This is a genomic window from Shewanella sp. WXL01, assembly GCF_012263345.1.
Taxonomy (GTDB): Bacteria; Pseudomonadota; Gammaproteobacteria; order Enterobacterales; family Shewanellaceae; genus Shewanella; species Shewanella maritima.
In genome coordinates, this window is sequence record NZ_JAAIKQ010000002.1 from 764,344 (window position 1) to 822,014 (window position 57,671).

Here is a 57,671-nt window from a genome sequence, read left to right on the forward strand (position 1 = left end):
GCTATTGGTAACCATGATGTAGAGCGTGTTGCGACTCGTTGGGCGAAAGGCTCTGATAATAAAGACTTTATTAAGATGCTTAATGCACTGTTATTTTCGCTACGTGGCAGTGTTTGCAGTTATCAAGGTGAAGAGTTAGGTTTAACAGAAGCTCCGATCGAATTTGATCAGTTGCAAGATCCGTTCGGTATTACCTTCTGGCCGCAATTTAAAGGCCGTGATGGTTGCCGTACACCAATGCCGTGGAGCAAGCAAGCGACTCAAGGTGGCTTTAGCCAAGGTAAACCTTGGTTACCGATCCCGCAGGCACATCTAAATAAAGCGGTTGATACTCAAGTTGACGACGCTAACTCTGTTTTGTCTGCATACAAGCGTTTCTTAGCTTGGCGTAAACAACAAATCGCGTTGATTGATGGTGAGATTAAATTTATAGACGCGCCTGAATCGGTACTTGCATTTACTCGTACTCATAACGAACAGCAATTACTGGTAGCGTTTAACTTATCTGCTAGTAGTCAAAGTTTGACATTGACAGGTATAAATCTGTCAGAGCTACTAACGAGCCATGGCTTGTTAAGCGGTGAGCTGAGCGAAACGCAAGATGGCGTCGAAATCAGCTTGCCAGCATACGGCAGTGTATTTTCACAGCTAAAATAATTGTAAAAGCCGATATAATTACTATATCGGCTTTTTTGTTATTCATAATAATAAGAGATTAACTTATGGCCTCAACAGCACAAGGAAGCTCAGCTTCATATTCTCAAGGCGCAGATGGGCAGTATCGCTTTGCATTAGTTTCACTTACGTCGTTGTTCTTTATGTGGGGGTTTATTACCTGCTTGAACGACATTCTTATTCCACACCTTAAAGCAGTATTCTCACTGAGTTATACCGAGGCAATGCTGATCCAGTTTTGTTTCTTCGGCGCTTACTTTTTGGTGTCGCTACCTGCAGGTGCATTGGTTAAAAAGCTAGGCTACCAAAAAGGCATTGTAACGGGCTTGAGTATTGCGGCCTTGGGTTGTTTGATATTTTACCCCGCTGCAGAGCTTGAAGTTTATGCGATATTCCTGGGTGCATTGTTTGTACTGGCATCTGGCATTACCATCTTGCAAGTTGCAGCTAATCCTTATGTGAATGCATTAGGTAGTGTCGAAACCGCTTCTAGTCGACTCAATCTGACCCAAGCATTTAACGCGTTAGGTACAACTGTCGCGCCGTATTTTGGCGCGGTATTAATTCTGTCTGTTGCAAGCGGCGCCGTTGGCTCTGAGCCAGATGCAGGTGTGGTTAAACTTCCTTATTTACTATTGGCTGGCACCTTAGCGTTATTAGCGGTTATTTTCTCTGTGCTGAAACTGCCAAAGATTAATGAGCATACTGATAATGCTGACGGTGAAGTTGTTGAGCACAACGGAAAAACATCGGCACTGCAGTCAAAGCACCTAGTGTTAGGTGCAGTAGGTATTTTTGTTTATGTTGGCGCTGAAGTATCAATTGGTAGCTTCTTGGTTAATTTTTTAGCCGAGTCGCACATCGCTGCTATGGAAGAAGCCGAAGCGGCTAAATACATTACCTATTACTGGGGCGGCGCTATGGTAGGGCGTTTTATCGGTTCAGCGGTAATGCAAAAAATTGAAGCAGGTAAGGTACTTGGTTTCAACGCGTTTATGGCGGCAACACTGGTGGTGGTAGCTATGCTAACTAGCGGTCACATTGCCATGTGGGCGATATTGTTGGTAGGGCTGTTTAACTCAATTATGTTCCCAACTATCTTTAGTTTATCGCTGCGTGATTTAGGCCCTCATACTTCTCAAGGTAGTGGTTTCTTATGCCTTGCGATTGTTGGGGGGGCAATATTACCATTACTTCAAGGTATGCTTGCCGACACTATGGGCCTACAACCTTCATTTTTCTTACCTGTTATTTGTTATGGCTTTATTTTGTTCTTTGGCCTTAAAGGTTCGAAAATGTAGCCTGAGTTCTAAATTACACTTGAAAGCGGTCGTTTGACCGCTTTTTTATTGCCTGTAATATTGCTAATGACTTCATTAATACCTATGATCTGCGCCTTAATATATCATTCCCAAAAGATGCTTTGACTATATTTGGTTGAAGCCATCGCAAAGAGACGCTCATGCTTACGTATCCCTTATCAGGCAGTTCATCAGAACTGGTATTAAATGTGCTTACTATGGTGCTTAACCAAGGCAAACCATTAGACAGAGCCTATTCCCACAACTTTTCTGGTTTAAAGTTGGCGCCTGATGAGCAAGGACGTATTACGCTTGTGGTTGGCGATCTGTTGCGTCGTTTAAACCTATACTGCTTCCTTGCCCAAGTAAACATTGATAATTTTGAACGTGAAGGCTCAAAAGTGCTTAACGCTTGGCATTACTTCCACGGCTTAGACTTGCCGAAAATGCAGTACTCGTTGCAAATTGATGCTAAACAAGTCGATAAACTCATAACCGATGCCAAGCAGCAAGCTGCACTTTGGGATGGCTGCCCACAGTGGCTTGATGACCTAGGGCAAACACAGCTTAAAGATATGTGGAGCGATGAACGCGCAGCACTGGCTAAAGCCCCTAAGCGCTATATTCGCGTTAACCCGCTTAAATGTACACGCGACGAACTTAAAAAACGTTTAGCTAAAGAGGGCATTGAAACGACAGAAGTAGAAGGCGTTGACAGCGCGCTTGAGGTGACTTCGAATTCAGCGCTATTCAGAAGCGATAGCTTTAAAGAGGGTTGGTTTGAGCAACAAGATGCTGGCTCACAAATGGTTGCTGATGCGGTTAATGCCAAGCCTGGTATGCGCGTTGTTGATGCCTGTGCCGGCGCAGGAGGTAAAACGCTACATATTGCCGCGCAGATGCAAGGTAAAGGTCGTTTGCTTGCGATGGATGTTGAGCAGTGGAAACTGGATAATCTGAAAACCCGCGCTAAACGTGCTGGCGCGCATAACGTCGAAACCCGTATTATCGCCAGTTCTAAGACAATTAAACGCTTAAAACTATCGGCTGATCGTGTGCTACTTGACGTGCCTTGCTCGGGTCTAGGGGTATTGAAGCGAAACCCTGATGCTAAATGGCGCGACACGCCAGAGCGCCTACCTGTGCTAGTGGACTTACAAAAACAAATCTTGCAAAGTTACAGTCGCATGGTGAAAGTTGATGGCATGTTGATTTATGCGACGTGCTCAATTATGCCTGAAGAAAACAGTTTGCAGGTACAAGCATTCCTTGCTGAAAACCCACACTTTGAGTTTATTGATGAAGAGCACATCTATGTTGCTGATAAAGGGTTTGATGGATTTTATCTTGCAAGGATGAGACGAATTACAGAATAACCTTGTCTTGGTACAACGATTAAAAATGCGACTCCTAGTGGGTCGTTTTTTTATTGAAGATTAGGTTTTTTGTCGTTTGCTAGCGAGAATTATCAAACATCAACAATTTAAAACTTTGCAGTAATCGCTGATTATTCGCACATCTCTCAGTGAGTATTAAAACGTGGAAACTTATATATTTACAGTCCTCTAGCACAAAATTGTCTAACTAAAGTTGCGAAACAACCCATTTACGCATAATGTGAATAATAAGTCGTACATCAACCGCTAATTGGACTTTTTGCTTTATGATCGATTCAGGAAATTCCGCACATCGTTATTTGACGACGGGATCTGAAAAGGACTTTAGGGACTCTACCATTGAGCGTTATAGCGCCGTGCTTAATATGGTGCTAGAAGGTTTGCCGCTAAGAGAAATCCTACATTCTTTAGTACTTTCGATTGAAGCACAAAAACTGGGCACCAAAGCTTCTGTGCTATTACTAAGCGATGATGGCCAAAGACTCCTAACTGGGGCTGCTCCAAGTTTACCCAGCGATTATAACGATGCGATTCATGGTGTTGAAATTGGGCCAGAAGTGGGGTCTTGTGGCGCTGCCGCTTATCTTTGTCGGCGGGTCATTGTTGAAGATATAGAGACTCACCCAAATTGGCAACCATACAAAGCGCTGCCACTAAAAGCAGGTTTAAAAGCTTGTTGGTCTGAACCAATATGTGACAGTAAAGGTGAGGTTATTGGTACCTTTGCCATGTATTACGACACGATCAAGTCTCCCACTGACCTTGATTTGTTGCTTATACAGGAGGCTGCAAAGCTCGCGAGTTTAGCGATTGAACGCAGTAGGGCGATGTACGTCGAGCGTTTGAGTAGCAAAATTTTTGATCATTTGCCTGTAGCACTGCTTATTACCAATGAAGACGGCAGTGTCCTCAACTTTAACCCCGTTTTCAACCAACTCGTCAACGATGGCGAGCCCTGTTCAGGCGAGTTCGATATGCGCGCGTTTTTGCGACCATCAGCTAGCGATGTTCGCGAGCAACTGTTTGAACATCTTGCACGAGGACATGCGTGGCAGGGCGAGCTACTCGGGGTTAATAAAGCTGGACAGCAGTTAGAATTAGATCTCACTGTCGCTGTTATTCGCGATTCATTTACACAGACGAACTGCTTTGCTTGGCTGATCAGCGATATTAGTGCTCGCAAGCAGGCCGATCAGTTAATTCAATACCAAAAGTTCCACGACCCATTAACCGGGTTAGTTAATCGCAATGGTTTAATCGATAACATCGACAAGTTAATTAGTGCGCACCAGCAGTATAGTGATGTAAGTTTTAGCTTGTTAATGATGGATGTTGACCACTTTAAGCAAATTAACGATACCTTAGGTCACGATAATGGTGACAGGCTATTACAAAAAATAGCTTCACGTATTGGCAGATATATCCCTACCAATGCAGTGTTATCACGGGTCGGTGCAGACGAATTTGCGCTGCTATTACCTAACGAGCAAGATCAAGACAAGTTAACCACGCTTGCCGCTAACCTTAATCAAGCTCTGACAAACCCGATTATTATCTCCGATCAAACTTTGCTAATGTCGGTAAGTATAGGTATTGCGCGTTTTCCACAAGATGCTGATAACCTAGATTTTGTTCTTAAATATGCCAGTCAAGCCATGTTCAGCGCTAAGCGCCAGGGGCGTAATGGCTATTGTTTCTTTAATCAATCATTGCAACAGCAAGCAACAAGAACAGCCTACCTGACTCAACACCTTAAAAATGCCATCAGCAACAATGAATTCGAACTTTATGTTCAGCCTATGGTGTCGCCTTTGTCGGGCAAGATAATTAAGGCTGAAGTGTTATTGCGTTGGCGCCATGATGGTCAGTTTATTTCGCCAGATGAGTTTATCCCAATTGCCGAACAAACTAACCTTATTGTGCCTATCGGTGAGTGGGTTCGCAGTACGGCGTTAAACTATGCTGTTGAATTACATAAACTTGATTTTGCAGTGCCGCTGTCAATCAATGTATCACCACTGGAGTTTTGGTCGTCGGAGTTACAGCAAAGGTTCATTGATTTCTTTGACGCTAAACTTGAAGATATTAATATGCTTGCCCAGTTTAGCCCTTTAATCACTCTTGAGATCACCGAATCTTTGATGATGAAGCAGCAGAATGACATTCATGGGCTGTTAAAATCGTTGCAAGATAAAGGTCTTAAAATTGCGATAGATGACTTTGGTACAGGTTACTCTTCATTGGCATACCTGGTTAATTTCCCCGCAGATCAGATCAAAATTGATAAGTCGTTTATCCAAAAGCTCTCAGATGACGATAAACATCAAGCCTTGGTGACCGCGATCATTAACTTAAGTTTGTCATTAGGGTTACAGGTTGTGGTAGAGGGAATTGAAACCCGAACTGAGTTGGATTTTATTAATCAGTTTGATGTGATGGCAGCGCAAGGATACTATTTTTATAAACCTATGGCATTTACAGAATTTACCGAGTTACTGAAAAAGCAATAAATGTACATTTTTTGTACTTAAATTGAGCCTTGTTTATCAGACTTTAGCCTACGCTTTACGCTAATTATTAAGCGCCTAATACATGCTGAGCATCAACCTTGGTGTAATGGATTTGTTAAGCTGATGACGTTTAATTTAACTAAACAAGCCAGATCCTAGAAAGTACAAAATCCTGTGCAGGATTTTCATAACAGCATATCGTATTGATAAATAATTTCGTCTTTTTGAGGTTTTTCGCTTATTATTTCATCGACACTTATCTTAATACTCGAAAAAATTTTGGTTACAAGCGTAAAAAAGCCGCTATTTTAGCGGCTTTTTATATGGAAACTTAGTTTATGTTATTAGTTTAATAACGCATTTGCTTCAGTGTATTCAAGGTTAAGAGCGTCTGCAACTTCCTTACAAACCAATTTGCCGTGCATTACGTTTAGGCCGTTTAGCAAGTGCTTGTCTTCGTTAAGAGCTTGCTTGTAACCTTGGTTAGCAAGCTTGATGATGTAAGGCAGAGTCGCGTTATTTAGTGCGAAAGTAGAAGTACGAGCAACTGCACCTGGCATGTTAGCAACGCAGTAATGTACTACGTCATCTACGATGTAAGTTGGCTCTTGGTGTGTAGTAGCATAAGAGGTTTCAACACAACCACCTTGGTCAATTGCTACGTCCACAATCGCGCTGCCAGGCTTCATGCGCTTGATGTGCTCTTTAGTCACAAGTTTTGGCGCTGCCGCACCTGGTACTAACACACCGCCAATAACTAGGTCTGCTTCTAGTACGTGACGCTCAATCGCATCAGCCGTAGAGTAGATCGCTTTTACTGAAGAACCAAACTGCACGTTTAAGCGGCGTAAAACATCAATGCTACGGTCTAGGATAACAACGTCAGCGCCCATACCCACAGCCATTTGTGCAGCGTTTGAACCCACCATACCACCGCCAATAATAACAACTTTAGCTGGTTCAACACCTGGAACACCGCCAAGTAGCATACCGCGGCCTTGTAGAGATTTCTCTAGTGCTCGAGCACCAGCCTGGATAGACATACGACCTGCAACTTCAGACATAGGTGCCAATAGTGGTAAACCGCCTTTATCGTCGGTTACAGTTTCATATGCAATACATACCGCGCCACTGTTAATTAGGTCTTCAGTTTGCGGTAGATCTGGTGCTAAATGTAAGTAAGTAAACAGGATTTGGTCGTGGCGTAACATAGCACGCTCAACGGCTTGCGGCTCTTTAACTTTAACGATCATCTCTGCTTTGGCAAAAACTTCTTCAGCAGTATCAAGAATCGACGCACCTGCATTGATGTAGTCTTGGTTAGTAAAACCAATACCCATACCAGCGTCTGACTGAACAAATACTTCGTGACCATGATTGGTTAACTCACGAACGCTTGAAGGAACCATACCAACGCGGTATTCGTGATTTTTAATTTCTGTAGGTACACCAATAATCATTTTGAGCCTCAATAAAAACTAAAACGCTCACTTGGCTAGGTATAAGTGAGCTGTATTGTTGTTGTAATCTGTGGCCTTGAACGTGCTTATTCAAGGGAACTCTAGTATAGTACCGCTTCAGCAGTTTATGCTGCTGAAGATAAATAATAACTAGATAAAAATGTTGTTTTATTGATAAAACGTGGTTAAAAATATGGCAAGCAATAAGAGTAATTCTATTAAAGATTTGGATCGAATTGATCGCAATATCCTTAATGAACTTCAGGCAGACGGTCGCATCTCAAACGTCGAGCTTTCAAAGCGTGTAGGTTTAAGCCCAACCCCTTGTTTAGAAAGGGTAAAGCGATTAGAAAAGCAAGGTTTTATTAATGGCTATACAGCATTAGTTAACCCTCATTACTTGGGAGCATCACTATTAGTTTTTGTTGAAATTACGTTAAATCGTGATACACCAGATATTTTCGACAAATTTAATCGTGCAGTGCAATTGTTAGACGATATTCAAGAGTGTCATTTGGTTTCTGGCGACTTTGATTATTTACTAAAAACCCGAGTTTCTGATATGTCGGCATACCGCCGCCTTTTAGGTGAAACACTACTTAAACTTCCTTCAGTATCTGATACCCGTACTTATGTGGTTATGGAAGAAGTAAAGCAAACGAATAAAGTCGCTTTGCACAATTTAACTGAGGCTTAATGCTGGATGCGAGTCTCTTAGAAAATAAGAGAGTCGTTATTTAAAGCGAATCGTCGCTATAGTACTAGTCGCAAAGTACAATGAATTGAAGTGATAAATAAAGGGCTACGGCCCTTTATTTTTTTCCAGTGGTGCTATTTTGAACAGTTATCTCAAATTGTTACTTAATTCAATTAATCCCGCTTTAGTTTCCCTTGAACAAACCGCGTAGCACTAGGATAATCACTGCAAAATCAGTGTTATTCTGATATGTTATTTTTTTTGGTTTATGGAAATAGTAGTTTGACTCAGGGAAACAACCTTAAGACTTTATCCGGTTTGCAGCGACTCCTCGAAGGTGGCCTCATTATTTGCTGCATGCTTGCCACTTATGTACTGCTAGCGTTAAGTAGTTTCAATCCAAATGATCCAGGCTGGAGCCAGTCACACTTTCAAGGTGAAATTCACAATTGGACCGGTGCCGTTGGTGCATGGGTTGCCGATGTGCTGTTTTACTTCTTCGGGTTTATCGCTTATCTGATCCCAGTCATCATCGCCTCAACAGGTTGGTTTATCTTTAATCGCGCCCATAAACTGCTAGAGATTGATTACTTCTCGGTTGGCCTACGTATTATTGGTTTTCTTTTGATGATCCTTGCGCTTGCTGCACTTGCGAGCATGAATGGTGAAAACATTTACGTGTTCTCAGCTGGTGGTGTTGCAGGCGACGTCATTGGCCAAGCAATGCAGCCATACTTTAATACCCTAGGCACAACTTTATTGTTGCTGTGCTTTATCGGTGCTGGTTTCACATTAGCAACTGGCATTTCCTGGTTAACGATTATTGAGCTTACCGGCTTTGCTACCATTTGGCTTGCTAAACAAATTTTGGCCTTGCCTCAACATTTTAAAGGACGAGAAGAAACGGAAGATACACGTGGGTTCATGTCAGTGGCCGATAAGTTCAAACAAAAGCAAGCTGAGCATGCTAGCAACTCAGAATCAGACAAGGCTGATTTGTCACTGCCATTTGATGAGCCGCAAACAGAGTCCAATAACGAAAGCCGCCAACAAATTGAAGAAAAGACTCAGTCAAGAATGGCGTCATTCAAGCAGTTCTTTGGCAGTAAAAAACACAGTGATGCTGATGCAGACGAGCAAAGTGACAGTGTTGAAACACTACAAGATGATGTAGATCAAACCCTCGAGCTCGAAAACGACATTAATGAGCCGACATTTACTGCGCTTGATGAACATGATGCTCGTCAAGAACCGAGCTTATCGATTTGGGACCACGCGGAGGATAACGCTGGGAGTGAATCACAGTATCAAAGTGATAAAGATGCAGTCGTTGCGAATATAAGCCATGATGAGGCGACTTCCGACGTCGACGAGCAAACAGAGATGGATGAGTCTAGCCTGGAGCAAGCTGCCGATGTAATACAAGAGGCTGGTAAGTTAGTTGCTCAGCGCGCACCAGAGAAAGATGCCAAAATTGTTGACGGTATCGTGGTTATTCCAGGCAAAGATACTCAGCAGTTAGCGCGCCCGGTAGACCCGTTGCCTAGTATTTCACTGCTTGATGTACCTGATAGAAAAACCAATCCGATTAGTGAAGAAGAGTTAGAGCAGGTAGCCCGACTGGTAGAGGCCAAATTAGCAGACTTTAATATTAAAGCTAATGTAGTGGGTGTTTTCCCTGGCCCAGTCATTACCCGATTTGAGCTTGAGCTAGCACCGGGTGTAAAGGCATCTAAGATTACTAATTTATCTAAAGACTTGGCTCGTTCATTGTTGTCCGAAAACGTGCGTGTAGTTGAGGTTATTCCGGGTAAAGCCTATGTTGGTTTAGAGCTTCCTAACAAGTTCCGTGAAACCGTATTTATGCGTGATGTACTTGATTGCGAAGCGTTTGAAAAAAGTCAGTCGAAGTTGTCTATGGTACTTGGTCAAGATATCTCGGGCGAACCCGTTGTCGTTGATTTAGGTAAAATGCCGCACTTACTAGTAGCAGGTACAACAGGCTCTGGTAAGTCAGTGGGTGTAAACGTGATGATCACCAGTCTGCTGTATAAGTCAGGGCCTGATGATGTTCGCTTCATTATGATTGACCCTAAGATGCTTGAGCTATCAGTATATGAAGGGATCCCGCACTTATTGTGTGAAGTCGTTACCGACATGAAAGAGGCGGCTAATGCACTTCGTTGGTGTGTTGGCGAGATGGAGCGTCGCTACAAACTGATGTCAGCTTTGGGCGTTCGTAACCTTAAGGGCTATAACCAAAAAATTAAAACCGCCGCAGAGCAGGGCGAATATATTCCAGATCCGCTTTGGAACGCTAACGAGAGTATGCTTGATGAAGCGCCGCCATTAGAGAAACTACCGTCAATTGTGGTAGTGGTTGATGAATTTGCCGACATGATCATGATTGTCGGTAAGAAAGTCGAAGAGCTTATTGCCCGCATCGCACAAAAAGCGCGGGCCGCAGGTATTCACCTTATTCTTGCAACTCAGCGCCCGTCGGTTGATGTGATTACTGGCTTAATTAAAGCAAACATCCCAACTCGTATTGCGTTTCAGGTGTCTTCGCGAATTGACTCGCGAACCATTCTTGACCAACAAGGTGCCGAAACCCTATTGGGTATGGGTGATATGCTGTATTTACCTGCTGGTGTTAGTGTGCCAAGCCGTGTACATGGCGCCTTTATTGACGATCACGAAGTACATAAAGTGGTTGCCGATTGGCATGCTAGAGGTAAACCACAATATATCGATGAGATTTTAAATGGCGTTAGTGAGGGCGAGCAGGTACTACTGCCTGGTGAAACCTCAGAATCAGAAGATGAATTAGATGCGCTATATGATGAAGCCGTTGCCTTTGTCACCGAAACGCGCAGAGGCTCTATCTCTAGCGTACAACGTAAATTTAAAATTGGTTACAACCGCGCCGCGCGCATTATTGAGTCGATGGAAGCACAAGGTATTGTGAGCGCGCAGGGGCATAATGGTAACCGCGAGGTGCTAGCGCCACCGCCACCAAAGAATTAATTTAGGATGTATATGAAAAACCTATTTAAGCAAAAGTCGGCACTGTTAGTTATGTTAGGGGCCTTTACCACTCCCCAAGTTTTTGCTGACGATGCGCAAGAGTTAAGAGGTAAGCTTGAAGGTATCGATAACTTGCATGCTGGCTTTGCCCAGAAAGTAACTGATATCAATGATAAGCAAATTCAATCCGGCAGTGGTGTGTTTGCACTGGCGTATCCGAATAAGTTCTATTGGCACTTAACTGAGCCTGATGAGTCGATGATTGTAGCCGATGGCACTAATTTATGGGTATATAATCCGTTTGCAGAAGAAGTTACTGTGATGGATATAAGCCAGGCAATTGAAGCATCACCTATGGCGCTATTGGTTCATCGCGACGATGAAACTTGGGCCCAATATCGTGTCTTAAAGAATGATGCTACCGCTAATAACTGTTACCAAATTAAGCCAATCACAGAGCAGTCAAACGTAGTTGATGTGAACGTCTGTTTTGACGACAGCACGCTTACTGCGTTCAGTTTGCTGGATAATCAGGGCAATTTAAGTCAGTTCAGCCTGTCTGAGCAACGCGCTGTGGCTGATGATGAGCAACAGTTATTTGAGTTCGTTATTCCTGATAATGTCGACATTGACGATCAACGCTTAAAGCAAGCTCAATAGGGTTTCCTAGTGGCTAACTTGGATTTTGATTTTGCCCCAGACTTTCGTCCCCTTGCTGCGCGTATGCGCCCACGGGTGATTGACGAGTACATTGGTCAAGGGCATTTACTTGGCGAGGGGAAGCCACTACGCCAGGCGCTTTTGAATAATCGCGCCCACTCCATGCTGCTTTGGGGACCACCTGGTACGGGGAAGACAACACTCGCTGAGCTTGTAGCCCATTATGCCAATGCTCATGTAGAGCGCATTTCAGCGGTCACTTCTGGCGTTAAAGAAATCCGCGCGGCTATTGAGCAGGCAAAAGCCATTGCCCAAAGCCGTGGTCAACGCACTTTATTGTTTGTTGATGAGGTACATAGATTCAATAAAAGTCAGCAAGATGCCTTTTTGCCGTTTATTGAAGATGGCACGGTAATTTTTGTTGGCGCCACCACTGAGAACCCGTCGTTTGAGCTAAACAATGCACTTATGTCACGAGCCAGGGTCTACCTTATTCATAAGCTTAACGACGATGAAATTCAGCAAGTCGTCAATCAGGCACTAACTGATAATGAGCGAGGTTTAGGTGCACGTAACTTGTCACTGCCAAAAGACGTCGCAAATCAACTTGCGAGGATAAGTGACGGTGATGCTCGTAAATCGTTGAACTTGATTGAGTTGATGAGTGACCTTGTAAACGATGGCGATGCGTTTACCTCAGAAATGCTCAGTCAGGTAGCCGGTCATCAAACCGCTGGCTATGACAAAAATGGCGATCAGTTTTACGATTTAATTTCTGCTGTGCATAAGTCCGTGCGCGGCAGTTCGCCAGATGCTGCTTTGTATTGGTTTTGCCGCATTTTAGAAGGTGGCGGCGATGCTTTATATGTTGCTCGAAGGTTACTCGCCATCGCATCTGAAGACATCGGCAATGCCGATCCTCAAGCCATGAACGTGGCACTAAACGCCTGGGATTGTTACCACCGCGTAGGGCCGGCAGAAGGCGAGCGGGCAATTGCTCAGGCAGTGGTGTATCTAGCCAGTGCGCCCAAAAGTAATGCCGTTTATACTGCATTTAAACAGGCTAGAGCTTTGGCGCGTGAAACAGGTAATGAAGCTGTACCACACCATCTACGTAACGCACCAACTAACTTAATGAAAGACTTAGGTTACGGGCAAGAATATCGCTATGCCCATGATGAAGTAGGGGCATTTGCCGCAGGTGAAAACTACTTCCCAGAGTCGTTAAAAGACAGTCGCTTTTATCATCCGACTAACCGAGGTTTTGAAAAGCGAATTCAAGATAAACTTGCTCATTTAGAGCAGCTTGATCAACTCAGTGAGCTAAAACGCTATGACTAATGTGTTGTTTGTTGCTTTAGGTGGATCGATTGGTGCAGTTTTGCGCTATTTGATCTCATTATTTATGCTGCAAGTGTTTGGCACGAGTTTTCCTTTTGGTACACTGTTGGTCAATATTATCGGCTCGTTTTTAATGGGTGTTGTTTATGCACTCGGACAAATTAGCCATGTTAGCCCAGAGCTTAAAGCCCTCATCGGCGTTGGTATGCTTGGTGCTCTAACAACATTTTCTACTTTCTCCAACGAAACCTTGTTATTAATTCAAGAAGGATATTGGTTGAAAGGATTTCTCAATGTGTTGCTTAACGTTACTCTGTGTTTATTCATGGTGTACCTAGGGCAACAATTAATCTTATCGCGCGTTTAACTAAAAAGAACTGACAACATGCTTGATCCAAAATATTTGCGTAATGAACTCGAAGTCACTGCCGAGCGCCTAGCAACTCGTGGCTTTATTTTAGATGTTGATAACATGACTAAGCTTGAAGAAAAGCGTAAGTCATTGCAGGTTGAAACCGAAGAACTACAAGCATCACGCAATGCAATTTCCAAATCGATTGGTCAAGCCAAGCAACGTGGTGAAGATATCGAGCCAATTAAGGCACAAGTGGGTGATTTAGGTGCCAAGCTTGATGCTAAAAAAGCTGAGCTTGCAGAGCTGTTGACTGAAATCAATAATATCGCGATGAGCGTGCCAAACCTGCCAGATGAAGCGGTACCTCATGGTAATGATGAAGACGATAACGTTGAAATCCGCACCTGGGGCACGCCAAAAACATTTGATTTTGAAGTAAAAGATCATTTAGACATTGGTGAAGGTGTTGATGGCTTAGACTTTAAAAATGCGGTTAAGATTACTGGCTCGCGTTTTATTGTGATGAAGGGGCAAATCGCGCGCCTAAACCGCGCACTAGGCCAGTTCATGTTAGACATGCACACTCAGGAGCATGGTTACACTGAAGCTTATGTGCCATTAATGGTTAACGAAGATAGCCTATTAGGTACAGGTCAATTGCCAAAGTTTGGTGAAGATTTATTCCACACTAAACCGGCGACTGAAGAAGCGCAAAGCTTATCGCTTATTCCAACAGCTGAAGTACCACTAACTAACCTGGTTCGCGATACAATTATTGATGAAACTGAGCTGCCAATTAAGATGACAGCATTAACAGCATGTTTCCGTAGTGAAGCAGGCTCATACGGTCGTGATACCCGTGGTCTTATCCGTCAGCATCAGTTTGATAAAGTAGAGTTAGTGCAAATTGTTCACCCAGAGCAATCAATGCAAGCACTAGAAGAGCTAACAGGGCATGCTGAAAAAGTGCTACAAGCATTGGAGCTGCCGTATCGCACAGTTGTGCTTTGTACAGGTGACATGGGTTTTGGCGCAGCCAAGACGTTTGATATTGAGGTTTGGTTGCCTGCACAGAACACTTACCGCGAGATCTCTTCTTGTTCAAACATGAAAGATTTCCAAGCGCGTCGTATGCAAGCGCGTTTCCGTAATAAAGCAGATAACAAGCCAGCACTGGTTCATACGCTTAATGGTTCTGGTTTAGCGGTTGGCCGTACATTAGTGGCAATTCTCGAGAATTACCAAAATGCCGATGGCACTATTACAGTCCCTGCAGCACTGCGTCCATACATGGGCGGGTTAGAAGTGATTGGCTAACTTTGCGAACAGCAGAAAACAAAAAAACCTATGCCTCGGCATAGGTTTTTTATTGTCTAAATATTGCTAGATTCATGCGAATGACATGTCGCTAGCAGGCTAGGCAATTTTGAGTTAAATGCACTTTGCAGGCTTAGGTAGACCTGCGATTTTAGTGGCTTGTTTGGCGGGGCCAACTGGGAATAGGGTATACAGGTACTTTGAGTTACCTTTCTCTGCACCAAGCTTTTGCCCAATCGCTTTTACCAACACCCGGATCGCAGGGCTGGTATTAAACTCAAGGTAAAACTCTCGTACAAAGTGGATAACTTCCCAGTGATTGTCAGTCAGTACAATATCTTCACTGGTTGCTATGGTTTGCGCCATATCTTCAGACCAGTCACTTAGATTAACTAGATAACCTTGATGGTCGGTTTCAATCTGTTTTCCATTGAATTCAAAAGAATTTACCATGTGATGACCTTAGCGTATTGCAAACTTAAACTAACAAAAGTGGCGTAATCTATCACACCAATGTCTAAACCGGAAATCACTGGGGCCAAGTGCGTTGCTAAGCCTCTTGATTGCATGTCTTGTTCAAGGATAAATACATTTGTTCCGGCTAATGCTTGCTGCCAACTGGTATCAAGCAGGGCATTGATGGCATCACCGCAAAGGATGATTGCGTCTTGCTCGCCAATGTAACGTAGGCACAATGTGAGTGCATTATCGTTTTGTACTGATGTTTGTATATGATGAAGATTCAAAAGACGAGTACCTCATCTGCTTCAGTTAATGCTTGGCTGATTTGCTTATTTGAAGCGACCTGATGTGCAACTTGCAATGCTTCGCTAGTTAGGTTTAATTGTGTAAGTGATGTTTCGCACACTAAAATTGTTTCAATGTCATAAATGGGCATGGCTTTAAATGTCGCAATATAATCCTTGCTACCGCTCAACTCAGGTTGCTGGTCGCTAAGTAAATTGAGTAAGCCTTCAGCGACAAAAATAACGGTCACTTGTTGCTCAAAACTTGCGCTTAACAGCGATAAATCTAACCCTTCTCGGGAGCTTGTGTTACCAAAAGGGCTACGTCTAAAAACTATGGCTATTTTTTTCATTAAAAGCTCACCATGCGATCGGCTTTCTCTATACCTGTGACTAACTCACCTAAACCACCCATCATAAATTGCTCGTCGCAGTTATGCTGAGCTAAACCATTTTCTTTTGCATCTTGCTCTGAAGTAATACCGCGGCGAAGCGCAGCTGAAACGCAATTAATCAAAGGAATGCTTTGAGCTTTAGCAAACTCGCGCCATAAAGCATTGAGATTTGGCTCATCAGAAGGTGGGCAGGCAAGCACATTGGCGTTACTGACCCCGTCTTGATAAAAGAATACCTGATTGATTTGATGGCCTTGGGCGATAACAGCTTGGCAAAATTGCAATGCGTGAAAGCTCGCCTGATCGCCATAGACACTACCATTAACCTGGATGATAAATTGACTCATAAAAATAAAAATGGCCCACAATTGTGAGCCATTTTAACGTACTTTACAGGGTCTGTTTATCTTTCAAGATTAGTTTTGCAGCTGCTTGTTGGAAATTTATACAAGGCAACGACTTTGATGTGTGGTTATTCCACATGAGTAAGTCGTTAACGCAGTAGAAATGAAAACAAGCGCTGCCTGAAAGGTTCGTTTAAAAGCACTTTACTCTTTGTTGCGAGCGAATTTGTTTAGGTGACTAGACGTCATCGCTCGCGTCGCGATTAAAGTGCTTTTAATTCGAACAAATTCTAATCAGCAAAGATTAACAGACCCTCGTAGAAACGATTAATCGTCGCTACCCATACCTAATAAATGCAAAATGCTGATAAATAGGTTGAGGAAGTTTAAAAATAGTGAAACGGTCGCGCGGATATAGTTGGTTTCACCACCGTTAACAATACGGCTTGTATCGTAAAGGATAAGTCCAGTCATGATCATCGCAATACCTGCATTCATGATCATAAACATCAACGAGCTTTGTACGAAGATGTTAATAATCGCCATACCAATCATCACGATGAGGCCGGCAAACAAGAAACCACCCATGAAAGAGAAGTCTTTCTTAGTGGTTAACGCATAGGCTGATAGTGACACAAATATAAGCGAAGTTAATGCTAGCGCTTGCATAATAAGTCCAGGACCATTTGCTACGCCAACGTAGTGGTTAAGAATATAGCCAAGAGATGCGCCTTCCATACCTGTGAAGGCAAATACCCAGAACAAACCTGCAGCAGTATCTGCTTTACGCAAAGTAACAAACAGCAGCACCAATCCACCAATTGATAGACCAAGCGACATTAGCGGAGAAATCTTCAGCGCCATTGCAATGCCAGCACAGACAGCTGCAAACGCTAGCGTCATAGACAACAACATGTAGGTGTTGCGAAGCATTTTGTTAACTTCAACCGTCGATAATGTCGGTGAAATCGTCGAGTTTTGGATCATGTTTATCTCCGTATAAGTCACTAAAATTTATGTGATTTCTAATTAAGCTAAAGTGTATTTTAGCCAATATTACCCATATCTTAACCTAGCTGATGCGAAGGATAAAGCGAACTAGTGTGAGTTGTGATGCTTAGCGGCAATAATTCAGATTAAGATTTGTTAAGTTTAGGTACGCTCTATCGAGTTTGGCTATTCGAAATCGATTACCGTTAGCGCAACATTAATTTATGACAACCATTCTTGATAGAGTTTTTCTGTATCACCAAGATAATCTAATACCCATTCTAATGCAGGAGACATGTTGTCTGGATTCCACGCAAGGCAACAAGCGCTGGCGATCTTAGGGTTTACCAATGTTTTTCTAACCAATAAACCGCTTCTTATAAAGGTTTCTGCCAGGTGACAGGGGACATAGCCAACTCCCAAGCCTGATGCAAAACAGTTAATCGCACGGATCCAATCTGGTACCACAAGTCTGCGTTGATTATCTAGCAGCCAGGTAGTGCGTTTAGGGATTTCACGTGATGTGTCTTCCAGGCAAATAGCAGGGTATTGGCGCAGCTCATCATCGGTTAATGGCCTATCGATTTTTGCCAACGGGTGACTTTTACTAACAACGAATGCCCAGTCGACGCCCTTCATGTCACGGTATTGATAGGTACCACCTACAGGAATCGCTGACGTTGCACCAATAGCGACGTCGCTGCGTCCGGTTGCTAATGACTCCCAAACGCCATTATAGACCTCAATCCTAATTATCAGTTCGATGTCATCGAATTTGCGATAGAAGTCGCTGATTAATGAACTAATGCGATCGGCCCTGACAATATTATCAAGTGCGATGGCTAATTCAGGCTTCCAACCGTTGGCAACACGCTGCGTTTCATGTTTGATTGCGCTCATCTCTCTCAGTAACTCTCGTGAGCGTTGTAGGAAGTGCTTTCCCGGTTCGGTTAGCGACACACTGCGATGATGACGTTCAAACAAGGTTACGCCAACGTCCGACTCAATTTGTTTAACGGCGTAGCTAACGGCTGATGGCACTTTATTGAGTTCATTAGCTGCAGCGGTAAAGCTCCCTAAACGGGCAACGATATCGATCATATTGAGAGATTGTTCTGAAAGCATTGCTATGGCCTTGCTGTGATAAATTTTGAATGCAGTGTGCAAAATAAAACGTTTCACGTGGGAAATCTATGCCGTTAAAATGCGCGACCGTTTCAGAGACAGTGAGAGCAACAAGATGACTAACCACGTTAAAACCAACTCAATTATAGGTCAATACGGTTATTATCTCTATCTAGTTATGTTAAGTATGTTGAGTTTTGTCGCAACCGATATGTATTTGCCTGCGTTTAAATCAATTGAAAGCTCATTAGGTGTTTCAGCTTCTGAAGTTGCTATGTCGCTCACCACTTTTTTAGCTGGTTTAGCCATAGGCCAACTCTTATACGGCGATATCGTTAGGAAATATGGTAAACGTTTAGCACTAATGTTTGGCCTAGGCTTATTTATGATGTCGACATTAGCGATCTCAATGTTAGACAGCATGTTATTGATTAATATCTGCCGTGTATTTCAGGCTTTAGGTGTTTGCAGTGCTAGCGTTATCTGGCAAGCGCTAGTGATTGAAAAGCATAGCCCAATAGAATCACAAAAAATGTTGTCAAACTTAATGCCTTTAGTTGCGCTATCGCCTGCAATAGCTCCGATACTAGGTGCGCTGGTGTTAGAAGCCTGGGGCTGGAGAAGTATCTTCGTTTGTCTGGCAGTGACAGCGATCATTCTTATGGTGATGACGGTCTATTTTGTAGATAAAGACAGACCAAATAAGCTTGCTATAAATACAAGTACTAATCAGCAAGCGACAAATACCCAAACTAGTTTTACAACCATGTTAGTTAACCGCTTTTATCTCGGTAACGTACTTATTTTTTCAGCGTGCTCGGCATCATTTTTCTCCTATTTGACCTTGTGGCCGATCGTCATGGATAAGTTTGGTTACGATGCAGGCGCGATAGCCTGGAGTTTTGTGCCGCAAACAGTCATGTTTATTGTCGGTGGCTACAGCGGAAAATTGCTCATTAGCAAGTGGGGCAGCGAAACTGCATTAAAGATTGAACTTGGGTTGTTCTTTACCACCAGTCTGTTGCTTGGCCTGTTTACCCTTGTTTTTGAGATGACCTCTATTTACCCAGTATTGGTAGTGTTTGCATTACAAGCTGCGGCAAATGGCGCAATTTATCCAATTACCGTAAATCAGGCATTGCAGACATTTAAAGGTAATGCGACCAAGGCTGCGGGGTTACAGAATTTTATCCAAGTTAGCTGTGCATTTTTCGCATCGAGCTTAATGGCTACGTTTGCTTTATATGGGGAGGTCGCCATGGGGTGGGGGATCATTGGATCATCTTGTTTGGTCGTCGTTGCGATTTATTGGCGAATGACAGGTAAAGGTTTGGCTAAAGCGTGTCAAAATAAACATGATATGGTCGAAAACTCAGCTAAGTGCGCGTAAATCAAACATTTGATCCTTTGGTATAAAAATAATGCTTTACACAACTATGCGGTTTAACTAATATCCACGGCGTTCGGAGAGATGGCAGAGTGGTCGAATGCACCGGTCTTGAAAACCGGCAGGGGTTTGTAGCCCCTCTAGGGTTCAAATCCCTATCTCTCCGCCATATTTAAAGAAGCCCGCTTAACGCACGTTAAGCGGGCTTCTTGCTGTTGTGTCGTTATAAGAACATCTATTGAATCGAGTCCAGCTAATATTTTGTGTATTTATATGCTGAATCGTTTTTTAAAGGCCGGGCAAGTACCAAATAGATGCAGCAATGAAAGCTGTGTCAATCTCTTCACTAACTCGGTGTTATGATCAGAGGAGTGCAGTAAATAGCGAGTGTCATCAAAGCACATTTTGCGAATTATAAACAGCTTGCTCTCGTGGATATTTTCGCGGCAGCGACAATACTGTACCAACAAAGTCGCAGGGTTAGATTTACTATTGATCCGTTTTGATTGTTATCACGATATGCTTGAACTGTAAGCATAACGCTGTATTTAGCGTCAGTTAGTCGAATCGAATCAATAAAGTGCTTTACAGTTTTAATCGCTTCACCTATTATTCACCGCGTTCGGAGAGATGGCAGAGTGGTCGAATGCACCGGTCTTGAAAACCGGCAGGGGTTTGTAGCCCCTCTAGGGTTCAAATCCCTATCTCTCCGCCATATTTAGAGAAGCCCGCTTACGTAAGTTAAGCGGGCTTTTTGCATCTATAAGACAATAATTTGTTATCGCAGCGCTTTTGAATTATTTCAGCTAACTACCATTACTGGCTTTGACTTTAACGTAGAGTTTACTTACCTATAGTGTAGCGATTGTGGGTTAAAAATAACGGCATTAGCTAATAAATTCATCAGTTTGTCGATTTTTAAAACGCTCAGTCGATACTCACCAACAAAGCACTTTACATGGCATTCCTGTTACCCTAATATTCACCGCGTCCGGAGAGATGGCAGAGTGGTCGAATGCACCGGTCTTGAAAACCGGCAGGGGTTTGTAGCCCCTCTAGGGTTCAAATCCCTATCTCTCCGCCATATTTAAAAGAGCCCGCTTAACTCACGTTGAGCGGGCTTTTTGCTTTTTCACTTTGGGAGTGAGTATCCCTCCATAGCATCTTGTAATTTAGAACCTTAGTGTGAGTCGCTTAGCTATAGTCCTTTTACGTGGTTAGCGCAAACCTGTCATTAGCATGTTGATACATATGTTAAGTGTTACATATTGTTTTATATGAGCTTTTATACCGTACGCTTGTTATTTTAGTAAGCAGGTTGCTGTAATATTGTAGATTGATAATTTACGCAATCGGGGGGCTAATGGCACTAAGCAGCGTTAAGTGTGTCTCTAACGCTTTGGCGTTCACTTTGGCATTTATCAGTGGCATTGTAATGTTAGGTTGGATAATGCAACTTGAGGCGTTAATCAGGCTTGATGAGTCGTTAACACCGATGCAATTTAATACAGCTTTGTGCTTTTTTACCTGCGCATGTTCACAACTGCTTTGGTCTTATGGATATACTCAGTACGTTAAGTATTTAGGTTACGTGCTGCTGTTCATTGCCGGCTTTTCGCTACTAGGTTACCTACTACACATTGACGTCTATCTAGATGAGCTTTTCGTCAGTCACTTCATTCAAACCGATCTTGTTACCCACCCAGGGCGCATGGCACCAAACACTGCAGCTTGTTTTATATTTGTTGGGCTGATTTATTGTACTCGGTATCACTTAAATCGTTGGTTAGGCGAGCTTAATCGCTTGTTAGCCTGTGTAGTTGTTGGCATCGCAACAGTTGCGATCGTTGGGTATGTATTTGGTATTGAAACTGCGTATGGTTGGCGTGATGTTACCGCTATGGCGCTGAGTACCAGTATTTGTTTTGCCATAGTGGGTATAATGGTCTTGCTGTCACTATATAAATCTCAGCAAACGGTCTGTGGTTACCACTTGCCGTTATCATTACTGTACTTACTTATCTCATGTATTTTGTGGCAGGCGATTTCGCTTGCTCACCCTGAACCGAACCCAAATTATATTTCACGTGGTTATACGCTAGCTGTTGGCGCTATTGGCACTGTCGGGCTATTTAGCTATGTATATTACTATCAGAACGTTTCTGAGCAACACCACGCCAAGTTCATCCCCATCGTAGTTGTGTTGTTTGGAGCGATATTCTCGACATCTTTATACATTTACCTTGCCAATAACCAGTTTCTTAGAATCGAAAATAAACTACACAACACTGCCATCGCTAAGGTCAATACAATTCAGTCGACGATTGATATTTTTCTCACCTCGATGCTTAACAATGTCAGGATTATCGCTTATTACAACCAAGCTGAGAGTGGCTCGGTGTTTCATACCGTGTCGGAAATGTCCACTGACAAGTACAAATCAATTAATCGGATTCTATACGCACCAGTGGTGGAGGAAGTTGAAGAATTTAATCAGCGTATGGGACAGGTATATGGTTTCCCAATTGAACTGTCACAAATTAATGGTGGGCTCCAATCTCAAGTAACAACTAACCCGCAATATTTACCCATCTTGTTTCAATATCCCAAAGTGCTAGATAGCAATGACTTAGGATTAGATATTATGAGTAATCCTGATTATCGCAGAGGCGTTTACAATGCATATATGAGCGATAACGTGGGCCACCAAGTACTTAGTGCATCGTTGCGAGGCATCGAAGGGCCGTTACAAGGTGTGATTTTTGCCCCCATTCGTAAAAGCATTTATCAAAAAAATTATCAGATTAATACGCTTAGCGATATACGCGGATTTATTGTGTTGGAATATGATCTTCAGATCATGTTGCAAACCATTATCGGTGAGTCTAATTCACTCACCGATCTCAATTACTTAATCGAGCAGAGCGACAAGGATTTTTCGATTTTGGTGAAAGCGACTGGGGTAAAAAGCATAGAGCATGCGCTTTCATCAAGTGAGCGCTATCAACCTATGCAACACCGACTGAATATTCTTGATGACAAATTTGTCGTGAGGGTGTGGCCCAATCAAGCATTCATCGATGAGATAGAGAGTGTTGCACCTGAGGTTATCGCGCTGGTCATTATGCTGTCTTCGCTGATTATCGCCATCTTCCAATATCGCTCGGCGCTGAAGGGCAGGCATATTGCCAACATAAGAGCTTATTTTGAGGCTGTTGTCGACTCTCTGCCAAGCCCGGTACTCATTATTGATCAAGACTTAAAACACATTGACTGTAATAAAGAGTTTGCGTCAGTTTTTGGTTTTAATAAACGTCAGCTTCATACGCCCGAGTTCGTCGAGCGGTTACAAAAAATGGCTGACTATCAAAGGCTTTACAATGAAGATAAAGTCGCGCTAGCGACAGAGCAAAGCGTAAACTCTATTGCCACCGTGCCGTTGACTGATGGTACGGAAAAGGTATTTAACTATCAGCGAAATGTGATCAAGTTTAACGGCAATAAGATGTTGGTGTGTTCATTTGCTGAGTTAACTTCTGAAGTTAAAGCCAAACAAGAAACTGAAACAGCGCTTAGTTATGCCAATCAAATGTTCAACATGGCACCTGACGCCATGATTATTACCAACAAACACGGCATCATTATCCAAGTAAATAAGGCCGCGGTTGCACTGTTTGGTTATGGTGAAAAGGAATTGCTGTTTGAACCCATTGAGTTGCTTGTACCTACATCATTGCATCAGCAGCACCGTAAAAGTCGACGCAGTTTTATGTTTGAAGGTCAAACGCGTGAGATCACGGCAAGTCGCTCAGTCATTGCAGCAGGCAAGCATGGTAAAGAGCTGCATGTTGAGATCAGTTTAAGCCCAATTGATACTAAGGATGGCCTTCACGTTGTAGCATCGGTGCGTGATGTTTCGCAACGTAAAGCTTATGAGGCTGCAATTAATCTCGCTAAAAGCGAGGCAGAAAAAGCTAACCAAGCTAAGTCTGAGTTTTTAGCTAATATGAGTCATGAGTTGCGCACACCGATGAATGCGATTATTGGTTACACTCATTTGGTCAAACAAGGTGTACAAGACAGCGAGCATCAAAAATATGTTGAGAAAATCAGTTCGTCAGCCAGTACGCTATTAGCCATTATTAACGATATTCTTGACTATTCAAAAATCGAAGCCAATCAGCTTACATTAGAATCTACTCCGTTTTATCTCTATGACAATGTTATCAATACCGTGTCGAGTGTTTGCAATAACCAGGCAACTGAAAAAGGTTTGTCGTTTACGGTAAGCACGCCATTTGATATGCCGTTTAAACTGCAAGGAGATGCGCTAAGGATCAATCAGGTGTTAAGTAACTTGCTTGGCAATGCCATCAAATTCACTGAAGCAGGCTCAATAGAGCTAAACATTAACCTTATCGATGAAACATCTAGCTCGATATTAGTCACGTTTGAAGTAAAAGATACTGGTATAGGCATGAGTACCGATGTAGTAGAAAACCTGTTTGTTCCGTTTACACAGGGCGATGCTTCAGCAACCAGAGCCTATGGTGGCACCGGTCTTGGGTTGTCAATTTGTCATAAAATTTTGCGTATGATGGGCAGCGAATTACACGTAAGCTCAACTTTTGGTTTAGGCAGCACCTTTAGTTTCACCATAGAGCTCGCTAAGGCTGCGCAAGCAAACCTAATAACATCCCCAAACCAAGACGATGAAAATAGTAAATTGGTGACATCATTAGGCCAGATTGGTTTAAAGACAGATAACGCATTAGAAAGGCTTAATGAGCAACAGGAGCTATATCTAAAGCTTATTCGTAAGTTTAAAGCTCAACTTCCGAGTCGGATCAAAGGGCTTAACAGTGATAGAGATCAGGATTATCCCACAGCCGAACTCAGGTTTGAATTGCATAGCTTAAAAGGGCTATTGGCTAACGTTGGTGCAGAAACATTATCTGCTGACTGTCAGCAGCTAGAGATCGATCTTCACAATCAAGTGCTCGATATAAGTAGATTAGAACGTTTCAAGAAACAACTGCTTCAGTTAAATATCGCCCTTGAAAAATGCCTGCCTTTACAAAGTGACAAGCACGCGAAAGCCAGTTCTAAATTTGAGTCTAAACGGGTGAGTGATATACAACTCACGCGCTTACGCCAGTTGCTGCAAGATAATGATACCGAAGCAATTGAGCTCCTAGAGCAATTAATATCTGAAAATGTTGCGCCTATCGAGCGGTGGCAAAAGCTGTTGTTACTGTGCGAGCGTTATGATTTTGAACAAGCTTTATTTGAGCTTGGCGCAATTGATAATACGAGTGAGCTAGCATGACATGTGATGTAACAGTACCAACAAAACATACTATTTTGGTCGTTGATGACCAGCCAGAAAATATCGATATATTGCGAAATATCTTAAAGCACCAGTATAAGGTCATCGCAGCCACCGATGGTCAAGCTGCCTTGATGCTAGCGCGCAGGGCAAAGCCTGATCTTATCTTGCTGGATATTATGATGCCGGGGATTGATGGCTATTGTGTGTGCAAACGGCTAAAAGAACACGAGCAAACTGCTGAGATCCCGGTGATTTTCGTGACAGCGTTAGGCGAGGAGCGTGACGAAAGCCGTGGGCTTGAAGTTGGCGCAGTTGATTACCTAGTCAAACCTATTAGCGCGAATATTGCACTTAAGCGTATTAAAGCGCATTTGGCGCTGCACTATCAGCAGCAATTGCTTGAGCTTGAAGTAGACAAGCGCACGTCAGAGCTAGCTCATACTCAACTAGAGGTTGTAAAGCGTCTAGGTCGTGCTGCCGAATATAAAGACAATGAAACCGGTATGCACGTGCAGCGTATGAGTCGTTATTCCCATGCCCTTGCACTAAAGGCAGGCTTCAGCCAAAAACAAGCTCAATTGATTTTAACTGCAGCGCCGATGCACGATGTCGGTAAAATTGGTATACCCGATCATATTTTATTAAAGCCAGGAAAATTAACCCCGGAAGAGTGGAAAATCATGCAAGCGCATGTGGATATCGGGTTAGATATTCTGTCCGGCGCTTGTTCTGAATTACTAGCGCTAGCAGCCGTCATTGTCGCAACACATCACGAGAAGTGGGATGGCACCGGTTACCCAAAACAGCTTAAAGGGGAGCAAATCCCTTTGGTTGGTAGAATCGTAGCCATTGCAGATGTTTTCGATGCGCTCACCGCTGATAGGCCTTATAAAAAGGCGTGGGCAACTGAAGATGCAATCGCCTTTATCAATGAACAAAGTGGTAAGCACTTTGACCCGCATATTGTTAGGTTATTCAACGAATCTATTGAAGATATATTGCAAATCAAAGAGCAGTTTAAAGATGAACCTGATATCGTTATTGCCACAGATGGTTAAAGAACTAAGAAGGTAGCGGTGAAGCGGCTTAAATTGTGGCAAAAAGTGTTGCTTGTAAGCCTATTGATACTAATCGGTATATTCATACTGCTAGTTAGCGCTGCGCCAAAAGTGTCCGTTATTAATCTGTCAAAGCATCAAGTGAATGCTGTAGTTACACTGCCTTCAAGCCGACTTGACTTTGGCGTAATCGACTCTGAGCAAAGCAATAGCATCTATTATGATGTAAACCAAGCTGATGGCGTACTTGCCTACAAGGTGCAGTTTGTAGATAGCAAGTCTCAGGGTGTAGGGAATTGTGGCTATATTACCCACAGCATGTACTTTGAACATTGGCAAATCATAGTTTCTGGTAGTGATAAGCTTAAAGTGATCTGTACTCAATAACGCATGCGACTAGATAATCAATAAACTAACCAACATTATTCGTCATCAACAAAAACTATTAATTTCAATCATCCATAAGCTGCATTCAGTTATAACTTTGATTATGGCTGACATACATAGCGTGTCATCCCATGTATGCTCAGGCGTAAACTTATCAATTTGAGCAGCGCTTAATATAGGATTTTCCGTGTCACATCCCACTAAAATAACCTTCTTCAAACGTTTTATGACCGATATCCAAAACGGTGCTAAGACAATAACCATACGTGATTTTTCAGAGTCTCACTATCGTGTTTCAAGTATCGTTGATGTTTACGCATTAGAAGATCAATCCTATATCGGCAAGATTAAAGTATTGGCTGTGAAACCGATAAATTTCGATGAATTGAATGAAAAGCATGCACTACAAGAAAACATGACTTTGTGTGAGCTACAGTCAGTAATTAGAGATATTTACCCGGGGATAGAACAATTATTTGTGATTGAATTTGAGTTAGTGTAAGTCATTATTGATAAATGAATAGATATTCAATGGTCTTTTTGCCTGGAACGGAGCGAAGTTTTTTATCTAATTGTTAGGGAGAGAAGATTTTTGATTCGTTTTAGCGAATCAATAGCGCTTCACTTGATGAATTATATTCAAATAAACATGCACTGAACTAGTGCAAGCTAAGTAATTTGTGTCGCAGATGAATGTGATTTTGCGTGTTAAATTCACTCTTTTTGGTTTTTTATGCGTTATTTTTATAATTAAAAGATTTTACTTATAGCGATTATGTAGGAAGTTTTAGTAAAAATTGACCTAGTAAATATGCTTTGGCTGGGTCAGGGTGCCTAGTCGCTGTTATTCATTGCGCCGTCTTCCTTTGCTGGTTGAACGCTAGGATTGTAAGGCTTAAGCGGGGCTAGGTTAGGGATGAGGAAGTGAGACAGAGCTTTAGTAACGATTGCAGTGAGCCTTAATGTGAATGCCTGTTATAAGCCACGCGGGCCCAAAGTAACTACGCTTCTTGGAATCTCCTGATGCTTATACCTTAAGTTAGACAGTAAATAATCCACCTTTTGAAGAAGGTAGCTTTGTATTCTCAAAAACATCTATTAGTACTGATGTATAAAGCCTTTGAAAACATGGGCTTTTCGTTGAGTCTACTAATAAAACTAAGGGTGATGCGCTTGCTGTGTGCTTTAAATATCTTTACATAGCAGGCTCAACCTAACATGTCATGTAAACAGAAATACAGGCAAAGCCTATATGATGATCACCATCTACTGAAGTAGATGGTTTAGGGGAAAATAAAAAAGCGCCTAACGGCGCTTTTTTTATTTGAGATTATTTACACGCACGATAGCGCCAACTCATATCATTAAGCCTTTTATCGCTTGTCTAAGTCCACAAAGTCTCTGTCTTCAGAACCTGTGTAAAGCTGACGAGGGCGGCTAATACGATGGCCAGGCTGATCTAGCATTTCTTTCCAGTGGGCAATCCAACCAACTGTGCGTGAAAGCGCAAACAGTACGGTGAACATGCTCGTAGGAATACCGATAGCCTTCATGATAATGCCTGAGTAAAAGTCTACGTTTGGATAGAGCTTCTTCGATACAAAATACTCATCTTCAAGCGCGATTCGCTCAAGCTCCATCGCTACGTCTAGCAGTGGGTCTTGAATGTTTAGCTCTTCGAGTACTTCGTGACAAGTTTCACGCATTACCTTAGCTCGTGGGTCAAAGTTCTTGTAAACGCGGTGACCAAAGCCCATTAAGCGGAATGGGTCTTCTTTGTCTTTAGCGCGATCGATAAACTCTGGAATACGATCTACTGAACCAATCTCTTCTAGCATGTTTAAACATGCTTCGTTTGCACCACCGTGAGCTGGGCCCCAAAGAGAAGCGATACCAGCTGCGATACAAGCGAATGGGTTAGCGCCAGATGAACCGGCTAAACGAACCGTAGACGTTGATGCATTTTGCTCATGGTCTGCATGAAGAACAAAGATACGATCCATTGCTTTTTCAACAACAGGATTAACTTTGTACTCTTCGCAAGGAACAGCAAACATCATTGACAGGAAATTGCCCGCATAGCTAAGGTCATTACGTGGGTAAATAAACGGTTGGCCAACCGAATACTTGTAGCACATAGCTGCTAACGTAGGCATTTTGGAAATTAGGCGGAAAGCCGCAATTTCACGGTGTTTTTCATCATTAACATCAAGAGAATCTTGATAGAAAGCTGAAAGGGCACCGGTAACACCACAAAGCATCGCCATTGGATGCGCGTCACGACGGAAACCGCGGAAAAAAGCGGTTAATTGATCGTGGATCATGGTGTGGTTTTTAACCATTGATTCGAATTCTTCTGACTGCTGTTTATTTGGCAGTTCGCCATCTAGCAGTAGGTAACACACGTCTAAGTAGCTTGATTGCGTAGCTAACTCGTAGATTGGGTAACCTCGATGAGTAAGAATACCTTTTGCACCGTCGATATATGTAATGGCAGACTCGCAAGAAGCAGTAGCTAGAAAGCCTGGGTCAAAGGTGAAATAACCTTTTGAGCCAAGTTTGCTGATGTCGATAACATCATGTCCAGCAGTGCCTTGTTTGACTGGTAATTCAATTGAGTCGTTATTTGGTAACTCTAATTTGGCTATTTGATCAGCCATACCCCGTTCTCCTTACTTCATTCTTATCTTATGAGTGCGGCATGTTAAGCGGTCATTACTTTACAGCGAAATCAGTTTACATTTCAATTCAAATAAGCGTTTAAATTGCTTAGACCATGGTATATATCTTGCTAGAAGCCAGTTGCTGTGCGGTTTACAGCTGAATTTGAATAATTTTTTTCTAAAAAATTAGAATTTGCATTATGTGATGTTTGTATTTGACAAGTCGCCCGAGTATACTTGCAGTCGCCCGCAAGGGAGACAGACATCACAGTTTAAGAATAATTTTTTTACTTGGCTAAATTAGTTAATTCTCAAACATTTAGGTGTTTGGTAGTCATCAGTAATTAGTGGATCATTTTGTTAACAATTTTAACGTTTCCGGAACTGGTTAAATTAACTACTGACAATAACAAAAATAATGCTCAATGGAGCTGAGTGAGCAGAACGTGAAAAAGCAAAGACCTGTCCATCTAGACCTGCAGACGATTCGCTTTCCTGCAACAGCAATCGTGTCGATCCTACACCGTATTTCCGGTGTCATTATGTTATTTGCTACCGGTATTCTTCTTTGGTTGTTAAATTCATCTTTAACTTCTGCTGAAGGTTTCGCTAGCGTCCAATCTCTTTTTGATACTTTCATTATGAAGTTCATTTTATGGGGCATCTTAACCGCACTGGGTTACCACATTTTAGGTGGCTTACGTCACTTAGTGATGGATACCGGTCGTTGGGAAGAGTTAGCTTCAGGTGCAGCTTCTGCTAAAGCCGTATTCGTTTTAGCGATTGTATTTTCAGTAGTAGCGGGGATTTGGGTATGGTAACCAATGCAGCAAGTTTTGGACGCAGTGGTGTTCATGACTTTATTTTAATTCGTGCAAGCGCGGTTATCTTAGCTTGCTATGCCATTTTCTTAGTGGCATTCATTGCGTGTAGTGCACCTTTAACTTTCGAAATTTGGCAAGGCTTATTTAAATCATTGCCAATGAAAGTTTTCACACTTGTCGCTTTATTTGCTTTGCTCGTCCACGCGTGGATTGGTATTTGGCAAGTTCTGACTGACTATGTAAAACAAACAGCTTTACGCGGCGTTTTACAGTTTACCTTTGTCGTGACCGCACTTAGTTACCTGGCGGCAGGCATCATCATTGTGTGGGGTGTATAAGTGAGTATTCCAGTTCGCGAATTTGACGCAATCGTTATTGGTGCTGGTGGCGCGGGTATGCGCGCAGCACTACAGATTTCTAAAGAAGGTAAGAGCTGTGCGCTTTTATCTAAAGTATTCCCAACTCGTTCTCATACAGTATCTGCTCAGGGCGGAATCACGGTGGCATTAGGTAATGCCCATGAAGACCACTGGGAACAGCACATGTATGACACTGTTAAAGGCTCAGACTTTATTGGTGATCAGGACGCAATTGAATTCATGTGTCAAACCGGCCCTGAAGCCATTATTGAGCTTGAGCACATGGGTTTACCTTTCTCACGTTTTGACAATGGTAAGATTTATCAACGTCCATTCGGTGGTCAGTCTAAAAACTTTGGTGGCGAACAGGCAGCTCGTACCGCAGCGGCTGCTGACCGTACTGGTCACGCTTTACTTCACTGTCTTTACCAGCAAAACGTAAAGCATAAAACCGAAGTGTTTTCAGAATGGTACGCGCTAGATTTAGTAAAAAATGAAGACGGCGTAATCGTAGGTTGTACCGCGATCGAAATAGAAACCGGTGAGATCGTTTACTTCAAAGCTAAAGCTACAGTATTAGCAACTGGTGGTGCAGGGCGTATCTACGCTTCTACTACTAACGCTCACATTAACACTGGTGACGGTGTGGGTATGGCGATGCGTGCTGGCGTGCAAATGCAAGACATGGAAATGTGGCAGTTCCACCCAACGGGTATTGCTGGTGCTGGTGTACTTGTTACCGAAGGTTGTCGTGGTGAAGGTGGTTATCTACTAAATAAAGATGGCGAGCGTTTCATGGAGCGTTACGCACCAAATGCTAAAGACTTAGCATCGCGTGACGTTGTAGCTCGTTCGATGATGACAGAAATCCGCGAAGGTCGCGGCTTAGATGGCCCATTAGGCCCACACTGTCTGCTTAAACTTGACCACCTAGGTAAAGAAACGCTTGAAGCTCGTCTTCCAGGTGTTTGTGAACTTTCTCGTACGTTTGCTCATATTGACCCTGCAGACGGTCCAATTCCTGTACTTCCTACCTGTCACTACATGATGGGTGGCTTACCATCTAAGGTAAGCGGTCAGGTTATCCGTCAAAATGAAGATGGCAGCGAGCAAGATGTGACTGGTTTATTCGCAGTAGGTGAGATTGCCTGTGTATCAGTGCACGGTGCTAACCGCCTAGGTGGTAACTCACTGCTTGACCTTGTGGTATTTGGACGAGCAGCTGGTCAGCACTTAGGTAAAGCGTTAGATGAAACGCCAACGCCTAAAGATGCAACGGCTGAAAACATTGAAGCTTCTTTAGCACGTTTAAATCGTTGGGAGTCAAACCAAGACGGTGAAGACCCGGCTGAAATTCGTAAAGATCTGCAACTTTGTATGCAGCTAAACTTCTCAGTATTCCGTACTGGCGAAGCGATGGCTGAAGGTCTTAAGCAGCTAAAAGCGATTCAAAAGCGTCTAGACAACGCTAAGTTATCTGACAACTCTCGCGAGTTTAACACTCAACGTATCGAGTGTTTAGAGTTAGACAACTTGATGGCGACAGCACTCGCAACGGCATACGCTGCTAACTTCCGTACTGAAAGTCGTGGTGCGCATTCACGTGAAGACTTCTTAGAGCGTGACGATGACAACTGGTTATGTCACTCAATCTTTGACCCAGCATCTGAGTCAATGAAGAAGCGCGATGTGAACATGGAGCCAAAGCTTCGCGAAGCTTTCCCTCCTAAGAAACGTACCTACTAAGGCAGGAGTTGCACAATGAATTTAACATTTTCAGTGTATCGCTATAATCCTGATGTAGACACTAAACCTTACATGAAGGATTACACCCTAGAAGTGCAAGAAGGCACAGACATGATGGTGTTAGACGCGTTACTTAAACTAAAAGAACAAGACCCAGCATTGGCGTTCCGTCGTTCATGCCGCGAAGGTGTTTGCGGTAGTGACGGTATTAATATGAATGGTAAAAACGGTTTAGCGTGTATCACGCCTGTTTCTACTTTTAAAGGCAAAAAGATTGTTATTCGTCCATTGCCTGGTATGCCAGTAGTTCGTGATTTAGTGGTTGATTTAACTCAGTTCTATAAACAGTACGAAAAAATCAAACCTTATCTAATTAACGACGACAAAACACCTGCACGAGAGCATTTACAATCACCTGAAGAGCGTGAGCATTTAGACGGTCTGTACGAATGTATTATGTGTGCGTGTTGTTCAACAGCTTGTCCTTCTTTCTGGTGGAACCCAGATAAGTTTGTGGGTCCAAGTGGTCTACTGCATGCGTATCGCTTCTTGATTGACAGCCGTGATACAGCAACAGAAGAACGTCTATCTGAACTAGACGACGCTTACAGCGTATTCCGTTGCCATGGCATCATGAACTGTGTTGACGTATGTCCTAAAGGTTTGAATCCGACTAAAGCAATTGGTCATATCAAATCAATGTTATTGAAGCGAGCGGTTTAATGCACATAATTTTGTTAGTTTCTCACTCAAACTAGCTCTGTTTAAGAGTCACTTTCTCATTGAAGGTGACTCTTTTGTGTGTTTAAGGAAGTCCCTGTAACAATTCGTTTTTCTTGTTGCAGTTTCACTGTGATAGCGCATACTGTCACGGTAGTATTTGGCTAAATACGTGTACCCAGTTTGAAAGGAATAATAATGCACCAAGGCATCATGAAAGCCTGGCTCGAGTCGTCCCATTTGAGTGGCGCAAACTCGACCTATGTAGAAGAGATGTATGAAGCCTATCAAGAAGATCCGCAATCAGTGTCTGCTGATTGGCAAGTCGTTTTTGATAATCTCCCTCCTGTCAACGAAGCATCAGCGAGTGCTCCTGAAGCTGCCCACTCTAAAGTCCGTGATTACTTCCGAAGTTTGGCCTTAGAAACCCGAGGTAAGGGTGCTGGTCGCGTAAGTGATCCTGAACTTGATGCTAAGCAGGTTAAGGTATTGCAGCTTATTAACGCTCACCGTTTTCGTGGCCATCAAAACGCTAACTTAGACCCTCTAGGGCTTTGGAAGCGAGATGAAGTTAAAGAGCTTAATCCCGCGCATCACGGTCTAACTAGCGAAGATATGGAGCGCGAGTTTAACACTGGCTCATTCGCCCACGGCGGCGAGACCATGAAACTAGGTGATATCGTACACGCACTTAAGAGCACATATTGTGGCTCTATTGGTGCTGAGTACATGCACATCACTGATACCGAGGAAAAACGTTGGATTCAGCAACGTCTAGAACCAACCCTTGGTAAAGCAAGCTTTAACTCTGATGAGAAACTTCGCATTTTAGAAGGCCTAAACTCAGCTGAAGGTATGGAAAAATACCTAGGTGCTAAGTTCCCAGGTGCAAAACGTTTCTCGTTAGAAGGTGGCGATTCGCTTGTTCCTATGATGCGCGAAATTATTTATCGTGCAGGTGAAGCAGGTACTAAAGAAATTGTTGTGGGCATGGCTCACCGCGGTCGCTTAAACGTGCTAGTGAATATATTAGGTAAGCGCCCAGCTGAGCTGTTTGACGAGTTTGCCGGTAAGCATGCCGATGTTAATGGTTCTGGTGACGTCAAGTACCACCAAGGTTTCTCATCTGATTTCGAAACGCCAGGTGGTAACGTTCACCTAGCGTTAGCATTTAACCCATCTCACCTTGAAATTGTAAACCCTGTGGTAATTGGTAGTGTACGTGCACGCCAAGACCGCCGTGGTTGTCAAGATGGCTTGCAGGTAATGCCAGTTACTATTCACGGTGATTCAGCTATTACCGGCCAAGGTATTGTGCAAGAGACATTTAACATGTCTCAAGCTCGTGGTTTTAAAGTTGGCGGCAGTATTCGTATTGTTGTTAACAACCAGGTTGGTTTTACCACGTCTCATCATGCTGATGTGCGTTCAACTGAGTACTGTACAGACATCGCTAAGATGGTTCAGGCACCTATTTTCCACGTGAATGCTGATGACCCAGAAGCGGTTGCCTTTATTTCACAATTAGCTGTTGATTACCGTAATCAGTTTAAGCGTGATGTCGTGATTGATTTAGTGTGTTATCGCCGTCATGGCCATAACGAAGCTGATGAGCCGAGTGCAACTCAGCCGCTAATGTATTCAAAAATTAAAAAGCATCCTACACCGCGTAAGATTTATGCCGACAAGCTGATTGCAGAAGATACTGTGTCAGCCAATGATGTTACCGGTTTAGTTAATACTTACCGTGACTCATTAGATGCCGGCGACTGTGTAGTGAAAGAGTGGCGACCAATGACGCTACACACAGTTGATTGGACGCCTTTCTTAAATAAAGAATGGGATGAAGATTACGATGCAAGTTTGCCAATTGAAAAGCTAAAAGAGTTAGCTGATAAATTAGTTGATCTGCCTGAAAACCATAAGCTGCAATCTCGTGTTGCTAAGATTTATGGCGACCGCAAGACCATGGCAGCGGGCGAAAAAATGCTCGACTGGGGTATGGCTGAAACGCTAGCTTATGCCACCATTCTAGAAGATCAAAAACGTGTTCGTATCACGGGTCAAGATTCTGGTCGCGGCACTTTCTTCCACCGTCATGCGGTATTGCATAACCAGAACGATGCGACTACCTATTTGCCGCTGCGTAATGTTGCAGACGAGCAAGGCCCAATTGACATTACAGACTCAGTATTGTCTGAAGCGTCAGTACTTGCGTTTGAATATGGCTATGCAACTGCAGAGCCGGGTGGTTTAACCATTTGGGAAGCGCAGTTTGGTGACTTTGTTAACTGTGCTCAGGTTGTGATTGACCAATTCTTATCATCAGGGGAGCAAAAGTGGGGCCGTTTATGCGGTTTAACTATGCTGCTTCCGCATGGTTATGAAGGCCAAGGTCCTGAGCATTCATCAGCACGTCTTGAGCGCTTCTTACAGCTTTGTGCAAATCACAATATGCAGGTGTGTGTTCCATCGACGCCTGCTCAGGTTTACCACATGCTTCGCCGTCAGGTAGTACGCCCTATGCGTCGTCCATTGGTGGTGATGTCGCCTAAGTCGCTTTTACGTCACCCGTTAGCTGTTTCTAGCATGGAAGAGTTAGCAGATGGTCAATTCCATAACGTAATTGGCGAAACAGATGACTTAGATCCTAAACAAGTCGATCGCGTTGTTTTCTGTAGCGGTAAGGTTTACTTCGAGCTATTGGAAAAACGTCGCAAACAAGAAATCAACAATATTGCTATTGTTCGTATTGAGCAGCTCTATCCTTTCCCTGAAGCGGAAATGAAGCAAGTGCTTGAACAATACCAACATGTAAAAGATTTTGTATGGTGCCAAGAAGAGCCACAGAACCAAGGTGCTTGGTACTGTAGTCAGCATCATTTCTGGGCCAATATCCCAGCAGGTGCACAACTAACCTATGCAGGTCGCGAGGCATCAGCTGCGCCAGCATGTGGTTACCCTGGCTTGCATTTACGCCAACAAGAATCGTTATTAAACAGCGCACTAAAACTGTCGCAATAGATAATTTATAAAAGGAATGTGTTCCATGAGTATCGAAATTAAGGTACCTGTTTTGCCAGAATCTGTTGCTGATGCAACCATCGCGACTTGGCATGTTCAACCTGGTGAAGCTGTAGAGCGTGATCAAAACCTAGTTGATATTGAAACTGATAAAGTGGTTTTAGAAGTTGTTGCGCCAGAAGATGGTTCAATTAGTGAATTATTATTCCAAGAAGGCGACACAGTTCTTGGGGAGCAAGTGATTGCAAACTTCGTTGCTGGCGCTGTTGCCGGTCAAGAAGTAACCAAGGAAGAAGCAAGCGCGCCAGCTCCTGAAGCTGTAGAATCTGAAGAGTCAAACGACGCGCTAAGCCCATCTGTTCGTCGTCTGATTGCTGAGCACAATGTTGATGCTAGCCAAATCAAAGGCACAGGTGTAGGCGGTCGCATTACTAAAGAAGACGTTGAAGCTTTCGTTAAAGCCGCTCCTGCTGCTAAGAGTGCTGCCGCACCAGCACCGGTAGCTCCGCTTGAAGGTCGTAGTCAAAAACGCGTACCTATGACGCGTCTACGTAAGACTATCGCTAACCGTCTGCTTGAAGCGAAAAACTCAACTGCCATGCTAACGACGTTTAACGAAGTTAACATGAAGCCAATTATGGACATTCGTAAGCAGTACCAAGAAGTATTCGAAAAGCGCCACGGTATTCGTTTAGGCTTTATGTCTTTCTACGTAAAAGCGGTTACCGAAGCACTAAAACGTTTCCCTGAAGTTAACGCGTCAATCGACGGCGATGACATTGTTTATCACAACTACTTCGATGTAAGCATCGCTGTGTCTACTCCGCGTGGTTTGGTAACGCCTGTGCTACGTGACACAGATACGATGAGCCTTGCTGACATTGAAAAGAATGTGCGCGAGCTAGCAATTAAAGGCCGTGACGGCAAATTATCAGTTGATGACATGACTGGCGGTAACTTCACTGTGACAAACGGTGGCGTGTTTGGCTCGTTAATGTCGACTCCAATTTTAAACCTGCCACAAAGCGCGATTTTAGGCATGCATGCCATTAAAGACCGCCCAATGGCAGTAAACGGTGAGGTTGTTATTCAACCTATGATGTACCTCGCTCTTTCTTACGACCACCGTATTGTCGACGGTCGTGAGTCTGTTGGCTTCTTAGTCGCAATTAAAGACTTCTTAGAAGACCCAACTCGTCTGCTACTTGATCTGTAAGTTGTAGATAAACCCCTCGTTGCTGGCCCAAAAGGGCCAGCTGGAAATTACTAGAAGTATATGGATAGATCATCATGAATTTGCATGAGTATCAGGCAAAAGCACTATTTGCCGAATATGGTTTACCAGTGTCAGAAGGTTACGCATGTGATACTGCCCAAGAAGCAGTAGAAGCAGCTGGCCATATTGGCGGTGATATGTGGGTTGTTAAGTGTCAAGTACACGCTGGCGGCCGTGGTAAAGCAGGTGGCGTTAAGGTCACTGGCGACAAAGAAGAAATCAGAGCATTTGCTGAAAACTGGTTAGGTAAAAATCTAGTTACTTACCAAACAGACGAAAACGGTCAGCCAGTTGCTAAAATCTTAGTTGAAAGCTGCACTGATATTGCTAACGAATTATACCTAGGTGCGGTTGTTGACCGTGCGACTCGTCGCATCGTGTTCATGGCCTCTACTGAAGGTGGCGTAGATATTGAAACTGTTGCTGAAGAAACGCCAGAGTTAATTCATAAGGCAATTATTGACCCTCTAGCAGGTCCTCAGCCTTATCAAGCACGTGACCTTGGTTTCAAGCTAGGTCTTGATGCAACTCAGCTAAAACAGTTCACGAAAGTGTTCATGGGTCTAGCGAAAATGTTCGAAGACCACGATTTCGCACTACTAGAAATCAACCCTCTAGTGATTACTGACGAAGGCAACATTCACTGCCTTGACGGTAAAATTGGTGTTGATGGTAACGCGCTATTCCGCCAGCCAAAAATCCGTGAGATGCACGACCCATCACAAGATGATGCTCGTGAAGCACACGCAGCTAAGTTCGAGCTTAACTACGTAGCGCTAGACGGTAACGTAGGTTGTATGGTTAACGGTGCTGGCCTAGCAATGGGCACAATGGACATCGTAAACCTACACGGTGGTAAGCCAGCTAACTTCCTAGACGTGGGCGGCGGCGCAACTAAAGAGCGTGTTGCTGAAGCGTTTAAGATCATCTTATCTGATGACAATGTTAGCGCAGTATTAGTTAACATCTTTGGTGGTATCGTTCGTTGTGACATGATCGCAGAAGGTATTATCGGCGCTGTGAAAGAAGTTGGCGTTGAAGTACCAGTTGTTGTTCGTCTTGAAGGTACAAATGCTGAATTAGGCCGTGAAGTTCTAGCTAACTCTGGCTTAGATATTATTGCTGCTGAGTCTTTAACAGACGCTGCTGTAAAAGTTGTTGCTGCTGCGGAGGGCAAATAATGTCTGTATTAATTAACAAAGACACTAAGGTAATCTGTCAAGGTTTCACTGGTGGTCAAGGTACTTTCCACTCTGAGCAAGCAATTGCTTACGGTACACAAATGGTTGGTGGTGTAAGCCCTGGTAAGGGCGGTCAAACGCACCTTGGTCTACCGGTATTTAACACAGTTAAAGACGCGGTTGCTGAAACTGGCGCAACAGCTTCTGTTATCTATGTACCAGCACCTTTCTGTAAAGATGCAATCTTAGAAGCAATTGACGGTGGTATCGAGCTAATCGTTTGTATTACTGAAGGTATCCCTACGTTAGATATGCTTCAAGTTAAAGTTAAGCTTGAAGAGACTGGCGTTCGCATGATTGGTCCTAACTGCCCGGGTGTTATCACTCCAGGTGAATGTAAGATTGGTATTATGCCAGGCCACATTCACAAGCCAGGTAAAGTGGGTATTGTTTCACGTTCAGGTACCTTAACGTACGAAGCAGTTAAGCAAACAACTGACGAAGGTTTTGGTCAGTCAACTTGTGTTGGTATTGGTGGTGACCCAATTCCAGGTACTAACTTCATCGACGTTTTAGAAATGTTCCAAAACGATCCACAAACTGAAGCAATCGTAATGATTGGTGAAATTGGTGGTACTGCTGAAGAAGAAGCGGCTGAATACATCAAAGCTAACGTAACTAAGCCTGTGGTTTCTTACATTGCGGGTGTGACTGCTCCTGCTGGTAAGCGCATGGGCCACGCTGGTGCAATTATCGCTGGCGGTAAAGGTACTGCTGATGACAAGTTCGCTGCACTAGAAGCGGCTGGTGTAACTACGGTTCGCTCTCTTGCTGACATCGGTCAAGCACTTCGTACTCGCACTGGTTGGTAATCTTAGATTATTAACATATGCAGGTAATAGAAAAGGCGCCAATTGGCGCCTTTTTTGTAGCTGGATAAAGACTCGTTATTTCAAATATTCAGACAGATCGCTACCAGCCTTAATGACTTGTTGTTGAACATCACCTTTAAACAGAAAACCATCTTTGTCTCCGACTAGAGTAAGTTTGTCACCTTGGCGAAGTAGGGCTGTGCCTTCTTGAATACCGATTACGGGTGTCAATGGATCGACTTTGGTGAACTCTAACAGTCGCTGCGCGCGAGTTTCGCCATTGTGGCCAGGCGCTTGGTAGTTGGTGTAGTGCGGGTTTAATTGAAATGGCAGTAACTTTAATGCAGTAAATGATGGCGGCTCAATAATTGGCATATCATTGGTGGTGCGAATGCTTAAACCGGTAATGTTTGAGCCCGCGCTCCAACCTACATAAGGCTTGCCGTTATTCACTTCATCATTAATCAGCTGAATGAGATCGTAACGGTATAACTCGTGCAGTAAATGGAAGGTATTACCGCCACCCACGAAGATACCGTCGGCATCTTTAATGGCTTGTTTAGGGTCGCCATACTGGTGAATGCTGCTGATTGAAAGGTTAAGTGGAGCTAGCCCATTTTTAACGGTTTCAAGGTAGTCATCGTATTCAATGCTTACGCCGGCATAAGGAATGAACAACCAGTTTTGTCCTGGTTGACAAAGTGGCTCAATAAACTCAATGGTATGGGCTAGGTAAGGGGTATCACCAACGCGAGAGGCACTTAACATTAGCGCAGTAACTGACATGATTACTTCCTTTAAGTCGTTGTTTGGTATTTTGTTTGATGCAGTGTAGCAAAAACGCTATGGGTAACTCTATACGCTTATTGCGATTAGCTGCTTAGCACTATTAAGAGAAACTTAATAATTAATAGGTAAACTTAGGCAAATCTTTCAAAATTTAGCCATCCAGTATTAGGTAAAGCTTTTTTAATCATTTCACCCTTGAATTTCTTTTTTACGGACATATTATGTCTGAAACAACCTTTCAATTGACTTAAGTCAAACAGGAGCTGCGATGAAACGCGTCTTTTTATTGATTGCCACTAACATGGCGATTTTAGTAGTAGCATCAATTGTGATGTCTATTCTTGGGGTGAATACCTCAACTATGGGTGGCTTATTAGTATTTGCTGCTATCTTCGGTTTTGGCGGCGCATTTATTAGCTTAGCGATTTCAAAGTGGATGGCTAAGAAGACCATGGGCTGTGAAGTTATCACTCAACCTCGTGACAATACTGAGCGTTGGTTAGTAGAAACCGTTGCTCGCCAAGCAGAACAAGCGGGCATTAAAATGCCAGAAGTTGCAATTTATCAATCTCCTGAGATGAATGCATTTGCAACAGGTCCAAGCAAAGATAACTCATTGGTTGCGGTTAGTACCGGGTTACTTTACGGCATGACACAAGATGAGATTGAAGGCGTGCTAGCACACGAAGTAAGCCACGTTGCTAACGGCGACATGGTAACGCTTACCTTGATCCAAGGTGTGGTAAATACCTTTGTGATTTTCGCGGCACGTGTAGTAGCTGGCATTATCAACAACTTTGTCGCTAGTAATGATGAAGAAGGCGAAGGGTTAGGAACGTTTGCCTACATGGGTGTTGTAATTGTACTCGACATACTATTTGGCATTTTGGCATCAATGATCGTTGCTTACTTCTCACGTATCCGTGAGTACAAAGCGGACGCTGGCGCTGCTAAATTAGCGGGTAAAAACAAAATGATCGCAGCGCTCGAGCGATTGCGCCAAGGCCCGGAAACCGGGGCAATGCCAGCGCAAATGTCTGCGTTTGGTATTAACGGCAAGCGTTCAATGGCAGAATTAATGATGAGCCACCCGCCATTAGAAAAACGTATTGCGGCTTTACAGTCTAGCTAATTAGTGACGTTACTAAAAGGCGCAAGCTACAAGTACAAGGGGAAGCATCGCTTCCCCTTTTTTGATCTTATCAGTTAGATCTTAGTTGGTGGATTGTTATTGCCTTGTGATTTGGATACTTGACCTAAAGCACATTAAGTTTGTGCGATACCTGATAACTTACGCACTAAATCAAGTAATTAGAATAATAAATACATAACCTCTAGCTGTTGGTGATGTATCAAGTGTGTGGAGTTGGATGTGCATAAAAAGATCTTGATATCGTTAATTGTTGCTGCATTTGCGGCTAGCTCATTAGCACCGGCTCAGGCTGAGCAAAACTTAGTTGATTTTCATATTGAGCGAGCTTCAAATGGCTGTGAAAGTTGCCATGAAAATGGTGAACCATCCGCAGATGGCCTTTATGAGTTTGACCAATGCCGGGCTTGCCACGGCACCTTGGATAAAATGTCAGGTATGCACCACCGGCCGCACAAGAATATGTATTCGTGCGCTGACTGCCACGCACCACATTACAACAATGTAGGTGAAATTCCTGGGTGTGATGACTGCCATTTAGATAAACGCAAAAGTAAAAGTCGTCGTAAATAGCTATTGAGTTTGATTAAGGCGCTAGCTGTATAGTTAGCGCCGTAGCTGCTTCAAATTTTCATAACCATTCTTTCCAATTGCTTTTATGTGCCAGTTTAGGATGAACATGATTGGTGCAATCTTGTGCACTTTAATTGCGCATGCAATTCAATTTTCCTAATTTTTTTTACTTAAATCACAATAATTCAATGACTTAACCGCTTGGCATAAGATTCGCTTTTAGTTGGTACGGCGTAATGTATTAACTAAAAAGGGATCAAATGACCAGTATCAATTCAAGCTGCGCATATTGTGGGGTAGGTTGTGGCGTTGAAGTGTCATCAAATCTCGATCAAGCATTACCTTTAGCGACGCATCAAATTGACAGTTTATCGCTAACAGGAATGGCTAAGCATCCAGCAAACCTAGGGCGTTTGTGTGCTAAAGGCGAAAATCTTCTCGCCAGTATTGAGCAGCCAACTAATCTTTTATATCCGCAAGATGCTAGCGGAAAGTCCATTTCATGGAATGATGCGATAAACACCATTAGCCAACGCTTTAATGAAGTCATTAGCGAGCATGGACCACAAGCGGTAGCCTTTTATTTATCTGGCCAGTTACTGACAGAGGACTATTATGTCGCCAATAAACTGGCTAAGGGCTTTATTGGTACGGCTAACGTGGATACCAACTCGCGCTTATGTATGTCATCAGCCGTGAGTGCTCATCAGCGAGCGTTTGGTGAAGACGTTGTTTCCGGCAATTATCAAGACTTTGAACAAGCAAGGGTTATAGTGCTTGTAGGTTCAAATGCAGCGTGGACACATCCTGTTTTATTCCAGCGCATGTTAGCTGCACGCAGTGCTAATGGGACTAAAATTGTCGTTGTTGATCCTATGGCAAGCGCAACCGCAAAACAGGCTGATGTTCATCTAGCGATTAAACCTGGTTGTGACCATCACTTGTTCAATGGCTTACTAAGTTATCTAGCCAAACATGATTTGATAGATGCCCCTTATATACAAGCGCATACTGAGCATTTTGACCAAGCGATTCAGCAGATTGCTACAGACTATCAAGATGCTGATATTGCCAAATTAACAGGGTTAAGTGCTGATCAAGTATTAGCGTTTTATCAGTTATTTGTTGCTCACCAACAAGTTATTACTGCGAGTTGTCAAGGGGTGAATCAATCAACCCTTGGGACTGACACAACCAATGCCATTATTAATTGTCATTTAGCCAGAGGTCAGGTAGGTAAACCAGGCAGTGGTTTTTTCTCTCTTACAGGTCAACCCAATGCCATGGGCGGGCGCGAAGTTGGCGGTTTAGCAACGCAGCTGGCTTGCCATCTAGGGTTCGCTGATAAAGAGCGCAGCCTTGTGGCGGAGCACTGGGAAGCCCCAAACATAGTCGGTCATAAAGGTCTAACAGCGGTAGAAATGTTTGATGCAGTAGCAAGCGGTGAGATAAAAGCGATTTGGGTTTTAGGCACAAACCCTGCGGCGTCACTGCCTGATAGTCATAATGTATCCAAAGCGCTCGCCGATTGCCCGTTTGTTGTTGTGTCTGATGTGACGGCTGATACTGACACCGCTAAACTTGCTGATCTATTGCTGCCAGCACTGCCATGGTCGCAAAAAGATGGCACTGTCACCAACAGTGAGCGAACCATTAGTCGCCAGCGTGGATTTGTTATACCTAAAGGTGAAGCTAAAGCTGATTGGTGGTCATTGGCACAAGTTGCTAATGCGATGGGCTACGCTGGTTTCGAGTATCAATCTGCGTACGATGTGTTTGTTGAGCATGCCCAGCTATCGTCTAAGGTTAAGCAGGCCTATCCATATAAAGCATTCGATATCTCAGGTTTAGCATCAATATCCTATGAGCAATACCAAGCACTTAAACCTACTCAGTGGCCAATTAACGATACAAGCCAGGAGGGCACAACAGATCGCCGTGTATTTACTGACGGGCAGTTTGCAACTGAGACAGGTAAAGCACAGTTTGTTTATTCAAAGCAAACAAACCTTGAACGCAGTCCATCTCCAATAAACAAACAAAATCAGCTGCTTCTGAATTCAGGGCGCAGTCGCGACCAATGGCATACCATGACCCGCACGGGCCACATCGCCAAACTGCGAGGTCATCAAGTTGAGCCGACGATTGCTATGAGTCAGGCAACAGCTAATCGAGTCGGTGTTAGTCAAGATCAATTGATCCTGTGTCAGCCTGTCGTAAATTGTGTAAATGAAGACTATGTTTCTACAAATAACAACGCGACCATCGCGCGTGTGGAAATTGACTCAAGTATCGGTGACGACAGTGCATTTATGTCGATGCACTGGACCAAGCAGTTTAGCCAAGCTGGTGGAGTTAATCAGGCACTTGATAGCCGCTATGACCCATATTCAAAACAACCTGGATTTAAGCATCAAACCGTCGAAATTCTCGATGCCGGAATAAAACTTCAGGGCGCACTATTTGGCACTTTGGAGTACGCACAAACTTCAGTCTATCAGGTGCAACATACACTGTATTCTGGCAGTTGTGTCCATCTAGGGTTTGCCGTTGATCATGTTTCGCTGCTCAGTTCTCAGCGCAGTTTAAGCTGGACTGTGTCTTTGCCCCAGCAACAAATAAAAGTAACTTGCGTAACTGACAATAATTGTTTGTCGGGTTTGTTATTAACTTCGCAAACTAAGGTGAATGTAGATTTAGAAGCGGTAGCAGCGTTAATTGGTCATGAGCTTGCGCCAGATTTACTTAAGACGCTGCACAGTTTGATCCGCGCAGGTAACAGTCCACTTGTTTGCTCGTGCACAGGCGTCTCGGTCGCAGACATTGATGCCGCTGTCCACCAGCAGTTAGATAATCAAGTTTTTGAGTCCGGCATTAAGTCTGCTGATTTTGGCAAGGCACTTGACGCTGTGCAGTCAAATTTAGGGTGTGGTCGTCAATGCGGTAGCTGCAACAGTGAAGTTAAACAATGTGCCGCAGACAGTTGGCAGATAGCACTGGGAGAAATGCAGCCGTATCAAGCCGAAAAACCTGCTAAGGAGGATGTTGCCTAATGACACACTTAACCAAATTAAATACAAGCAGACTTAGCGTAATTGAGGATAGATTTTGTAGCAGCCAACTCAGTTCGGGTGAAGTTGCTATTGTAGGCGCGGGTTGTGGTGAGCTTGAGTTGCTCACGTTAAAGGCGGCTAACCGAGTACAAAACGCCGATGCCTTGGTTTATGACAGTTTAGTCAGCGCTGAGATATTGACCTTAGCAACACCAGAGTGTGAGCGCCATTTTGTCGGCAAGCGATGCGGGCAAAGCAGCGCTAAGCAAGATGATATTAACGCATTGCTGCTTAAACTTGCGCTTAAAGGTAAAAAAGTCGTGCGTTTGAAAGGCGGCGATCCGCATATCTTTGGTAGAGGCGCGGAAGAAGCAATCTATCTTGCCAAGCATGGAGTAAAAAGCGAGTTTATCCCAGGAGTGACAGCCGCGCTTGGCTGCGCATCGAGTACCAGTATTCCTTTAACTTATCGCGGCCATGCTCGTAGCGTTACCCTAATTACCGGTACGCGCATGTCTGAGCCGGGTTTCGAGCAAGCAGCAAAACAGTGGCGCGCTTTATTAGATGCAGAATCAACACTGGTTTTTTATATGGGTAAAGAGCAAGCACAGGCGATTAGCCATGGATTATTGAGTGCAAACTGTAAAGCTGATTTACCTGTTGCGCTGGTAACCAATGGCGGCAGGCGCGATCAAATTATTACCTACGCCAGTGTTAAAGATATGGCTAGCAAAGCTAAAACCATTATGCACCATGGCCCCACACTGATTATTGTTGGTGAAGTGGTAAAAATAGGCCGCGCGCTAAATCAAATGCTAGGTACATTAGAGACACAAGCGCTAGAGACACGAGCATTAGATACACAAGCACTGAAGCTAGCTTAGTTATTCTAAATTAGCTCGGGCTCAATCTCGCGCTTAATATTCATAAACTCGGAGTTAGCCTTAGTGATAAATACTGGAGCAGAAAGCGCATCACACCTTACTGATATTAAATGTCAGCTTGAAACCGTAGATTTTAAGCAATTGATTAAGGCGTTAGGTAAGGGCGTAAAAGGCTCACGTAACTTAACCTTAGTCGAGTCACAGTATTTATTTGCTGGCTTTGCCTGTGGTTTAGTGTCGCAAGTGCAAATGGCCAGTGCGATGATGCTAATGCGCGTTCGCGGTGAGAGCGCTGAAGAAATTGCCGGTGCTGCAATGGCGCTCAAGCAATTGGTTTCACCTAGCTGGCAGCAACTCAAGGTGGACATTGATTGGCCTGTTTATGCAGGCAAGCGTGAGCAATTACCCTGGTTGTTGCTAGCTGCAAAGTTGCTGGCTCAGCTAGGGCACAGGGTTTTGCTTCATGGCGATAGTTTATCTTTGGCTCATCGCCGCCACGTCGCCTGCAGTGTTAATGCGCTGGACATTAAAGCGGCTACCACAGCGGAGCAAGCACAATTTGCACTTACATCCGATAACATTGTCTATGTAGAAGCCCACGATATGTTACCTGTGCTTGATGACTGCCGCGCTTTGCATCAAGAGCTAGGCCTGCGCAGCTTAGTTCAAATGGCGGTTCGTTGTGTGAACCCGACTAATGCAAGGCTGTCGCTGCGCAGTTACTTTCATCCAGGTCTTGATAAACAGCATTTAGCGATCGCTGAAATCATGGCCAATGCTCAAGCTTTATCAAGTAATAACAATTATGATCAACTAGTTGCCACCTTTAAAGGGTTGCAAGGTGAAACTGAGATTAACCCGCGTGTCTCAACTCAGGTTAGTTGGCTAAATACTCAAGGTCATTCAAATAGTTCGAGTCACTCAAGTCAAAAAGGTCTGATTAATCTTGCTACTCGCTTAGAAGCGTTTTCCGGTGCCAAAACAGGTCAGACTGCGCTCGATAGTGCTGAGCTCATGCATATTTGGCAACATGGTGCATTATCTGGAGCAGCTAACAAGCTTGAAAACGCGACTCAGATACTTGACCAAGCGATGAGCAGTGTCGAGTCTAGCCTTGCACTGGTAATTAAACTGCTTGAATTAACTCAAACCCTGAATGCCGACAATCCAAAGATTGCTAGTTATAGCGAAAGTGAGCTAAGTACTGGTGACTACATCAATGTTCAAACGCTATGGCAACAACGGCATCAGCAAAAATTTAAAGCTAAACTGCAAGTTGCTTAGATGTACTAGCTCAGATGTACTCGCTTAGAGAATATGAGTATTAAACCAGCGCGCAACGCTAGACCTCAATATCAAAGTTTAATAAACGTCTTATTATAAATTGGGTTGCGCTACCTTGACCTTCATCCCTAAATTAGGCTGATAGCTTATGGGCTGCATTAGTACTTGTAGACTTAATTTGCAAAGTACAGCTCTGTAGCATCACAGCTTCTCACCAAGCATATCTTTAACTCTTTAGTATTTCGTGTTTTCAGCGATTACTCATTGCCTATTTTGACTATTTGCATGAACCGAGTCATCGCTTATTTCGTCCTATCTAATTTCGCCTCTAATGAATATTTATTGTTACTCATCTCTGTTACACCCAACTATTCCTGTGGGGGGAAACTAAGGAGCAAATGCTTTGAATACGCCCCAGGCTACCCCTAAAGTGGTAGTTGCATTTGATTTTTATAGATATAAAACAGTTGGTTACGTGTTTTTGTTGTCGCATTCATTTGGTGCAGTTGCTCTCAATCGGAGCATTCTTTAATGCCTGGAAAATTGAATCTTTTGTTTTAACCTTTATTTAACAAGTGTTTAGTTGAACGTGCGCCTTGGCATGGTCGCTGCAAAGTCACAGCAGGATAGTTCAATAAAAGCACGGCGATAGTGAATAGCTATTCATTTGCTGGCCGGGCTAAAAATTAATTTGAACATAAATCGTGTGTAGTGGGGACAGAAGGAGCCGGAAATGGCAGACATAAAACCTAAGTTAGTCGTGATAGGTAATGGTATGGTTGGCCATCACTTTATCGAGCAAATTTGTTCGTTAAAGTTGCAGCAGAGCTTTGAGATACATGTATTTGGTGAAGAGCCTCGACCAGCGTACGACCGCGTACAATTATCTAAGTACTTTGAAACAAATAGTGCTGACCCATTGATGTTGGCAAGTATTGAAGACTATCAAAGTCAGGATATCAATCTGCATTTAAATGCCAAAGTCACTGGCATAGATTCCGAGTCTAAAACACTTACAACAGAGTCGGGCGAGTGCTTTGACTATGACAAGTTAGTGTTAGCCACAGGCTCATTTCCTTTTGTCCCGCCAATTAACGGTAACGAACGTGAGCAGTGTTTAGTATACCGAACCATTGAAGACTTAGAGGCGATTACTGCCGCAGCGAATAAGTCTAAAGTCGGGGTTGTTGTTGGTGGTGGTCTACTCGGGCTTGAAGCTGCTAACGCTCTAAAGCAGTTAGGGGTTAAAACCCATGTGGTGGAGTTTGCACCTCAATTAATGCCAGTACAATTGAATGACAAAGCAGGTGAGCTGCTATGTAGCAAGATTGAAGATCTGGGGGTAAGCGTGCATACCTCTAAAGCTACCACGGCGATTATAGACGGCGAAACCGCGCTGCACCGAATGACTTTCAATGATGATACTTATCTTGAAACTGACATGATCGTGTTCTCAGCCGGTATTCGACCTCAAGATAGCCTTGCTCGCAGCTCAGGGATCGCGATTGGTGAGCGCGGTGGTATTGAAATTAACGATGACTGCTTAACCTCGGCAAAAGATGTGTACGCGATTGGCGAGTGCGCATTGTGGCAAGGGCGAATATTTGGACTTGTAGCACCTGGTTATCAAATGGCTCGTGTCGTAGCATCACATATTGCGGCGGGCACCGATAGCGCGTCGCAAACCCAGCAGTTTAAAGGTGCTGATATGAGTACCAAACTTAAATTGTTAGGTGTTGATGTGGCTGCCATTGGTGAAAGTCGTGGCTTTGAAAATGCCCAATACGTGGAGCTTTCAGACAATCAAGCTGGCATTTATAAAAAGCTTTGGTTAGATGAGTCAGGCACGCTTCTCAAAGGTGCAGTGCTAATTGGTGATAATGCTGATTACAACAAACTGTTAGATCTATATTTGTCTCAGGATGAAATCGAAGGCTCAGCGGTCGATATACTACTTGCTGGCGCTGAAAGTGAAGCCGATTTAAAAGATACTTCGATCGTATGTTCCTGCCATCAAGTGACCAAGGGCGATATTGTTGAAGCGGTAAAAGCCGGTAGTCACAACATGCCGGAGATAAAAGCCTGTACCCGCGCGGCTTCAGGCTGCGGTGGCTGTGCGCCTTTAGTGCAAAAAATTATTGATCAAACGCTGGAAGCTGAAGGACTCGATTTCAATAAAGGCATTTGTGAGCACTTTGAGCATGACCGCCAGGCTTTGTACCACATTTGTAAAGTTGAAGGCATTAAAGACTTTGAGACCTTGATTAAAACCCATGGTAAATCAACAGATGGCCATCACTATGGTTGCGATATCTGCAAGCCAGCTGCTGCGTCGATATTCGCCAGCCTAAGTAACGACTATGTGCTCAATCAAGACTTATCACACGTTGCCTTGCAAGACACTAATGATGCTTATTTAGGTAACCTGCAAAAAGATGGCACTTACTCGATTGTGCCGCGTATTGCTGGTGGTGAAATCACCCCAGACAAGCTGATTGAAATTGGTCAAGTCGCTAAAGAATATGACCTCTATACCAAGATTACTGGCGGTCAACGTATCGACTTGTTTGGCGCTCAGTTAGCGCAATTACCTGAGATTTGGAAACGCCTTATTGATGCTGGTTTTGAAACGGGCCACGCCTATGGTAAGTCATTGCGAACGGTCAAATCATGTGTGGGTAGCACCTGGTGTCGCTATGGCGTACAAGATTCAGTTGGCATGGCGATCGCACTTGAAAATCGCTACAAGGGTCTTCGCAGTCCGCACAAATTAAAGTTTGCCGTATCAGGTTGTACCCGTGAGTGCGCTGAGGCACAAAGCAAAGATATCGGCGTTATTGCTTCAGATAAAGGCTGGAATCTATATGTTGCTGGTAACGGCGGTATGCGTCCACGCCACGCTGATTTATTCGCCACCGACTTAACCACCGAAGAGCTGTATACCTATATCGATCGTATCTTGATGTTCTATGTTAAAACAGCAGACAAGCTGCAGCGTACCTCAACCTGGATGGAATCATTAGAAGGTGGTCTTGAGTACTTACAATCCGTTGTTATTGAAGACGCGTTAGGTGTTAACGCTGAGTTAGAAGCTCAAATGGATCTGATTGTTGAACGTTATCAGTGTGAGTGGAAAACCAGTCTTGAAAAACCTGAGTTCCTGGCGAGATTCAACGAGTTTGTTAACCCAGACAGTGCGCCTAAGGTTGCAACTCATCAATATCAACGTATTAGGGAGCAGCGCTTCCCTGCAGTTAATGCCGACAACTCACAAGGTGCTGGCAATATTGCGATAAAACAAATTCTAGACTCAGATCCACAACAGCATGATCCACAACAGAATGATCAGCAACAAAATAAACAAAAAACAGAGCAAATGGAGGAGCTAGTATGAGCTGGGTAGATGTATGTGACGCAACTAGCTTACCAAAAGGTACTGGTATTGCAGCTTGGGTTGAGGGAAGTGCAGTTGCTATTTTTGATCTAGGCGAAGATGGTTTGTTTGCGCTAGATAATATTGACCCAGCAACTGGGGTGAGCCTGCTCGCGAGAGGGTTAGTGTGTGATATGGACGGTAAGCTGTGTGTCGCTTCACCACTTTATAAGCACCATTATCAATTAAGCAGCGGCGTGTGTTTAGAAGATGACGCCTTGGTTGCCAAGCCTTATCAGATAAAAAATCAAAATGGCAAAATACTCATTAAAGCGAATGCTCAGGGGGATGTATGAGTAGCGAAAAATTCAATGTGTTTTCATTTAGTGGAAAAATGAAAATCATGCACCTTAGCTGGATGGCATTTTTTGTCACCTTTGTCGTGTGGTTTAATGCGGCGCCTTTAATGAGCGTGATCGCCGACAGTTTAGGGCTAACCAAAGCCCAGATTAAAACCCTGCTTATTTTAAACGTGGCATTGACTATTCCAGCACGGATCATCATAGGTATGGTCACAGATAAATATGGCCCTCGGTTAACTTATTCGGCATTGCTGGCGATCTGTTCGATCCCTTGCTTTATGTTTGCAGTAGCTGACAGTTTCGAGCAGTTAGCAATCGCGCGCTTTATGCTTGGTTTTATTGGTGCAGGCTTTGTGATTGGCATTCGTATGGTCAGTGAGTGGTTCCCTGCTAAAGAGCTAGGTACTGCTGAGGGCATTTACGGTGGTTGGGGTAACTTTGGCTCGGCTGCAGCAGCTTTTACCTTACCTGCAGTGGCATTAGCATTTGGCGGTGATGACGGCTGGCGTTATGCCATTGGTATTACCGGCTTAATGAGCTTGAGCTTTGCGTTTATCTATTACTTTAATGTTACCGACACGCCAAAGGGGTCAACTTACTTTAAGCCTAAGAAAGCAGGCGGCTTAGAGGTTACCAGTAAAAAAGACTTTGTTTTGTTGATCATTATGAAGATCCCTATGTATGCCACTTTGGCATTGCTTGGCTGGAAGTTGTCTCCTGCAGGTGTATCTATGCTAAGTAATGAGATGACCACTGCGATTTATGTGGGGCTTGTGGTGGTGTTTGCGTTTGATTTCTTCCAAACCTATCAGGTAAATAAGCATATCTTTGAAAAAGAAGTACCTGAGTTTGAGCGCTACGAGTTTAAGCAGGTTGCCGTGCTTAACGTGTTGTACTTCACTACATTTGGCTCAGAGTTAGCGGTTGTGTCTATGCTGCCATTATTCTTTGCTGAAACCTTTGAATTGGGTATGGCGCAAGCCGGTATGGTTGCATCGAGTTATGCATTTATGAACTTAATGTCACGCCCAGGCGGTGGATGGTTAAGTGATCGCTTTGGTCGTAAGTCGACTTTGCTTATCTTAACTGCGGGTTTAGCGTTAGGGTATTTCTCGGTAGCGCAAATTGACGGTAGCTGGGCGTTGCCGCTCGCTGTAATTGTTGTGATGGCATGCTCTTTCTTTGTACAAGGCGGTGAGGGCGCAGTATTTGCTGCGGTGCCACTGATCAAGCGCCGTTTAACTGGGCAAATTGCGGGTATGACTGGCGCATACGGTAATGTTGGGGCGGTGTTCTTTTTAACCGTTTACTCTATGGTGTCAACGCAAACCTTCTTCTATGTCATTGGCGCCAGCGCAGTGTTTGGCTTTGTTACCTTGCTGTTTATGAATGAGCCAAGTGGTCATATTGCTGAGGTCAATGAAGACGGTGAAGTGACCCTCATTAGCGTGAGTTAGTTTTACTGTATGACAGTAAATAAGCTATCTAAACAAGTTACAGATAACCAGGCCTTAGGGTCTGGTTTATCTGCTTGTGATAGTTTTCCCCCTCAATGCGCTCTTTCAAATCAATCTAGTCGGACAGAGCACAATGACATCAAGCTACCAAGCCCTAACACAGGGTGTGAACAGACAATCGATCACTTAAGTCACGGTCAGTCATTAACCGTCACCGTTGGTCAAAGCTCTAACGCGGGTGTGAAAACAGAAAACCAAGACGCCATTGGTATACGTATACCTGAAGGTCTGGCGCTTACTACCAAAGGCATCGTCAGTGTTATTAGTGATGGCGTGAGCACTGCTGAAGCTGCAGCTCAAGCATCGCAAATTAGTGTGACTAACTTTATTGCCGATTATTATTCCACACCCGATACCTGGGGGGTACAAACTTCAAGTACCAAGGTGTTAACCGCGCTCAACCGCTGGCTTTACGGCTTAGGTCAAGATTACCGCGACGCTCGCCGTGGTTTTGTGTGTACCTTTAGTGCGCTGGTACTTAAGTCTTGTTCAGCACATATTTTACATGCCGGAGATTCGAGGGTTTATCTATTTCGTGATGGTCAAATAAGCCGGTTAACACAAGATCATGTTACTGAGGTTAGTGGTAGCAAAACGTATTTGACACGCGCCTTAGGCATGGATGTCAAACTTAGCGTCGATTATCGCAAGCTGTCGATACGACAAAGCGATGTCTTCCTGCTCACGACTGATGGTATTCACGATGTGTTGACTGACAATGAGCTTGCAAGTCGGCTCAGTTGGTTTGTTCAAACTAACCAGTTCCAAGACAATGACTGTGAGCATTTTTGTCAGCAGTTGATCGCTAAAGCACTTGACTGCGCCAGTAATGACAACCTTAGTGCGCAGCTGTTGTTTATCAGTGACTTACCCGATCAACAAATAGAAGATGTTTACCAGCAACTTTCTGACAAACCGTTTCCTCCACCGATGAATGTCGGTAATAAGCTTGATGGCTATCAGGTTACGCACATCTTGCACCAATCTCAGCGTAGTCAAGTTTATCGAGTGGTGGATTCAGACGGCAATGCTTATTGCATGAAGACGCCTTCGGTTAATTATCTCGATGACGCGGCATACATTGAGCGCTTTGTACTAGAAAGTTGGGTAGGTAACCGGATTCAAAACCCAAACGTGGTTAAGGTTTGCCACAGCTCTCAGCACAAGTCTGCAGTGTATTACTTGACTGAGTTTCTCGACGGTGTGAGTCTAGCGCAGTGGATTGAGCATAATCCAAAGTCATCAGTCGAAACTGTATTTACATTTGTAAAACAAATAGAAGCAGGGGTCAGAGCATTTCATCGAAAAGAGACGCTGCATCAAGACTTAAAGCCGGACAATATTTTTGTTACCAGACAAGAACAGGTAAAGATTATTGACTTTGGTTCATGTTACATCAAAGGCATAGCAGAGATAGCAACGCCGCTGGTGCGAGACAAAATCCTTGGTACTGCTGACTATAGTGCTCCAGAGTTGATGCTTGGGTATCAGGCAGATAGCCGCGCTGATCAGTTTTCATTGGCAGTAATCACTTATGAAATGCTCGCAGGGCAACTGCCTTTTGCGGGTAAACTTGCGCAATGCAAATCTCGCCATGATTATCTAAAACTTAGCTATATCCCCGTGTATCAGTCAAATCCTATGGTGCCAGAATGGATTGATGACGTATTACGTAAAGCTCTGTCAATAGAGCCTAGTTTTCGTTTTGCTGATACTCATGAGTTTGTTCACGAGTTAACCCGCGTTAATTATCCAAGCCGAAAATCTGAATTTGTGCCGTTAATTCAGCGAGACCCAACACGGTTTTGGCAAGCTGTAAGCGCAATATTGCTAATGTGTTTACTATTGTCGATATTCTTCTTTTAAAAATCCTACTTATCACCTTTGAACATCACTATAGGGCGTAACATGTAGGTTGTTACAGGCTAAATTGCCCATTAATGGTTTAGTTTTTTGCATAAGGGTTTACACCCTTTATGACTGTTTGGTCATAAATCTGCACATTTTTAGCGCAAAACGAACACTAAAAACCCGCGAAAGTAGTACTTGAGTTTACTTAGAGCGCTAAGGCAAGTTTATCTTCACCTCTAATGTACTGATTTTTATCTAGTAAAATCCATCACTAATACTAAGGTGGGGTGATCAGATAAAAATAACAGTTAGGTCTATCAGCGTTTAATACTCGCAGCCGATTCAAGGCAGAATTTCCAGCGTCATAATATTGACACTCTCAACAACATTGTTGAATCAGCGTTTGAAAACAGGGGTTTTTAAACAAGGTTTAACGCAAGGGGCAGGACGCATGACCTTGAATAAACGTGAAAAGTTTAGTCACGTTACAGCTAGAGCAGGGATGCTTGCTTTAGCGTTGTGTTTGAGTTCCTTTCCAAGTTGGGGTCAGCAAGACTTAAGTGAGGTGGATGAACTAGGCCTGTATAACAACAGCGCTCGGGTCAACCAAGTGGGTGATGGTATGTCTACATCCCTTACTCAAGTCGGTGGCGATAATCTTGCGATTATTAGTCAATCTGGCTTTTCAAATCAGCTAGTGACAAATCAGCAAGGTTTTGACAACCAATTGTCGGCTACCCAATTTGGTAGCGATATAGAAGCAACTATTTTGCAAGCAGGTTTTGGTAATCGTGTGTTATCTAGCCAAAACGGTGAGCAGCTGTTGCTACATATATCTCAGATTGGAACGGACAATATTGCGGTCGTTAATCAGACCGGAATCGAGAATGCAATTCGGATCCAGCAGTACGGCTCTGGAAATGCTGTAGGTGTGACACAGTGGGGAAATTCACAAAATGTTGTGGTTACCCAAAGTAGTTTATCTAACTAAAGTAAAGGGAAATACGTGATGAAATATTCAAAAATCGCATTGCTAGTATCATCAATGATGATGGCATCTGGCGCTTATGCAAGTAATACAAATACTGCCACAGTTGGTCAAAATGGTGCTGGTAACTCAGTTACTGTGACTCAGCAAGTCAATAGCTCTGATAACACTGCTGAAGTTGACCAAACCGGTGATAGCAACGTCGCGACTGTAAGCCAGGCTGATACCAGCAATACTTTGGCCGACATTGATCAAACTGGTTCTTCTAACACTGCTAGCATTAGCCAGTTTAGTTCTACACAAACAGCGACAGCGACAATCAGCACAACTGGTGATAATAACGACGCATCAATTGTTCAGCGTTTTAATAATGGTGACAATGCTCAAGCATTAGTTAATCAAGTAGGTAGCGATAATGATGCAATCATTGATCAAAACAATGGTGATGGCGCTAACTCAACGATTAACCAGTTAGGCAGCGGCGACATGGCTGAAATCAGCAACGTTTGGTCTGATTATGCCGATGCAACCATCAATCAAAGTGTTGGCGGTGGTAACAACGCGTTTATTAGCCAAGACTCTTCAGATTATGCTTCTGCTACTGTTAATCAAGATGGTACTGGTAACCAAGGTACTATCACTCAATCTACTTCTACTTTCTTCCAGTCGAACACCGACGATACAGTAGCAACGCTTTCACAAACTGGTGATGGCAACATCGGTACTATCGATCAAACTGGTGTGTCTAATGATGCAACAACATCACAAAATGGTGTTGGTAACGACTCAGCAGTTAATCAGTCTGGTGATGATAACATGAGCATGCTGACACAAATGGGCGATTCGAATATTGCGACAGTTGCGCAATCTGGTGGCCTGAATGAAGCAACGGCTTCTCAAGATGGCATGGGTAACCAGTCTTCAGTCACACAGTCTGGTGACGATAATATGAGCATGTTGACTCAAACTGGCGATACTAACGTAGCAACTGTATTGCAATCTGGCACGCTTGCCTCTGCAACATTAATGCAATCAGGTATGGGCTCAATGGCTTTCGTTGACCAGTCTGGTGCATCAAACTCTGCAGATGTTGAGCAATCAGGTTCTATGCAAACAGCAACTGTGACGCAACTTGATAGTGAAAACATTGCTGATATCGACCAGCAAAACACAGGCAACTCTGCAACTGTCATGCAAAGCGGTAACTCTGGCGCAGGCTTTGGTAACTTAGCGACAATCAACCAAGTGGGTGATGGCGATACAGCTTCTGTAACTCAATTTGGTGATTCGAACGAAGCGGTTGTACAAACTTCTGGTGATAGCTTCTCAAACAACATCACTGTTTTACAAACTGGTGTGTCTAACTATGCTGGTGCAGCGTCTGAATTAGGTGGTTCGAGCTCTATCACCATTACACAAACAGGTAACGGTAACTCTGTAGGTAACCTTCCAGGTGCTGCCAACTACTATGGCGCTTCTATTGGTGCGGGTACCTATGGTAGTGACAACATTATCACGGTTGACCAAGTAGGTAATGACAACCAAGCATATGCTGATTCAGCTGATGTATCTTCGGTTGTTGATATTGACCAAACTGGTGACTTGAACACCGCTGTTGCTGAGTCTTGGGCAGGTACTGACAATGAGATCTTAATCTCTCAAACAGGTATGAGCCACAACTCTGATGTATTTGTTAGCGGTGCGGGTAACAACATGGTGAGCATTACGCAAACTGATGCGTCAAACAATGCCGCTGTGAATACCTTAGGTTCAGGTAACACAGTAACTATCGTTCAAGGTATGTAGTAATACTTTAGTCTAGGTAAGGGTGCGTAAGCACCCTTTAGACTAATTGTTACCCCCTAATTGACTTGATAATCTATGCGGGTGTTTTAGCACTTACTCCGTACTTAATGTACTTCTACCATCGTTTCACATGGAGTGTTTAAGATGTTTAAAGTCGTAAATTGGATGATAGTTTCTCGTTCGCAAATGTTAGTCGATTTGCTTGAATGTCGTTGGCCACAGGAGTTTTTGGTTAACCTTTCAAAGGCAACACCTGGCGAGATGGCTCGTAAGTTACCCTTAAAAGCTGTATCTATGGTTGTGTTTGATTTATCAACGATTGACCTACAGCAAGCGTACCAACTACAGCGCTTAGTCGAGCGCGAGTACAGCCACACCCACACTGTATTTATTAATTTCCCTAAGCAAGTGGATGCGAAGTTTTTAATCCATCCAGCTACGACGCTAGGGGCGTTTTACGCAGAGGCAAGTTTGGCAGAGATCAGCTCAGGCTTTAATGAGTTATTAAAAGGCCGTAGCGTGTTCCCTCAGGATTTACAGCAGTCAATGACGTGTAACGACATTGATGATGATTCAGAACAATTAACCATTCGCGAGCGCGAAGTACTCCAAGCATTGCTTAGTGGTAGTACCAATCTTGATATTGCGAATCGCCTATTTGTGAGTGAATCAACCATTAAAACCCACCTTTACCGTGCATTTAGGAAGATTGGTGTTTCTAGCCGCGGTCAAGCAATTGCTTGGGCGCAAACCCATATGCATGAGGTGAGAGTATGAAACCCCTAGTGTGGACAGCGCTGTGTTTTGCGCTTGTCCACACCAGTGTGCTTGCAGGTCCGGTCAACCACACCCCGCCTGAAGAACCTGAGCAA

The 57,671-nt window shown here is 43.6% G+C and carries 45 protein-coding genes and 3 tRNA genes (2 of these 48 only partly in view); 39 read left to right on the forward strand and 9 right to left on the reverse strand.

Translation table 11 applies throughout. From position 1 onward, the window contains the following. The 4 genes from G3R49_RS08380 to G3R49_RS08395 form a co-directional block, all read left to right on the forward strand. A protein-coding gene (locus G3R49_RS08380) for an alpha-glucosidase family protein (protein ID WP_167869314.1) crosses the window boundary here: on the forward strand, positions 1-657 show its 3' end. 978 nt of this gene lie to the left of the window's left edge; the window shows 657 of its 1,635 coding nt (coding positions 979-1,635); the start codon falls outside the window, past its left edge; the stop codon is at positions 655-657. Positions 658-722: 65 nt separating this feature from the next. Continuing rightward, on the forward strand, positions 723-1,976 hold the full coding sequence (locus G3R49_RS08385) for a sugar MFS transporter (RefSeq protein WP_167869315.1): 1,254 nt from the start codon (positions 723-725) through the stop codon (positions 1,974-1,976). A gap of 161 nt (positions 1,977-2,137) precedes the next feature. Beyond that, positions 2,138-3,352, forward strand: coding sequence for an RsmB/NOP family class I SAM-dependent RNA methyltransferase (locus G3R49_RS08390; RefSeq protein WP_167869316.1), 1,215 nt, complete (start codon positions 2,138-2,140; stop codon positions 3,350-3,352). Between the two features lie 287 nt (positions 3,353-3,639). Then, complete coding sequence (locus tag G3R49_RS08395) at positions 3,640-5,883, forward strand: EAL domain-containing protein (protein ID WP_167869317.1); 2,244 nt, start codon at positions 3,640-3,642, stop codon at positions 5,881-5,883. A 344-nt stretch (positions 5,884-6,227) separates the two neighbouring features. On the opposite strand, the gene ald is transcribed toward G3R49_RS08395, so the two are convergent. After that, on the reverse strand, positions 6,228-7,343 hold the full coding sequence (gene ald, locus G3R49_RS08400) for an alanine dehydrogenase (protein ID WP_167869318.1): 1,116 nt from the start codon (positions 7,341-7,343) through the stop codon (positions 6,228-6,230). 193 nt (positions 7,344-7,536) lie between these two features. Here ald and lrp point away from each other — a divergent pair, with 193 nt between their 5' ends. From lrp to serS, 6 genes are all read left to right on the forward strand, one after another. Next, positions 7,537-8,040, forward strand: coding sequence for a leucine-responsive transcriptional regulator Lrp (gene lrp / locus G3R49_RS08405; protein ID WP_130597397.1), 504 nt, complete (start codon positions 7,537-7,539; stop codon positions 8,038-8,040). Positions 8,041-8,322: 282 nt separating this feature from the next. Continuing rightward, the gene (locus G3R49_RS08410; protein ID WP_167869319.1) at positions 8,323-11,067 is read left to right on the forward strand and encodes a DNA translocase FtsK; all 2,745 of its coding nucleotides are present in this window, start codon (positions 8,323-8,325) and stop codon (positions 11,065-11,067) included. Between the two features lie 12 nt (positions 11,068-11,079). Further along, positions 11,080-11,727 (forward strand): outer membrane lipoprotein chaperone LolA, encoded by a 648-nt coding sequence (gene lolA / locus G3R49_RS08415; RefSeq protein ID WP_167869320.1) that lies wholly within the window; start codon positions 11,080-11,082, stop codon positions 11,725-11,727. A gap of 9 nt (positions 11,728-11,736) precedes the next feature. Then, positions 11,737-13,068 carry a replication-associated recombination protein A gene (locus G3R49_RS08420; protein ID WP_167869321.1) on the forward strand — a complete coding sequence of 444 codons (1,332 nt, stop codon included), beginning with the start codon at positions 11,737-11,739 and terminating at the stop codon, positions 13,066-13,068. Continuing rightward, complete coding sequence (gene crcB / locus G3R49_RS08425; protein ID WP_167869322.1) at positions 13,061-13,435, forward strand: fluoride efflux transporter CrcB; 375 nt, start codon at positions 13,061-13,063, stop codon at positions 13,433-13,435. The genes G3R49_RS08420 and crcB overlap by 8 nt, the downstream gene beginning before the upstream one ends. 18 nt (positions 13,436-13,453) lie before the next feature. Next, complete coding sequence (gene serS, locus G3R49_RS08430) at positions 13,454-14,740, forward strand: serine--tRNA ligase (protein WP_130597392.1); 1,287 nt, start codon at positions 13,454-13,456, stop codon at positions 14,738-14,740. Between the two features lie 114 nt (positions 14,741-14,854). Here serS and G3R49_RS08435 read toward each other — a convergent pair whose 3' ends face one another. From G3R49_RS08435 to punR, 6 genes are all read right to left on the reverse strand, one after another. Continuing rightward, positions 14,855-15,193 carry a TusE/DsrC/DsvC family sulfur relay protein gene (locus tag G3R49_RS08435; RefSeq protein WP_167869323.1) on the reverse strand — a complete coding sequence of 113 codons (339 nt, stop codon included), beginning with the start codon at positions 15,191-15,193 and terminating at the stop codon, positions 14,855-14,857. Beyond that, on the reverse strand, positions 15,187-15,486 hold the full coding sequence (tusB, locus tag G3R49_RS08440) for a sulfurtransferase complex subunit TusB (RefSeq protein ID WP_167869324.1): 300 nt from the start codon (positions 15,484-15,486) through the stop codon (positions 15,187-15,189). The genes G3R49_RS08435 and tusB overlap by 7 nt, the downstream gene beginning before the upstream one ends. Beyond that, positions 15,483-15,839 (reverse strand): sulfurtransferase complex subunit TusC, encoded by a 357-nt coding sequence (gene tusC, locus G3R49_RS08445; protein ID WP_167869325.1) that lies wholly within the window; start codon positions 15,837-15,839, stop codon positions 15,483-15,485. The genes tusB and tusC overlap by 4 nt, the downstream gene beginning before the upstream one ends. Next, the gene (gene tusD, locus G3R49_RS08450; RefSeq protein WP_130597388.1) at positions 15,839-16,228 is read right to left on the reverse strand and encodes a sulfurtransferase complex subunit TusD; all 390 of its coding nucleotides are present in this window, start codon (positions 16,226-16,228) and stop codon (positions 15,839-15,841) included. The genes tusC and tusD overlap by 1 nt, the downstream gene beginning before the upstream one ends. Before the next feature lie 324 nt (positions 16,229-16,552). Beyond that, positions 16,553-17,212, reverse strand: coding sequence for a Bax inhibitor-1/YccA family protein (locus G3R49_RS08455; RefSeq protein ID WP_130597387.1), 660 nt, complete (start codon positions 17,210-17,212; stop codon positions 16,553-16,555). A 225-nt stretch (positions 17,213-17,437) separates the two neighbouring features. After that, positions 17,438-18,340: a DNA-binding transcriptional activator PunR gene (gene punR, locus G3R49_RS08460; protein ID WP_130597386.1), complete on the reverse strand. Its 903-nt coding sequence runs from the start codon at positions 18,338-18,340 to the stop codon at positions 17,438-17,440. Positions 18,341-18,419: 79 nt separating this feature from the next. Between punR and punC the strand changes: the two genes are divergently transcribed. The 8 genes from punC to yqfB all read left to right on the forward strand — a co-directional run bounded on the left by punC (position 18,420) and on the right by yqfB (position 27,006). After that, complete coding sequence (gene punC / locus G3R49_RS08465; RefSeq protein ID WP_167869326.1) at positions 18,420-19,730, forward strand: purine nucleoside transporter PunC; 1,311 nt, start codon at positions 18,420-18,422, stop codon at positions 19,728-19,730. A gap of 75 nt (positions 19,731-19,805) precedes the next feature. After that, positions 19,806-19,896: transfer RNA gene (locus tag G3R49_RS08470), tRNA-Ser, on the forward strand. A gap of 455 nt (positions 19,897-20,351) precedes the next feature. Further along, positions 20,352-20,442 (forward strand) — tRNA-Ser (locus tag G3R49_RS08475). Between the two features lie 278 nt (positions 20,443-20,720). After that, positions 20,721-20,811, forward strand: a tRNA-Ser gene (locus G3R49_RS08480). A gap of 279 nt (positions 20,812-21,090) precedes the next feature. Further along, the gene (locus G3R49_RS08485) at positions 21,091-25,056 is read left to right on the forward strand and encodes an ATP-binding protein (protein WP_167869327.1); all 3,966 of its coding nucleotides are present in this window, start codon (positions 21,091-21,093) and stop codon (positions 25,054-25,056) included. After that, entirely contained in the window at positions 25,053-26,117 is a 1,065-nt protein-coding gene (locus tag G3R49_RS08490; RefSeq protein WP_167869328.1) for an HD domain-containing phosphohydrolase, read from the forward strand. The genes G3R49_RS08485 and G3R49_RS08490 overlap by 4 nt, the downstream gene beginning before the upstream one ends. An 18-nt stretch (positions 26,118-26,135) precedes the next feature. Continuing rightward, on the forward strand, positions 26,136-26,504 hold the full coding sequence (locus G3R49_RS08495) for a hypothetical protein (RefSeq protein ID WP_167869329.1): 369 nt from the start codon (positions 26,136-26,138) through the stop codon (positions 26,502-26,504). A 187-nt stretch (positions 26,505-26,691) separates the two neighbouring features. Further along, positions 26,692-27,006 (forward strand): N(4)-acetylcytidine aminohydrolase, encoded by a 315-nt coding sequence (yqfB, locus tag G3R49_RS08500; protein WP_130597381.1) that lies wholly within the window; start codon positions 26,692-26,694, stop codon positions 27,004-27,006. An 871-nt stretch (positions 27,007-27,877) separates the two neighbouring features. On the opposite strand, the gene G3R49_RS08505 is transcribed toward yqfB, so the two are convergent. Beyond that, on the reverse strand, positions 27,878-29,164 hold the full coding sequence (locus G3R49_RS08505) for a citrate synthase (RefSeq protein ID WP_130597380.1): 1,287 nt from the start codon (positions 29,162-29,164) through the stop codon (positions 27,878-27,880). A gap of 428 nt (positions 29,165-29,592) precedes the next feature. On the opposite strand from G3R49_RS08505, the gene sdhC reads away from it, so the two are divergent. From sdhC to sucD, 8 genes are all read left to right on the forward strand, one after another. Next, the gene (sdhC, locus tag G3R49_RS08510) at positions 29,593-29,988 is read left to right on the forward strand and encodes a succinate dehydrogenase cytochrome b556 subunit (protein WP_167869330.1); all 396 of its coding nucleotides are present in this window, start codon (positions 29,593-29,595) and stop codon (positions 29,986-29,988) included. Next, positions 29,982-30,329 (forward strand): succinate dehydrogenase, hydrophobic membrane anchor protein, encoded by a 348-nt coding sequence (sdhD, locus tag G3R49_RS08515; RefSeq protein ID WP_130597378.1) that lies wholly within the window; start codon positions 29,982-29,984, stop codon positions 30,327-30,329. Before sdhC ends, sdhD begins: the two co-directional genes overlap by 7 nt. Further along, positions 30,330-32,096 carry a succinate dehydrogenase flavoprotein subunit gene (gene sdhA, locus G3R49_RS08520; protein WP_130597377.1) on the forward strand — a complete coding sequence of 589 codons (1,767 nt, stop codon included), beginning with the start codon at positions 30,330-30,332 and terminating at the stop codon, positions 32,094-32,096. A gap of 15 nt (positions 32,097-32,111) precedes the next feature. Beyond that, on the forward strand, positions 32,112-32,819 hold the full coding sequence (locus G3R49_RS08525) for a succinate dehydrogenase iron-sulfur subunit (RefSeq protein ID WP_130597376.1): 708 nt from the start codon (positions 32,112-32,114) through the stop codon (positions 32,817-32,819). A 195-nt stretch (positions 32,820-33,014) separates the two neighbouring features. After that, the gene (sucA, locus tag G3R49_RS08530; RefSeq protein ID WP_167869331.1) at positions 33,015-35,840 is read left to right on the forward strand and encodes a 2-oxoglutarate dehydrogenase E1 component; all 2,826 of its coding nucleotides are present in this window, start codon (positions 33,015-33,017) and stop codon (positions 35,838-35,840) included. Positions 35,841-35,865: 25 nt separating this feature from the next. Beyond that, positions 35,866-37,056 carry a 2-oxoglutarate dehydrogenase complex dihydrolipoyllysine-residue succinyltransferase gene (gene odhB / locus G3R49_RS08535; RefSeq protein WP_167869332.1) on the forward strand — a complete coding sequence of 397 codons (1,191 nt, stop codon included), beginning with the start codon at positions 35,866-35,868 and terminating at the stop codon, positions 37,054-37,056. Positions 37,057-37,130: 74 nt separating this feature from the next. Next, on the forward strand, positions 37,131-38,297 hold the full coding sequence (gene sucC, locus G3R49_RS08540) for an ADP-forming succinate--CoA ligase subunit beta (RefSeq protein ID WP_130597373.1): 1,167 nt from the start codon (positions 37,131-37,133) through the stop codon (positions 38,295-38,297). Further along, positions 38,297-39,169, forward strand: a complete 873-nt coding sequence (gene sucD / locus G3R49_RS08545) for a succinate--CoA ligase subunit alpha (RefSeq protein WP_130597372.1) — start codon at positions 38,297-38,299, stop codon at positions 39,167-39,169. The genes sucC and sucD overlap by 1 nt, the downstream gene beginning before the upstream one ends. Positions 39,170-39,244: 75 nt before the next feature. On the opposite strand, the gene pepE is transcribed toward sucD, so the two are convergent. After that, on the reverse strand, positions 39,245-39,955 hold the full coding sequence (gene pepE / locus G3R49_RS08550; RefSeq protein ID WP_167869333.1) for a dipeptidase PepE: 711 nt from the start codon (positions 39,953-39,955) through the stop codon (positions 39,245-39,247). A 271-nt stretch (positions 39,956-40,226) separates the two neighbouring features. On the opposite strand from pepE, the gene htpX reads away from it, so the two are divergent. From htpX to G3R49_RS08615, 13 genes are all read left to right on the forward strand, one after another. Continuing rightward, positions 40,227-41,090, forward strand: a complete 864-nt coding sequence (gene htpX / locus G3R49_RS08555) for a protease HtpX (RefSeq protein WP_130597370.1) — start codon at positions 40,227-40,229, stop codon at positions 41,088-41,090. Positions 41,091-41,330: 240 nt separating this feature from the next. After that, positions 41,331-41,681, forward strand: a complete 351-nt coding sequence (locus tag G3R49_RS08560) for a cytochrome c3 family protein (RefSeq protein ID WP_167869334.1) — start codon at positions 41,331-41,333, stop codon at positions 41,679-41,681. Positions 41,682-41,941: 260 nt separating this feature from the next. After that, the gene (locus G3R49_RS08565) at positions 41,942-44,734 is read left to right on the forward strand and encodes a molybdopterin-dependent oxidoreductase (RefSeq protein ID WP_167869335.1); all 2,793 of its coding nucleotides are present in this window, start codon (positions 41,942-41,944) and stop codon (positions 44,732-44,734) included. Continuing rightward, positions 44,734-45,618: a uroporphyrinogen-III C-methyltransferase gene (gene cobA, locus G3R49_RS08570; RefSeq protein ID WP_167869336.1), complete on the forward strand. Its 885-nt coding sequence runs from the start codon at positions 44,734-44,736 to the stop codon at positions 45,616-45,618. The genes G3R49_RS08565 and cobA overlap by 1 nt, the downstream gene beginning before the upstream one ends. A 63-nt stretch (positions 45,619-45,681) precedes the next feature. After that, on the forward strand, positions 45,682-46,902 hold the full coding sequence (locus G3R49_RS08575; protein WP_167869337.1) for a glycosyl transferase: 1,221 nt from the start codon (positions 45,682-45,684) through the stop codon (positions 46,900-46,902). A gap of 733 nt (positions 46,903-47,635) precedes the next feature. Continuing rightward, positions 47,636-50,296 carry a nitrite reductase large subunit NirB gene (nirB, locus tag G3R49_RS08580; RefSeq protein WP_167869338.1) on the forward strand — a complete coding sequence of 887 codons (2,661 nt, stop codon included), beginning with the start codon at positions 47,636-47,638 and terminating at the stop codon, positions 50,294-50,296. Beyond that, positions 50,293-50,631, forward strand: a complete 339-nt coding sequence (nirD, locus tag G3R49_RS08585; RefSeq protein ID WP_130597365.1) for a nitrite reductase small subunit NirD — start codon at positions 50,293-50,295, stop codon at positions 50,629-50,631. The genes nirB and nirD overlap by 4 nt, the downstream gene beginning before the upstream one ends. Continuing rightward, positions 50,628-52,094, forward strand: a complete 1,467-nt coding sequence (locus tag G3R49_RS08590; RefSeq protein ID WP_167869339.1) for a NarK family nitrate/nitrite MFS transporter — start codon at positions 50,628-50,630, stop codon at positions 52,092-52,094. The genes nirD and G3R49_RS08590 overlap by 4 nt, the downstream gene beginning before the upstream one ends. Before the next feature lie 9 nt (positions 52,095-52,103). Then, positions 52,104-54,020 (forward strand): bifunctional protein-serine/threonine kinase/phosphatase, encoded by a 1,917-nt coding sequence (locus tag G3R49_RS08595; RefSeq protein ID WP_167869340.1) that lies wholly within the window; start codon positions 52,104-52,106, stop codon positions 54,018-54,020. Positions 54,021-54,456: 436 nt separating this feature from the next. Further along, on the forward strand, positions 54,457-54,996 hold the full coding sequence (locus G3R49_RS08600; RefSeq protein ID WP_130603147.1) for a curlin: 540 nt from the start codon (positions 54,457-54,459) through the stop codon (positions 54,994-54,996). An 18-nt stretch (positions 54,997-55,014) separates the two neighbouring features. After that, the gene (locus G3R49_RS08605; protein WP_130597362.1) at positions 55,015-56,799 is read left to right on the forward strand and encodes a curlin; all 1,785 of its coding nucleotides are present in this window, start codon (positions 55,015-55,017) and stop codon (positions 56,797-56,799) included. 144 nt (positions 56,800-56,943) lie between these two features. Next, positions 56,944-57,576 (forward strand): response regulator transcription factor, encoded by a 633-nt coding sequence (locus G3R49_RS08610; RefSeq protein WP_167869341.1) that lies wholly within the window; start codon positions 56,944-56,946, stop codon positions 57,574-57,576. After that, positions 57,573-57,671: the 5' portion of a curli production assembly/transport protein CsgE gene (locus G3R49_RS08615; RefSeq protein ID WP_130597360.1), read on the forward strand. Its footprint extends 420 nt past the window's final position; the window shows 99 of its 519 coding nt (coding positions 1-99); it begins with the start codon at positions 57,573-57,575; the stop codon falls past the right edge of the window. Before G3R49_RS08610 ends, G3R49_RS08615 begins: the two co-directional genes overlap by 4 nt.

Bases quoted from the DNA above. Each gene is read 5' to 3' on its own strand.
- lrp (WP_130597397.1), top strand. From the start codon at position 7,537: ATGGCAAGCAATAAGAGTAATTCTATTAAAGATTTGGATCGAATTGAT.
- G3R49_RS08455 (WP_130597387.1), bottom strand. From the start codon at position 17,212: ATGATCCAAAACTCGACGATTTCACCGACATTATCGACGGTTGAAGTT.
- nirB (WP_167869338.1), top strand. From the start codon at position 47,636: ATGGCAGACATAAAACCTAAGTTAGTCGTGATAGGTAATGGTATGGTT.
- nirD (WP_130597365.1), top strand. From the start codon at position 50,293: ATGAGCTGGGTAGATGTATGTGACGCAACTAGCTTACCAAAAGGTACT.
- G3R49_RS08485 (WP_167869327.1), top strand. From the start codon at position 21,091: ATGGCACTAAGCAGCGTTAAGTGTGTCTCTAACGCTTTGGCGTTCACT.
- cobA (WP_167869336.1), top strand. From the start codon at position 44,734: ATGACACACTTAACCAAATTAAATACAAGCAGACTTAGCGTAATTGAG.
- G3R49_RS08565 (WP_167869335.1), top strand. From the start codon at position 41,942: ATGACCAGTATCAATTCAAGCTGCGCATATTGTGGGGTAGGTTGTGGC.
- sucA (WP_167869331.1), top strand. From the start codon at position 33,015: ATGCACCAAGGCATCATGAAAGCCTGGCTCGAGTCGTCCCATTTGAGT.
- odhB (WP_167869332.1), top strand. From the start codon at position 35,866: ATGAGTATCGAAATTAAGGTACCTGTTTTGCCAGAATCTGTTGCTGAT.
- punR (WP_130597386.1), bottom strand. From the start codon at position 18,340: ATGCTTTCAGAACAATCTCTCAATATGATCGATATCGTTGCCCGTTTA.
- G3R49_RS08385 (WP_167869315.1), top strand. From the start codon at position 723: ATGGCCTCAACAGCACAAGGAAGCTCAGCTTCATATTCTCAAGGCGCA.
- G3R49_RS08595 (WP_167869340.1), top strand. From the start codon at position 52,104: ATGACAGTAAATAAGCTATCTAAACAAGTTACAGATAACCAGGCCTTA.
- pepE (WP_167869333.1), bottom strand. From the start codon at position 39,955: ATGTCAGTTACTGCGCTAATGTTAAGTGCCTCTCGCGTTGGTGATACC.
- G3R49_RS08605 (WP_130597362.1), top strand. From the start codon at position 55,015: ATGAAATATTCAAAAATCGCATTGCTAGTATCATCAATGATGATGGCA.
- sdhC (WP_167869330.1), top strand. From the start codon at position 29,593: ATGGAGCTGAGTGAGCAGAACGTGAAAAAGCAAAGACCTGTCCATCTA.
- crcB (WP_167869322.1), top strand. From the start codon at position 13,061: ATGACTAATGTGTTGTTTGTTGCTTTAGGTGGATCGATTGGTGCAGTT.
- G3R49_RS08505 (WP_130597380.1), bottom strand. From the start codon at position 29,164: ATGGCTGATCAAATAGCCAAATTAGAGTTACCAAATAACGACTCAATT.
- punC (WP_167869326.1), top strand. From the start codon at position 18,420: ATGCGCGACCGTTTCAGAGACAGTGAGAGCAACAAGATGACTAACCAC.
- sucD (WP_130597372.1), top strand. From the start codon at position 38,297: ATGTCTGTATTAATTAACAAAGACACTAAGGTAATCTGTCAAGGTTTC.
- G3R49_RS08490 (WP_167869328.1), top strand. From the start codon at position 25,053: ATGACATGTGATGTAACAGTACCAACAAAACATACTATTTTGGTCGTT.
- tusC (WP_167869325.1), bottom strand. From the start codon at position 15,839: ATGAAAAAAATAGCCATAGTTTTTAGACGTAGCCCTTTTGGTAACACA.
- G3R49_RS08600 (WP_130603147.1), top strand. From the start codon at position 54,457: ATGACCTTGAATAAACGTGAAAAGTTTAGTCACGTTACAGCTAGAGCA.
- tusD (WP_130597388.1), bottom strand. From the start codon at position 16,228: ATGAGTCAATTTATCATCCAGGTTAATGGTAGTGTCTATGGCGATCAG.
- G3R49_RS08395 (WP_167869317.1), top strand. From the start codon at position 3,640: ATGATCGATTCAGGAAATTCCGCACATCGTTATTTGACGACGGGATCT.
- sucC (WP_130597373.1), top strand. From the start codon at position 37,131: ATGAATTTGCATGAGTATCAGGCAAAAGCACTATTTGCCGAATATGGT.
- G3R49_RS08390 (WP_167869316.1), top strand. From the start codon at position 2,138: ATGCTTACGTATCCCTTATCAGGCAGTTCATCAGAACTGGTATTAAAT.
- sdhD (WP_130597378.1), top strand. From the start codon at position 29,982: ATGGTAACCAATGCAGCAAGTTTTGGACGCAGTGGTGTTCATGACTTT.
- G3R49_RS08610 (WP_167869341.1), top strand. From the start codon at position 56,944: ATGTTTAAAGTCGTAAATTGGATGATAGTTTCTCGTTCGCAAATGTTA.
- G3R49_RS08525 (WP_130597376.1), top strand. From the start codon at position 32,112: ATGAATTTAACATTTTCAGTGTATCGCTATAATCCTGATGTAGACACT.
- lolA (WP_167869320.1), top strand. From the start codon at position 11,080: ATGAAAAACCTATTTAAGCAAAAGTCGGCACTGTTAGTTATGTTAGGG.
- G3R49_RS08590 (WP_167869339.1), top strand. From the start codon at position 50,628: ATGAGTAGCGAAAAATTCAATGTGTTTTCATTTAGTGGAAAAATGAAA.
- htpX (WP_130597370.1), top strand. From the start codon at position 40,227: ATGAAACGCGTCTTTTTATTGATTGCCACTAACATGGCGATTTTAGTA.
- serS (WP_130597392.1), top strand. From the start codon at position 13,454: ATGCTTGATCCAAAATATTTGCGTAATGAACTCGAAGTCACTGCCGAG.
- G3R49_RS08435 (WP_167869323.1), bottom strand. From the start codon at position 15,193: ATGGTAAATTCTTTTGAATTCAATGGAAAACAGATTGAAACCGACCAT.
- ald (WP_167869318.1), bottom strand. From the start codon at position 7,343: ATGATTATTGGTGTACCTACAGAAATTAAAAATCACGAATACCGCGTT.